Below are 55,414 nucleotides of genomic sequence, written 5' to 3'. Positions count from 1 at the left end.
GGTGTGGCAGCCCGCACAGTCGCCGGCCTCGACCAGCGTCCTGCCGTAGGCGATCAGCTCGGGCGACGGCTCGGCCGCGACGGCTGCGCTCGCAACCGCACTGCACAAGACCAGGCCAGCGAGAATCCTCCGCATCATCGACCCTTCTTGCTGCGACTCATCAGCCCGTTCGCATCATATGGCGTCATGTCATTTCGCGGCGCCGGGCTATGGTGACACAAATTGAAAATCGCCAATGCCTTTCCGGCCACGAAATTGCGTTTTTTTCCCGCCGCTGCGGAAGCTCCAGATTTGTGATGCGCCGCGTTAAATATCCGACATAGAGTGGCGCTGATGGTCGGCGCGCCCTAGCTAAAAACAACGGGGAGGCAACGGCTTAAGCGGACGTAACGCGACAAAGACCTGAACAGGGCGGCAAAGAGGACGACATGGGCATCAACCAGGGTCCGATCAGTCTCGATCAAAAATACACCCAGGACACCGGCCATATTTTCACGACGGGCATCCAGGCGCTGGTCCGCCTGCCCATGGCCCAGATTCGCCGCGACCGCGCTGCGGGGCTGAACACCGCGGGCTTCATCTCCGGCTATCGCGGCTCGCCGCTCGGCGGTTACGACCAGCAGCTCTTTGCCGCACGCAAGCACCTCGAGCAGTACAACATCAAATTCCAGCCCGGCGTGAACGAGGACCTGGCGGCGACCGCCGTCTGGGGCTCCCAGCAGCTCAACCTCTCGCCCGGCGCCAAATATGACGGCGTGGTCGGCATCTGGTACGGCAAGGGCCCCGGCGTCGATCGCTGCGGCGACGTGTTCCGCCATGGCAATGCGGCCGGCTCCGCCAAGAACGGCGGCGTGCTGTGCCTCGCCGGTGACGACCACGGCGCCAAATCCTCCACCGTTCCGCATCAGTCCGACCACGCCTTCATCTCGGCGCTGATGCCGTATCTCTATCCCTCGAGCATCCACGAGATGATCGAGATGGGCCTGCTCGGCATCGCGATGTCGCGCTATTCAGGCTGCTGGGTCGGCATGAAGGTGATCACGGAGACGGTGGAGACCACCGCCGAGATCGACCTCACCGACGAGATGAAGCCCTTCATCATTCCCCCGGATTTCGAGCTGCCGCCCGGCGGCCTCAATCTGCGCTGGCCCGACGATCGTTTCGAACAGGACCGGCGCCTGCAGGACTATAAGGGCTTTGCCGCGATCGCGTTCGCGCGCGCCAACAGGGTCAACCGCGTCACCTTGGATTCGCCGAACGCCCGTTTCGGCATCATGGCCTCAGGCAAGAGCTACGAGGACGTGCGGCAGGCCCTGCGCGAGCTCGGCATCACCGAGGAGGTCGCCGCCAAGATCGGTCTCCGTCTCTACAAGATCGGCATGCCCTGGCCGCTGGAGCCGGAAGGCGTGCGCCAGTTCGCCGTCGGACTCGAGGAGATCTTCATCGTCGAGGAACGGCGCGAGATCGTCGAGAACCAGGTCAAGCAGGAGCTGTTCAACTGGCGCGACGACGTCCGTCCGCGCATCGTCGGCAAGATGGACGAGCATGACAAGCGCTTCCTGACGTTCTCTGCCGAGCTCAGCGTCGCCTCGCTCGCGACCTCGCTGACCGAGCGACTTCTTAGGCTTAATCTCAACCCCGAGATCGCGGAAATGCTCCGCGCCAAGGCCGACTGGTTCAACGGCCGCCAGGCGACCCAGATGGTGCCCACCGCGCCCGTGTCCCGAACTCCCTACTTCTGTTCCGGCTGTCCCCACAACACATCGACGAAGGTCCCCGAGGGCAGCCGCGCGCTCGCCGGCATCGGCTGCCACTTCATGGCGCTGTGGATGGACCGCTCGACCGAGACCTTTACCCATATGGGCGGCGAGGGCGTGCCGTGGGTCGGCATCGCGCCCTTCACCAACGAGAACCACATTTTCGCGAACCTCGGCGACGGCACCTACTTCCACTCGGGCAGTCTCGCCATCCGCCAGTCGATCGCCTCCAAGGCCAACATCACCTACAAGATCCTCTACAACGACGCGGTCGCGATGACCGGCGGCCAGCGCCATGACGGCGATCTCTCGCCGCAGAAGATCATGGCCCAGCTTCACGCCGAGGGTATCAGCGAGATCTATCTCGTCTCGGAAAACCCGGACGCCTATCCGGCCGATACCATCGCGCCGGGCGTGAAGAAATACCATCGCGACGAGCTTCAGAACGTCATGAAGATGTGCCGGGAGTACAAGGGCACCTCCGCGATCGTCTTCGTGCAGACCTGTGCGGCCGAGAAGCGCCGCCGCCGCAAGCGCGGCCTGATGGAGGATCCGGCGCGCCGCGTCATGATCAACCCGGCCGTTTGCGAAGGTTGCGGCGACTGCTCGGTGCAGTCGAACTGCATCTCGGTCGAGCCGCTGGAGACCGAGTTCGGTCGCAAGCGCGCCATCAACCAGTCCGCCTGCAACAAGGATTATTCCTGCCTCAAGGGCTTCTGCCCGTCCTTCGTCACCATCGACGGCGGTGCGCCGCGCCACCGCGCGCCGGCAGAGCTCAGCGAGATTGGCGAGCTGCCGGAGCCAGCCTCGCGCCCGACGCTCGATAAGCCCTATAATATCGCGGTCGGCGGGGTCGGCGGCACCGGCGTGCTCACGATCGGCGCGCTGCTCGGCATGGCCGCCCACATCGAGGGCAAGGCCTCGATGATCCTCGACATGTCGGGCCTCGCGCAGAAGGGCGGCGCGGTGCTGAGCCACGTCCGCCTGTCGGATCATCCGGCCGAGGTGACCTGCTCGCGCATCGTCACCGGCACCGCCGACGTCGTGCTCGCCGCCGACGAGGTGGTCGCGGTCGCCAAGGACACGATCTCGCTTTGCGATACCAGCCGCACCCGCGGCATCATCAACAGCCACGTCATTCCGACCGCGGATTTCGTCCTCAACCGCGACTTCAACTTCCAGACCCGCAAGCTGACGGGACTGTTGGAGACGGCGCTGCACAAGGACTCCGTCTTCTTCGACTTCACCAAGCCGGCCGAGCAACTGCTGGGCGACTCCATCGCCACCAACATGATGATGATGGGTTACGCCTATCAGAAGGGCCGGTTGCCGCTGTCCGCGGACTCGATCGAGCAGGCGATCGAGGTCAACGGCGTCTCGATCAAGATGAACAAGGAAGCCTTCCGCCTCGGCCGCCTCGCGGTGGCAGACCCTGCGCGCCTGGCCGAGATGCTGAAGGGAACCGACGAGGTCGCCGCGCCGAAGACGTTGGACGCCATGACGCTCGACGAAGTCATCGAGCACCGCGCCAAGCATCTCACTGCTTACCAGAACGGCCGCCTGGCCAAGCGTTACCGCAAGCTGGTCGACCGGGTGCGCGACGCCGCCGTGAAGGGGGCCTATGGCGATGCGCTGCCGCGCGCGGTCGCGATCAATTATGCCAAGCTGCTGGCTTACAAGGACGAGTACGAGGTCGCGCGGCTCTTCACCGACGGCGCCTTCGCGCAGCAGCTCCGCGATCAGTTCGAGGGCGACTTCAAGTTCAGCTTCAACCTGGCGCCGCCGATCCTCAGCCGCGGCGTCGATGCGCTGGGCCGTCCGAAGAAGCGCGCCTTCGGCCCGTGGATGCTGAAGGTGTTCGGAGTGCTGGCCAAGCTCAAATTCCTCCGCGGCACCCCGCTCGATATCTTCGGCCGCAGCGCCGACCGCAAGCTCGAGCGCGATTTGATCGTCGGCTACGAGAAGGACGTCGCCACCGTGCTCGGCCTGTTGTCGCCGGTCACGATCGACACCGCGGTGGAGCTCCTGTCGCTGCCCGATCGCATCCGCGGCTACGGCCCGGTGAAGGAGAAGGCCGTCGCAGACGCCAAGGCCCGCTACGCCCAGCTCGCCGCCGATTTGGCGAGCCCGCCGCCCGCGCCAAGGCAGATCGCGGCGGAGTAGGGTGGTCCCGTGGGGGGCAAAGGCGCTACGCGCCGTGCCCACCGTCTCGCCGAAATTGTGCCGAAGACGCGGGCACACTTCCGCCTTCGCTCTTCGAGCTACGGGACAAGTCGCTTTGCCCACCTCGCGATTTCCCGTTTGAAATCAACCACCGTTCTACTGTGCATGGGGTTGTTTTCAGCAAAAAGAGCTTCTTCCGATAAATAGAAAATCGCTTGTGCCGTCGGGCAAAACACCTTTAGGGTTTTGGCCGTCGTGGAGCGGTGTCAGTGCATCCTTCGAGGCTCCCCGGCGCGCGATGCCTTGCATCGCGTCAGTCGCGCCTCGGGATGACGGATTGAGTAAGCACTTGCGCCAACCCGCTACGCTCTCGCCCGACGGAATATTTCCGCGCTTGCCAACCGGGCCACTGCGGTTCAGAAAAAAGAGCCAAGAAGAAACGCGAGCGGAGACCTCAGTTTTGACCATCAAGGGCAAAGCCTACATTGCCGGGATCTACGAACACCCGACCCGGCATGCGCCGGACAAATCCACCGCCCAGCTTCATGCCGAGGTCGCCAAGGGCGCGATCGAGGATGCCGGCATCAGCAAGGATGATGTCGACGGCTATTTCTGTGCGGGCGATGCGCCCGGCGGCGCCTGGCCGATGGTCGATTATCTCGGGCTGAACACCAAGAAGCTCCGTCACGTCGATTCCACCGAGACCGGTGGCTGTTCCTACATCATCCATCTCGGTCACGCCGCTGAAGCGATTGCGGCGGGCAAGTGCTCGATCGCGCTGATTACGCTTGCCGGCAAGCCGCGCACCGGCGTGATGCCGCCGCGCGCGGCGGGTGCGGAAGCCGATTTCGAATCCGCTTACGGTGCGACCACCCACAACGCCTATGGCATGTGTGCCATGCGCCATATGCACGACTATGGCACCACGAGCGAGCAACTCGCCTGGATCAAGGTCGCGGCCTCGCATCATGCGCAATACAATCCGCATGCGATGCTCAAGGACGTCGTTACCGTCGAGGACGTCCTGAACTCGCCGATGATCTCCGATCCCTTGCATCGCATGGATTGCTGCGTCGTCTCCGATGGTGGTGGCGCGCTGATTGTGACGACGCCCGAGATCGCGAAGAGCCTGAAGAAGCCGCTGGTCAAGCTGATCGGTCACGGCGAGGCGATGAAGGGGCCGCGCGGCGGCAAGGATCTCGATCTCACTTACTCGGCCGGAATCTGGTCCGGGCCGCGTGCGTTCGAGGAAGCCGGCATCACGCCGAAGGACATCAAATACGCCTCGATCTATGACAGCTTCACCATCACGGTGCTGATGCAGCTCGAGGACCTCGGCTTCTGCAAGAAGGGCGAGGGCGGCAAGTTCGTCGCCGACGGCAATCTGATCTCGGGCGTCGGCAAGCTGCCGTTCAACACGGATGGCGGCGGCCTGTGCAGCAACCATCCCGTCAACCGCGGCGGTATGACCAAGATCATCGAGGCCGTGAGGCAGCTGCGCGGCGAGGCGCATCCGAAGGTGCAGGTCAGGAATTGCGATCTTGCCATCGCCCACGGCACCGGCGGCCTTTTGGGTGTTCGCCACGCCGCCTCGACGGCCATTCTGGAGCGCGTGTGATGGTAGATGCAAAGAAATATCCAGCCCCGGTGACCAATCCGGAGACCGCTGCGTTCTGGGACGCGGCCAAGCAGGGCAAGTTCATGATCAAGCGCTGCACCGCCTGCGGTGAGGCGCATTACTTCCCGCGCTCGATCTGCCCGTTCTGCTATTCCGACAAGACGGTGTGGGAAGAAGCCTCGGGCGAAGGCACGATCTATACCTATAGCCTGATGCGGAAGTCGCCGACCGGCCCCTACGCGATCGGCTACGTCACGCTGAAGGAGGGCCCGTCGGTGCAGACCAACTTCGTCGACTGCGATCTCGACAAGCTGAAGATCGGCCAGAAGGTCAAGGTGGTGTTCAAGCCGACCGATGGTGCGCCGCTGCCGTTCTTTACGCCGGCCTGAGGTTCTTCCCTTCTCCCCCCCGTGGGTGAAGGTAGCGCGAAGCGCCGGATGAGGGGTATCGCTCGGCAGAGAGAGTGTTCAACGCGGGAGCAACCCCTCACCCAAACGGGTGTGTGGCCGGCACCTCGTAGCCCTCACCCACAAGGGGAGAGGGCGCATCAATGAGCGCCGGTGAAATTCCGGGGAGGAAACCAGAAAGATGTCCGCCAGATACGAAGAACTCAAAGGCCTGAAAAACATCGGCCAGAAATATTCCTACAGCGATCGTGAAGTCATGCTCTACGCCTACGGCATCGGTCTCGGCGCCGATCCCATGGACGAGAACGAGCTCGCCTTCGTCAACGAGGGCACGTTCACACCGCGGCCGCTGAAGGTGGTGCCGACCTTTGCGTCCGTTGCGGCATGGGGCTCTGGCCCCGGCGAGATGAACCTCAATCGCGTCATGGTGGTCGACGGCGAGCGCGACATCACCTTTCACCAGCCGCTGCCGGTCGCCGCCAACATCACCGCCGACTCCACAGTTGTCGAGGTCTACGACAAGGGCAAGGACAAGGGCGTCGTCATCAGCCATCAGACCGTGCTGAAGAACGAGAAGGGCGAGAAGCTCGCAACGCTGGTTGCCTCGCGCTTTGCCCGCGGCGACGGCGGCTTTGGCGGTCCGAACCTGACCCAGCCCGATCCGCACAAGATCCCGACGCGTAGCCCCGACAAGACCATCGACATCGTCACGCGCCCCGACCAGGCGCTGGTCTATCGCCTCTGCGGCGATCGCAACCCGCTGCACTCCGATCCGGAGTTTGCCAAGAAGGCCGGCTTCCCGCGTCCGATCCTGCACGGCATGTGCACCTACGGCATCACCTGCCGTGGCGTGTTGCAGACCTTTGCTGATTACGACGCTTCCGCCTTCCGCCAGCACGTCGCGCGGTTCTCTTCGCCGGTCTATCCCGGCGAGACCGTCACCATGGACCTCTGGAAGGACGGCAATACGATCTCGTTCGAAGCCAAGGTGAAGTCGCGTGGCGTCACCGTGATCAAGAACGGCAAGACGGTGCTGGGTTAGGCCCTTCCGTCATTCCGGGGCGCGCGAAGCGCGAACCCGGAATCTCGCGCTACAACCTCTGGATTCCGGGTTCAGCGCTGTGGGCTGCCCCGGAATGACAAATACAAACAGGGAGAAGCCACCATGGGACTACTCGATGGCAAGGTTGCGCTGATCACCGGTGCGGGCGGGGGGCTTGGTGAGGCCTATGCAAAGCTGTTCGCGCGGGAAGGGGCCTCGGTTGTCGTCAACGATCTCGGCGGCCCCCGTGACGGCTCCGGCGCCGACAAATCGATGGCGCAACTCGTGGTGGACGCGATCAAGGCCGAGGGCGGCCAGGCGGTCGCCAACGGCGCCGACATCTCCACCATGGAAGGCGGCCAGTCGGTGTTCGACGACGCCATCAAGCATTTCGGCCGCGCCGACATCCTCGTCAACAATGCCGGCATTTTGCGCGACCAGACCTTTCACAAAGCCAGCGAGTCCGACTGGGACAAGGTGATCAAGGTCCATTTGAAGGGCACCTTTTGTTGCACCATGCCGGTGTTTCGCTGGATGCGGGAAAACGGCGGTGGCGTCATCGTCAACACGTCCTCGACCTCCGGCCTGATCGGCAATTTCGGCCAGACCAATTACGGCGCGGCCAAGGGCGGCATCTGGGGCCTGTCCAACGTGCTGGCCATCGAGGGCCGGAAATACAACATCCGGATCTGGACGCTGGCGCCGGGCGCGCTGACCCGCATGACCGCAGACCTGCCCCGCTATAAGGAGAACCCAGGTGCGGCTCTGGGACCGGACGGCATCGCGCCGGCCGTGCTATACATGGTCAGCGATTTGTCGGGCGACCAGACCGGCAAGGTGCTGGGCGTGTCCGGGCCCCGCGGCGTGCGCGAAATGCGGATGATGGAAATGGAAGGCTGGAAACCGCCGCACTCGGGCTGGAAAGCCCAGGACATCGCAGAGCATGCCAAGGAGATCTTCTTCTCCGAGGAGCAGATCAAGATGGGCGCGCGAAGGTTTTAGGCCATGGTCGTTCCGGGGCACGCGAAGCGTGAACCCGGAACCTCGAGATTCCGGGTTCGGCTCTGCGAGCCGCCCCGGAATGACAAAAAGTGAGAGACAAGGACGACGATGAAACTCACCGCCGATGCCAAGGGCACTTTTGCAATCGCGCCGACGCCGTTCCACGACGACGGCCGCATCGACGAGCGCTCGATCGACCGCCTGACCGATTTCTACGAGGAGGTCGGTTGCGACGGCGTCACTGTGCTGGGCATCCTCGGTGAGGCGCCGAAGCTCGATGCCGCCGAGGCCGAGCAGGTGGCGGTGCGCTACGTCAAGCGCGCCAAGAAAATGCAGGTGATTGTCGGCGTCTCCGCACCGGGCTTTGCCACCATGCGTTCGCTGGCCAAGGCCTCGATGGACGCAGGCGCGGCCGGCGTGATGATTGCGCCGCCGCCCTCGCTTCGCACCGACGACCAGATCACCGGCTATTTCAAGCAGGCGGCCGAGGCCATCGGGCCCGATATTCCCTGGGTGCTGCAAGACTATCCGCTGACGCTCTCGGTGGTGTTCACGCCGGCCGTGATCCGCAAGATCGTCATGGACAATCCGAATTGCGTCATGCTCAAGCACGAGGATTGGCCGGGTCTGGAGAAGATCTCGACCCTGCGCGGTTTCCAGAAGGACGGCTCGCTTCGTCCGCTCTCGATCCTCTGCGGCAATGGCGGCACGTTCCTCGATTTCGAGATGGAGCGCGGCGCCGACGGCGCCATGACCGGTTACGCCTTCCCGGAGCTTCTGATCGACGTCGTGAACCTCTCCAAGGCCGGCAAGCGCGATGCGGCACATGACATCTTCGACGCGCATCTGCCTCTGATCCGCTACGAGCAGCAGCCCGGCGTCGGCCTGACCGTGCGCAAATACGTGCTCCAGAAGCGCGGCATCATCGCCTCCAGCGCCCAGCGCAAGCCCGGCGCGACGATGACGGCGACGGCGAAGGCCGAGGTCGATTATCTGCTGTCGCGCGTTGCCCGTTTCGACAAGCGCGCCAATCTCGGCGCGCAATCCAGCGCCGCGGGGTAGTTGAATGCCCGAGACATCAGCATCACGTCCCGCGTCGACGATCCTCCTGCTGCGCGACGGCGCGAAGGAGGTGGAGATCTTCATGATGGTTCGCCATCATCAGATCGAGTTCAACTCGGGCGCGCTGGTGTTTCCCGGCGGCAGCGTCGATGCCGGCGATCAGGAGATCGTCCAGCGGTCAGATCTGTATTCGGGTGGCGACGGGCTTAGCGAAGCAGACCGTGGTTTTCGCATCGCCGCGGTCCGCGAGACCTTTGAGGAGAGCGGTATTTTGCTGGCGCGCGCGAAGGACTCGGGCGCGCCGGTTGATGCGAAGCGAGCCGGCGAGATCGCAGATGCGCACCGTGTCGCGCTCAACGAGCACAAGATCAGCTTTCTGAGCATTTTGGCCGACAACGGCCTGCAACTCGCGCTCGACACGCTCGTGCCCTATGCGCACTGGATCACGCCGGAGGGCATGCCGAAGCGCTTCGACACCTGGTTTTTCCTCGCGGCGGCACCGCCCGATCAGCTCGGCGCGCATGATGGCCGCGAGTCGACCGACTCGATCTGGCTGTCGGCGCGCGAGGCGGTGGAGGGCGGCGAGAGCGGCCGCTTCAAGCTGCCGTTCCCGACCACCCGCAATCTGATCCGACTTGCCAAGCAGGGCAGCGTGAGCGCTGCGCTCGATCATGCCAAGGGCATGTCCATCGTCACGGTGATGCCTGTGATGACCAAGACCGAGAGCGGCCGTCAGCTCCGCATTCCCCGCGAGGCCGGCTATGACGGCGAGGTGTTCGAGGTCGGCGCGGTCGGCTAGCACACTTCGACATCAACCGAAGTATTTGTGACCACGCGCGCGTTAAGTTCCGTCCTGATAACGGGACGGAGCGCGCCATGGAGAACCGACAGGACACCAACATCGCCGTCGAGCTCGCGCTGCTGGTCGCGCTCGCGACGCTCTGGGGCGGCTCCTACACCTTCATCAAGCTCGGCGTCGCCACCATCCCGCCGGTCACGCTGATCGCCGCGCGCACGGCGATCGCGGGTGTCTTGCTCCTCATCATCATGTGGGCGCGGGGCGTCCGGATGCCGACCGATGCTGCAACATGGCGGCGCATTGCGTTCCAGGCCGTGCTCAACAGCGTCATCCCCTGGACCCTGATCGCCTGGGGCGAGCGCCATGTCGATGCGGCCCTTGCCACCATCCTCAACTCGGCCGGACCGATCTTCACCTTCCTGCTCACGGCGATGGTCACCCGCCACGAGGCGACGATGCCGCGAAAGTTGTTCGGCGTGGCCGCCGGCATGGCCGGCATCCTGCTGATCGTCGGTGTCGATGCCTTCCATGGCATCGGCAGCGGCATCATTGCGGAGGCCGCGATCGTCGCTGCCACCATCTGCTACGCCTGCGCCGCGATCTTCGGCCGGAGCTTCAAGGGCCTCGATCCCATGGCGCCTGCCGCGGGCTCGCTGCTGGCGGGCGCGGCCGTGCTGATCCCGGCCTCACTCGTGAGCGAGCAGCCCTGGACACTGTCGCCCTCGCTGAGCTCGGTCCTGGCGTTGCTTGCCCTCGCGACCTTTTCGACCGCGGCGGCGTTCGCGATCTATTTCCGCCTGATCCAGACCCTCGGTTCGGTCGGCACCACCGCCCAGGCCTATCTGCGCGTCCCGATCGGGGTCGCGATCAGCGTTGCCTTCCTTGGCGAGACCCTGAGCCAGACCGCCTGGGTTGGGCTCGCCTGCGTCGTCCTTGGCGTCGCCGCCATGACCATCCCGGCCCGGGGGCTGACTGTGGCTAAACCATCATGAAAAACAGCTCGTTCCGGCCGGCGGAGGCATGTTCCCCCGGAGGGGCGATACAGCGTATATTGGGCGGGAATGGAGTCCGGTTCCGCCCCAATGTCTGTCGAAACGCCGCCAAATCCGCCGCCGAAGCGATCATTTTCGCTGTCGATCGGCCAGATGACGTTCGGCAGCTTCATCCTGGTCCTGGCGGTCATCATCGTCACCTCGACCGCCAGCGTGATCGCCATCCGGCATATCGACGCCACCTTCGCCGAGCTTCAGCGGCTGCAAAGCGTCGGCGATCTCGCCGAAGATATCGACCGTCGCATGAACGACTTGCGGCTTGCCGCACGTGACTTCGTCACCGATCCTGGCGCGGGCATCCAATTCAAGCAGGTCGGCGAGGCCGCCTCGACACTGAGCGAGATTCTCAAGAAGACCCGCATCGAGCTCGCTCCCGAGCAACAGGACATGATCGATGGTGTGTCCGAGCGGCTGGCGACATACCGCAGCGGGTTGGAGCGGATCTCCACCCTGATCGACCGGCGCGCGCAATTGCTTGCCGGGCTGCCGCCGCTGCGCGACCAGTTCGATGCGGCGGTCTCCGAAGGCGGGGATCGTGAGCTTGCCGCCCGCCTGTCGGAAGCCCAGAGCCGGATCGCGCTCGGGCTGCTGGCGCGCAATCCATCCGCTGCCGAGCAGGCCGCGCAGAGCATGCGGACGATGGAGATCGCCGATAGCAGGTTGAAATCGGCCGTCAACAACTACGCCGATGCCATCATCGCGGTCGCCGTTCGAGAACGGCAGATTGCCGACATCGACCGCGAGGTGCTGGGAACCGAAGGCAGGCTGATCGGTCGCGTCACCGAATTGCTCCGTGACGTCAGCGACCGTCGCGGCCATGTGCTGTCGCGCGATTTCGCCCGGACGCTTGCGGAGGCGCGATGGCAGAGCATCGTGCTCGGCAGCATGGGTGTGTTGATCGGCATTCTCGCCGCCGGTTTCGTGGTGCGGCGGACGGTGCGTCCGCTGGCTCAGATCGCGCGCTCCATCCGCGCCCTTGCGGCGGGCGAGAAGAATACGTCGATCCCGTCGGCCGACCTCAACAATGAGATCGGCGACATCGCACGCGCCGCCGAGGTGTTTCGTCGCGCACTCGAGGAGGCCGACATGGCCCGCGAGGCGGCGGTGCGCGCGCTCACCGAGCAGCGGCTGGCGGAAGAAGGCTATCGCAAATTGTTCGAGGGCTCGGTCGACGGCATCTACGTGACGACGCCGGCCGGCGATCTCCTCAATGCCAATCCGGCGCTAGCGCGGATGATGGGCTATGATAGTCCGCAGCACCTGATCGACAGCATCAACGACATCGCCCACACAATTTATGTCGACCCCAAGGCGCGCGAGGAGTACCAGCGCCTGATGCACCGCGACGGCATGGTGCGCGAGTTCGAGTACCAGGTGCGCCAGCGCAGCGGCAACATCCTCTGGCTCTCCGACAGCGCAACCGGCGCGCGGGATGAGCAGGGCGCGATCGTCCGCTACGAGGGTACGCTGCGCGACATCACCGATCAGAAGCGTGCGGAAGACGCGATCGCCGAAGGCCGGCGTCTGCTCCAGCAGGTTATCGACACCGTGCCCGCTGTCATCAACGTCAAGAACCGCGACCTCCGTTACGTGCTGATGAACCGCTATATGGCCGGCATTTTCGGCATCGAACCCGGCGACGCGCTCGGCCGCACCACCGCGGATCTGATGTCGCGCTATGGCGCGGCGAAGACCGACGAGAACGACAAGCGCGTGCTGAGCTTGCGGAAAGGTCTCGGCTTCTACGAGGAGGAGTACAAGGACGCATCCGGCAACATGCGGCAATGGCTGGTCAACAAGTTGCCGCTGCTCGATGCCGAGGGCGAGATCGAACGGATCGTCACCGTGGCGCTCGACATTGGTGAGCGCAAGCGCGGCGAGCAGGAGATGCGGAAGGCCAAGGACGCGGCCGAAACCGCGCTGCGCAATCTACGCGAGACCCAGGCCTCGCTGATCGAGGCGGAGAAGCTCGCGGCCCTCGGACGCCTGGTCGCCGGCGTTGCGCACGAGGTCAACAATCCCGTCGGCATCAGCCTCACCGTCGCTTCCGCACTCGAGCGCAAGACGGCAATGTTCAGCGCCGACGTCGAACGCGGCGAACTCCGCCGTTCGACCCTCAACGACTACCTCAACACCAGCCGCGACGCATCCTCGCAGCTCGTCTCCAACCTCAATCGTGCGGCCGAGCTGATCCAGTCGTTCAAGCAGGTCGCGGCCGATCGCAATTATTCGGACCAGCGCAGCTTCGACCTCGCCGATCTCACCGAGCAGGTGGTGATGAGCCTCCGTCCGGGCCTGCGCAAGCAGAACCTGACGCTCAACGTCGAGTGCCAGCCCAACCTGACCATGAACAGCTATCCCGGCCCGTACGGCCAGGTGCTGACCAATCTGTTCCTGAATTCGGTGGCGCACGCCTTCCCGGACGGACGACCGGGGATCATCGACATCCGGGTGCGCGAGTCCGGCAAGGACAATGTCGAGATCATCGTCTCCGACAACGGCTGCGGCATGAGCCTCGACGTGCGCCGGCGCGCCTTCGATCCGTTCTTCACGACGCGGCGCGACCAGGGCGGTACCGGTCTCGGGCTGCACATCGTCTACAGCATCGTCACCAACCGGCTTGGTGGACGGCTCGACCTCGATTCCGAGCCGGGCGGCGGCACGCGCATCCAGATGATCCTGCCGCGCACCGCGCCGCTGGAGCAGGCCGCCGAATAGCTTTGTCTCTAGTCGGCCTCTGCGAGCTTGTGCAGGGTGGCGCCGAAAATCAGGCTCGCCTTGCCGACCAGCGCCGTGCCGGTCATTTCCGCGCGCGTGTCCGTGTAGGTACCGCTGACGCCGATCCCGACAGGGGCAGGGCCGCCGAACAGCGGATTGTCATCGCCACGCGGCGAGGTGTGCCGCTGCACCAGCACTTCGCCCTTGAAGGTGTGGTCGTCCTTCACCACGTAGCTGCCCGTGTAATAAAGGTAAGCATCGCCGCCAAGGATCTTGCCGTCGCGAAAAAGAATCACGCCGCTGCCCTTACCGACTCGACCATCGAGCAGGCTCACGTGAATCGAATAGAGGCCGTTCTTCATAACGTCCCGTCGGCCGGCCGCCATCGCCCAATGGCGTAACCGGTGAAGCTTTTATGCCAAAGCCCAACCCCTCGCGCAACGCGGCAGTTTTGCCGGCGGCGGTGTTCCGTGCCGGCACGAGAACCGTAGTCGTCCCGGCTTGTCTGTGACGCAGATATGACGGTCTCATCATGCAGCGAGGCCAGTCGTTGCGAATCAGAGTTGGCCCGCGAAATGCATAAACATCGTTGCACTGGCCGCGGGGTGCTGGAGCAAGACAAACGTGAGCAACTGGATCGATTCCGGCGGCGACAAGCCGCGTCTGTACAGTGCGCGTCCCACGATTTGCGAAACACAATGGCGGCGGATTGGCCGTCGCCCGCGGTGGCGAAGCGCGGCAAGCCTTGCTTGCGCGCTGACGCTGGTCGCGTTGGTCGCGCCCCTCGGGCACGCACGCGACCGCGGACAGTTCGTCAACACCAGCACGGAGCTGAAGGCCTGGTTTGACGGCTTGCGCAGCGGCAAGGGGCCATGCTGCTCCGACGCCGACGGTTCGGCGATCTCGGACTCCGATTGGGAGAGCAAGGACGGGCACTATCGTGTCCGCATCCCGCGCCTCGGCTACGTCATCGAAGGCAAGCAGCAGGAGCTTGTCTGGGTCGACGTGCCCGAGGAGGCCGTAATCTCGGAGCCTAATCGGATCGGACGTACCATGGTGTGGCCGATCTACGGCTATATGGGCGTCACCATCCGCTGCTTTATGCCCGGTAGCATGACCTAACGCGGCAGCAAGCTCGCTTGGCGCGATGGTCCGCGTCAGGTGTACTTCTTGTCGCGCTCGAGCAGCTCAATGGAAATGCCTTCGGGTCCGCGGATGAAGCAGATGCGAACGCCGGGCCGGATCGTGGTGGGCTCGCGCGTGAGCGTCACGCCTTTCGCCTTGATCTCGGCGGCGACTGCGTCGATGTCCTTCACCGTGAGCCCGAAATGGTCGAGGCCCTGATGCGGGTGCGGGGGCGGCGGGCTGACGGCGCTGTCGCCTTCCAGCGGCGCGATGAAGATCTTTGCGCCGCCGAGGTTGACGTCGATCCGCCCCGGTGCGTGCACGATCTCGCCACCGAGGATATCGCGCAGCCAAGCCGCGGTCGCTTCCGGATCGGGGCTGCGCAGATGGATATGATCCCACGTGACGGCGACTGGCATTTCGATTCCTCTCGATAGGGGCTTCGCGATGTTGCAACGCATGTTAGCGATCCCGAACGATGATCGCCACCGTGGCTCCTATCCGAGATTCGCGCGGTCGCGGGAACCTTAGTTCGTCTCACGGATTGAAGACGTAGGCGGGTAACGCACCCATGAGCGCAGGGTTTGGCCGGATCGGGCTGGGAAGCTTCGTCGCGAAGGGCGAGGAGCCGTCACGGTCCGACCCCGCTTCAAGCGTTTGGGCTAAGCGAGGCGTTTTGTCGCTGCTGGCCGGGATCGTCATTGGGGGGGCCGCCTGGCTTCTGATGCCGCCCTCCGAAGGCAATGTCGCGCAAACCGAGCCGGTGAAATTGGCGCTGGCAAGTGTCGATCCAGCTCCCCCGATGATTGCTTCGGATACCTCCGCTGCGGAGGTTGCGGGTCTCGACCGGATGAAGATCTCATCGCAGACTTGGCGCCGTGGCGGGCTCGGCTCGAAGGCGCTGGTGACCTTCACCGTGCGAAACGACAACGACTATGCCGTAAAGGATGTCGAGATCGTTTGCACTTTCACGCGACGCGATGGCGGCCATCTCACCGACCGTAGCCGCGTGCTGGCCGATACCGTCGGCATGAAGAGCCGCAAGACCTTTGCGCGCATCCCTGTCGGTTTCGTCAATGTGAATGCCGATCAGGCGAAATGTTCGCTGGTCACGGCGCGGCGCGTCTAAAGGGACGCGCATTCCGCTAGCGGAAAAGTTACCGTCCTTGCCCCTTGGTCAGAATCTTGGCGTTGCCATTTGAACCAAAGGCTGGGCGCAGGAACCAATTAGAGTATCGCCGGTTAAGGCGAAAAGCCCACGCGGGGATGCGGGGGGCGGAGCGCGGCCAATGCCCATCTTTCGGTACTTCATGTTCGTCGGTGGAGCTCTGCTCGCACTTTTATTTGCGGCCGATTTCGTTTGGCCGGTGTCGCCGGCTGCGCAGGTTGTTGCGAGTGCTGGCTACGACCAGCCGCTGATCCGGATTCGGTCCGACCGTCATCTGCCTGATCGTGTGGTGCTCGACACCAGCCAGCCGGCGATGGCCGCTCCGGCGGTGAAGACGGCAGCTGCCGCGGCGCCCCAGCCGCCGGTGCAGGCGGACGCGCTGGCCGAGATGGCGGCGAAGTCGCGGGTGCGCGAGACCTTTGCCCAGTTCACGCCGAAGGCCGATGCGGCCACGGCCAGGAAGGCTGATGCCAAGCCTCAGGCTCAGGCCCAGGTTGCGCAGGTCCAAGCGCCGCAGGTTCAAGCCTCGGCTCAGCCCAAGCGCAAGGTGGCTCGCGCCCATCCGGCGCCGCAGCGCGGCCAGCCGATGATGCTGGTGGCCCAGCAGCCGCATTTCGGCCTTTTCAACACAACTTGGTAACAGTACCTCTGTCTCCCTCGATTAGGGCGGAGAGGGCTTTTTATTGTCTGACCTCTCTGCTAATTCGAACCGATCCGAACGTCGTCGGAGTGCTGGCTTGCCAGCGAACCACCGCGGCGCTTCGGCTTGTGGCCCAATACCCGGGGTCAGGGCGCTCGTAGCTCAGCTGGATAGAGCATCGGATTTCGATTCCGAGGGTCGGGAGTTCGAATCTCTCCGAGCGCGCCATTTGCCAACTGTCCAGCCTTAAGCCGTGGGGCCGACATTGATGTGCCAGCGGAGGTGATCCGCAGTGCGTATCAGTTGGCGGAAAGACCGGTTTGCCGCGCCCGCGCCAGCGTGTCCGAAGGCGCCTCGTGGAAGGTCGCGCGGTAGGCAGCGGCAAATTCGCCGAGGTGATGAAAGCCCTGGGCGCGCGCGCACGTGGCGACTGAGGCGCCCCCACTCCTGAGGAGTTGCGTGCGGGTGGCCCACAGCCGCTTCAAGCGGATGTATTGATGCAGGCTCATGCCGCGCACCTTGCTCACCGCGCTGCTGAGTGTGCGGATCGAAACTCCGAATTCACCGGCAAGATCGGCGGTATAGATCGGAGTGGTCGGATAGGCCGTGACGTAATCGTCGATCTGCTGCACGAGCCGCGCGGATCGAGCGCCTGCGCTCGGCGCGCAGCGCTCTGACAACGGATCAATCTGAAACAGGTCGTCGAAGGCGAGCAGCAGGCCCTCCTGGAGGTGTGCCGCGACCTCCGTGGTCTCGAACATGTGCGGCTCGATCGAGGCGGTCCTGAGGATGTCTTGCACAAGCTGCCGCGCGTAGAGATGGGCGGCGGAATCCGCGATGCGAAGCCACAATGCGTCGGCGCGATCGAACCAGCCGCGATCCCTGAGTGTCGGCGAGAACAAGATCAGCGCATGATAATTGATCTGGGGCTCGACGAAATGACAATGGTGATTGCCGCGCATGGCGATGAAGAAGCGCGAGTCGATATCCATTCCGCTCGAACTGGCGCGCAGATCGTCGCTCATTGGCAGGATCACCATACCGCCCGGCGCGCGGTAGGTGGTCTCCAAGATGCGCGCAAACGACCTCGCGACGATGATCCGGCACGCCGGCAGGTTCACGATCGCTCGCGCCGCGGCGAAATTGGCGACGTCGAGGGGAATGCTGCGAGCGTCTTCCAGGGACTCAGCCGGTCGAAACGCGTCGACATCGGTAAACCGGGTCAGCTGGAGGGCGGAGGACGGGGCGAGAGCGTCGAAGAACATGCGTCTGCCGGATCTTGAAATGTGACAATAAAATGAACGTCGGTACGTGGCCATCAATGGCGAAACACGACGATTCAGTAAACCGGATTCCGGGCCGTAGTATTGCGGACATCATGCCACGACGGGTGTCGGATCAGTGCCAGCGTCAACGGTCCCGGCTCATCGGCTGGCCGGTGGTCAGATCAATGAAATGGAGCCTCGTACAGGCAGGGCAGGTGAAGGACTCAAAGCTCGATCCCTCGTGCCCCTGCCGCTTCTCAAGATGGGTCTGCACATTCATGCCCGTCTGCGGGCACCGGAAAACAATCAAATCGGCCATCGGCACAAAATGACGGCGCGACAAATTACATCTTTGATCTAGATCAGTTTTGGAACGGCGTCAGACCCGCGCCCGCAGCATCTCGCAAAAGCGAAGGGACCCCAAGGGGCCCCTCCAAATCTCACCAGCGGCGATAGCCGTAATAGCCATAGTAACGCGGGCGATAATAACGCGGGCCGTAGTAAGGCCGCGGCCCATAATATCCAGGTCCGTAGCCGTAATAGACGTTCGGCTGCCACCAGCAGCGTCCCCAGGCGTTGCAGACCGTACGGACCTGCTCGACGTTGGAGACCTGCGGCGTTGCAGGTGCCGGCGCAACGGGCATGGCCGACGCTGTCGACGATGCCGCGAGGGCACCGAACAGGGACGCGGCGACGAGGCCGATCTTAAGCTTCATGATGTCTTCCTCCGCTTGCGCAATACAGGATATCGAAGTTGTTCTGATCAAATTGTGGCAGAACCGAAATGTAATGCTGATGAATAAATCTTCAGCCAGACCGCCGTAGCCATGATCAAAGCATCGCCAAGCTATCCCAGGTTGGTGCTCATCGCCAAGGGCAGGGCGTTTGCCCACGATCCTTGATCCTGCGCAATTCGCAGGTCCGGCTTCCTCCCTAGTCTCGTCACGTGGACCGTCTTTCGAGGAATTCGAAGCGCAGTCGGACCGGCCGTGCGCGTCGGTTGGAAGCAAGGCGGCCAATTGTTTGGAGCAGTGCAATGAACAAGATGAGGATCGACAAGGGCGACTGGCTCGTCGTGTGCGACGGACGCAAGGCGCTCATCCTGGAAAATCTCGGCGATGAGATGTTTCCGAACCTTCATACCAGGGAGGTTCGCGAGCAGGCCAATCCCTCGACGGCCGCGCAAGGGACCGACGCGCCCGGTAGGCTGCATGCCGCTGTCGGCGGCGCCCGCAGCTCGGCGGAGCAGACCGACTGGCACGACGAGGCCGAACGCACCTTTCTGCGCAGTCTCGCCGAACGACTCGATACCGCGCTCAGCGCCGGGGAGACCTCGGCCCTGACCATGGTGGCCTCACCGCGTGCGCTGGGCATGATCCGTGGCGATTATACGGACGCCGTGCGCAGGGCGCTCAAAGGCGAGGTCGGCAAGGATCTCGTCAAGCTGCCGGTCTACGAGATCGAGAAGCAGGTGCTGCTGTCCGGGGCCGTCGGATAGGGCTCCCGTCGCGAGCGACGCCGCGGCGCCCCTCAGTAGCAGGGGTGCCGCCGGCGGTCCTGGCCGACATAAGCGGCTGCGCTCTGGTAGCAGTGGTTCGTGGACGGCCCATCGTAGAAGGCAAAGGTGCCGGGGGTGATACCCGGGCCGTAATTGTGCAGATAGCTGATCGGGTAGGGCAGCGGATGGGCGTAGTGGCGATGATACCGGTGATGCACCCGCGCCTCCGCGAGGCCAGGGGCTAGGATTGCGGCCGATAGGGCAGCAACCGCGGCTACAAGCGTCAACTTGCTCATCTCGATTCTCCGGAACCCGCGCAATTGGTCAGCCATCTATAGCCATTTCGGGCCGCCGGGGCACCCGTCGGAGGGGCGGAAATCGGGGCTGATCCCGCAGATTCCCGGGTGAGTGTGACAGAATTGCCGGAAGTGCGGTCGAAGCCTGCCCATTTTTGGCCTTTTCGGGATGCTTAACGAATTCCCCACACAAGTATGGCCAAAGAGAATCCGCTCAAAGATTCCTCCCGCCGGCTCCTTGGGGTTTTCATTGGGGACTCTTCGAGGCCGGTTCGTTCCTGCAAGGGTTTCACCGTCACGCTGCCATGCGCATCACGCTCCTCAGCCTGCTCTTGCTCTTCGCCGCCGCCGCGCCCGTGCGGGCCGAGCTGCACATCACCCGCGACCACGGCGGCTATGTCGAGGAGTACAAGGCCAAGTACAAGCGCGTTCGTGAGACGGGCGAGCGCGTGATCATCGACGGTATCTGCAACTCGGCCTGCACGCTGGTGCTCGGTATCGTGCCGATGAACAAGATCTGCGTGACACCGCGCGCGAGCCTCGGTTTTCACCAGGCATATTACGACAAGGCTTTTACCTTCGGCATCAAGGTCACGAGCGCGGAGGGGACGTCCGACCTGATGTCCTATTATCCCAATACGGTGAAGGACTGGATCCGCCGCAATGGCGGGCTCACCACCGACATGAAGAAAATCAAGAACGGGGTCGAGCTCTGGAAGATCATCGATCCCTGTCCGGAAGAATGGTGACCGGCTGATCCGAGCCGGCGTCTCCCTCGCAGCGCAGCATCCGAAATTCGCATTGCCGCACCGCGCCCGCTCGGGCAATGAGAGAGCGGCAATGAACCATAATCAAGATCAGTTGGCCGCGCGGGCGGCACCGGTGCTGTTCGTGCTGCTCTGGAGCACCGGCTTTATTGGCACCAAATACGTCATCAACAACGCCGATCCCTTGACCTATCTCGCCATCCGAATGGCGGTGGTGGTCGGCTTGATGGCGATCATTGCCGGCATTGTCCGTCCGAAATGGCCCGATCGCATTGGCATTGCGCATAGCGCAGTCGCCGGCATTCTCGTTCACGGCTTCTATCTCGGCGGCACCGCGATCGCGATCGCGCATTCGATTCCGGCGGGACTCTCCGCACTCATTCCGGGCCTGCAGCCGATCCTCACCTCGACCATCGCCAATCGCTGGCTTGGCGAGAAGGTGACGCCGGTGCAGTGGGGCGGCCTGCTGCTCGGGCTTGGTGGCGTGGCGCTGATCCTGCACAATCGCCCCATGACGGGTGAGGCCGGGCTCGGCTGGCTCGCCTCGGTGGTCTCGCTGATTAGCATCACGCTCGGCACGCTTTATCAGCGCCGCTACTGCAACCACATCGACTGGCGCGCGGGGAATCTCGTGCAATATGTGGCGGTCACGATTTTCTTCGCGATCGGCGCCTTCCTGTTCGAGGACCGTGTCGTGCATTGGACGCGGGAGTTCGTGCTCGCGCTGACCTGGCTTGCGGTCGCGCTCTCGATCGGATCGATCAGTCTGTTGTACTGGCTGATCCGCCACGCGGCGGCGACGTCGGTTGCGAGCCTGTTCTATCTGGTGCCTGCGGTGACTGCGCTGATGGCCTATCTGCTGTTCGGGGAAAAGCTGGACGCGGTGGCGATCGCCGGCATGGCGATGTGCGCCGCCGCGGTGTTCGTGGTCAACCGGCGCTTCGGCTCGTAGGGCCGGGCCGCCGGAATACATCCCTGACGTGCAGAAGCGGTCGTGTTAGGCTGACCTCTTTTCAGCGGCCCTTTCACACGGTGATTTCCATGAAGAAGGCGAGACGCTCACTGCTCGGCAGGACCATGAAGCCGGTTCGGATTGCCTGCATCAACTACGCCAGGGAGACGATCGACGATCGCGCGATGAGCCGGCTCACCGCGGCGCTCCAGAAGTGTTACGACAAGCATTTCCTGCCGGTATGGGGCTATCCGGTTGACCTCTATGTCACGCGCAAGCCGAAGGCCGCCGATTGGCAACTGGTCTATTTTGACGATGCCCTGCACAAGAACATGCTTGGGCGCCACGAGCTGACCCATCGCGGCCAGCCGATCTCGAAAATCTTCGTCAAGGCGCTGGGGCAGGAGCCGATCAGCGTGGCGGCTTCGCATGAGCTGTTTGAGATGGTGCTCGACCCCATGGCCAATCTCTGGGCCGACAAGAATCCGAACACCCAATATGCCTATGAGGTCTGCGATGCGGTGGAGGAGGACTCTTTCGATGTCGACGGACTACCGATGTCGAATTTCGTCTATCCGTCCTGGTTCGAGCCCTTCAAGCATCCCGGCGGCACCAAGTTCGACCACAAGGGAACGTTGAAAGCGCCGTTCTCGATGACCGAGGGGGGCTACGTCATCAAGAAGGTCAATGGCAGGAAGGTGATCAAGGCGTTCGGCTCGCCTGCGAAGCGGCGGCGCTTCAACGCCGAAGACCGGCGTGGCCATCGCAGCGAGTTTCGCGATCCGAAGGGCGTTCACCACCCGGGTCGGCGCGCGTCGAAGCGGAGAGGGTAGGAAGTCTCCGGGCACGCCCGCCCCCGGAGACCGGTTCTCGAGCCGCGATCAGCGCTTGGCCTTCTTCTTCTTGGCAGCCTTTTTCGCGGTCTTCTTGGCGGCCTTCTTCACGGATTTCTTGGCTGCTTTCTTCGACGACTTCTTGGCAGCCTTCTTGGCAGCCCTCTTGGCCTTCTTCTTGGAAGCCTTCTTTGCCTTCTTCGGCGCTACCTTCTTTGCGACTTTCTTGGCGGCCTTCTTCACCTTCTTCACGGCGGTGACTGCGGCGTCCTTGGTCGCTTCCACGGCGGTGGTGATCGTCTCCATCGCCTGCTCGGTCATCGGCTTATCGTCGTCCATATCGTGTCCCCCACGGTTTTGCATGGAGCGACGACGATAGCGAGTTTCATAATTGTGTCAAAGCAACGCTCAACCTTTGCGGATCTTTGCGTAAGCGGCGAGCGCGCGCTCGCGTCCCTTGGCGTGATCGACGATCGGTTGCGGATAAGTCTTGCCCAATGTGATGCCGGCACTGGCCAACTCGATCGGCGTCGCCTGCCATGGCTGGTGGATCAGCTTCGCGGGCATGTCTTTCAGTTCCGGCACCCAGCGCCGAACATAGGTTCCATCAGGATCGAACTTCTCGCCCTGCAGCACGGGATTGAAGACGCGGAAGTAAGGTGCCGCGTCGGCGCCGCAGCCGGCGACCCATTGCCAGTTGGCCGGATTGCTGCCGGCATCCGCATCGACCAGCGTGTCCCAGAACCAGGCCTCGCCGTCGCGCCAGTCGATCAGGAGGTGCTTGACCAGAAACGAGGCGACAACCATCCGCACCCGGTTGTGCATCACGCCGGTGTGCCAGAGCTCGCGCAGGCCGGCATCGACGATCGGATAGCCGGTGCGACCGCGCTGCCAGGCGGTAAGCGCTTTCTTGTCGCTCTTCCAGGGGAAATCGTCGAAGCTGGTTTGCAGGTTTTCGGTGGCAAGGTTCGGGTGGTCGTGGAGCAGATGGCGGCAGAACTCGCGCCAACCGAGCTCGCTGAGGAATTTTTCAATACCGGATCCGATCGCTGGATTCTCGGCGGCTGCGAAGCGCGCGGCGTGCCAGACTTGGCGCGGACTGAGCTCGCCGAACCGCAGATGCGGCGAGAGACCTGATGTTCCTTTGTGGTCTGGGCGGTCGCGGTCGCGGACATAGCCGCGCGCGGCGTGCTTGAGGAAGTCGCGCAGGCGCGCGCGGGCGGAGGTCTCGCCCGGCGTCCAGGTGTCGCGCAGGCCGCCGGCCCAGTCGGGCGTGGTTGGTTCGAGCTTCCAGCTCTCAAGCGTGTCGCCGGTCACCTTCGATGCGGGGCGCAGCTCCTTCGGTGCGGGCAGCGGCTTGGGCGGCTCGCCGAGCGACAGCACCCGCCGCCAGAACGGCGTGAACACGCGCATGCCGCGGCCTTCCTTGTTGCGGATCGCCGCGGGCGGGACGAGCAAGTCGCCGGGAAAACTTTGCGAATCCACGCCAAGCTTTGCAAGCGCGGCTTCGAGCTGTTTCTCGATGGCTCGATGCGGGGCCTGAGCGACCGCGTTCCAGTAGACCCCGCCGGCACCGCTCTCGCGTGCCAAGTCAGCGATTACCCGGGCCGCCGGCCCCTTGCGCAGGACGAATGACCCTCCGCGCGCGGCGACGTCGGCGCCGAGCGCCCGCAGCGATTGCGCTAGCCACCAGCGCGCCGCGCCGCCGGGGGCCCGGCCGGCGGCGTCGTCGAGCACGTAGAGGCAGATCACCGGCGCGCCGGATTTGGTGGCGGCATGGAGGGCGGGGTGATCGGACAGGCGGAGGTCGTCGCGAAACCAGACGATGACAGGCGGGGGGCTTGGCGGGGTCAGGGAGTGTCCTCGTTCACGATTTGGAAAACATGCGACGTTCGGCGCTGTGAACGACCGTTAATGGGGTCGTAAGCCGATTGCATGAATATGCAGGAGTTCCGGGGGTGGTTCCATTCATGTCCAAATCATTAACGGCGAACTTTCTGCCGCACTTCAAGCTCGGCACCAAATCCGTCCTGTGTGCGGTGCTGCTGATTGCCATGAATACGGCGCTCGTGGTCGGCGCCGGCTATTGGTCGCTCACCTCTGCTTTCAATGATCGCGCATTGCGCGACATCGAAGTCAATCTGCGCACGCTGGCGCTGGCCTTCGCCGAGATCGTTCCCGATGCCAAGATTACCATGCGGGATGGCACGGTGGCGCGCGCCGAGATCGCCAAGATGCCAGACTTCAAGGATCACGCCATCGTCGATCGCGTGGTGTCCTATGTCGGCGGCAGCGCGACCCTGTTCGTGTTCGACGATGCGAGCGGCCAGTTCGTCCGCCGCTCGACCAACCTGAAGAAAGAGAATGGCGACCGCGCCGTCGGTACCCAGCTCGCCGCTGACCATCCGGCGCAGACCGTGTTGCGCCGTGGCGAGGCCTATAAGGGCCCGGCGACGCTGTTCGGCAAATCCTTCATGACCGCTTATTTTCCGGTGCAGGATGGCGCGGGGAAGGTTATCGGCATTCTCTATGTCGGCATCCCGATGGCGCAGTTCGAAGCCATGCTGAACCAGGCGATTTCGAGCATGGCAGCCGCCGCCGGCGTTGCAGCGCTGCTGGTCCTGGTGCTCACCATGCTGGTCGTTCGCCGCGTCACCCGGCCGCTGACCTCGGTCACACACTCGCTGACGGCGCTCGCCAACGGCGAGAGCGACGTCGCGATCGAATGCGAGGACCGCGCCGACGAGATCGGCGAGATCGCCCGTACGGTGGCGGTTTTCAAGAGCAATTCAGTGGAGCGGGCGCGGCTGCGCAGCGAGCAGGCGGAAGCTGCTTCTGCGGCGGCCGAGCAGCGCAAAGCCGATCTGCGCAATTTCGTGCACGAGTTCCGCGGCGGCGTCGGCGGCATCCTCGACAAGGTGCTGCATTCGTCCGGCGAGTTCGAACGGGTGGCACGGCAATTGACCGACGCTGCGCGCTCCACCGCCGACCTGTCGGCGAAATCGGCCGGTGCGTCCGAGGAGGCCTCCGACCACGTCCGTTCGGCGGCGTCGGCGTCTGACGAACTGTCGCAGTCGATCTCCGAGATCACCCGCCGCGTGCAGGAATCCAACGCGATCTCCGCCGAGGCGGTGCAGCAGGCCGAGGCCACCGACCAGCGCATCGCGCAGCTGTCGGAAGCCGGCGCGCGCATCGGCGACGTCGTCAAGCTGATCACCTCGATCGCCGAGCAGACCAATCTGCTGGCGCTGAACGCCACCATCGAGGCTGCGCGCGCGGGCGATGCGGGGCGCGGCTTCGCGGTGGTGGCCCAGGAGGTCAAGACGCTGGCCGGCCAAACGGCGAAAGCGACCGACGAGATTTCGACCCAGATCGCGAGCATGCAGCTTGCGACCGAAGAGTCGGTGACCGCCATCAAGGCGATCACCAAGACGATCGAGCGCATTAGCGGCATCGCCGGCTCGATCTCGGCTGCGGTCGAGCAGCAGCGGACCGCCACCCACAACATCGCGGCCAGCGTTCGCGCGGCGGCCTCGGGCACGGCCAACGTCGCCGTCAACGTGCGTCAAGCGGCCGAAGGCGCGAGCGAGACGGGTGAGACCTCGAGCCGGATGTTTGCCTCCGCCCAGGCGCTGTCAGGCGAGAGCCTGAATCTGAAGACCGAGGTCGACGGCTTCCTCGATCGCGTGCAGGCGGCTTGATCCCCGGCTTGGCTGGCTGAAACCATCGGCCCGTCGTGACGTAACTGACGGCATGGTGTGACCGCCCGCGCGTCGCGGGCAGGGAGGCCGCCCGTGAACCGCATCGCCGTTCTCTATGCCGCGACCCTGATCGTCCTGACCGGACTGGACTTCCTGTTCCTCGGCCTGATCGCCAAGGGCTTCTTCACCGCGGAAGTCGGCGACATGCTGGGCGAGCTGAAGCCTCTGCCGGCGATCATATTTTATCTGCTCTATGTCGCCGGTGTCCTGATCTTCGTCAGTGGTGCAGCTGGCGCGACATGGCCGTCGACGCTGCTCTATGGCGCGCTGTTCGGGCTGTTCTGTTATGCCACGTTCGATCTCACCGCGCTGGCGCTGCTCAAGCATTGGAGCTGGCCGGTCGCGTTTCTCGACATCGGCTGGGGCGCGGTGGTGACCGCGGTCTCGTCGACCGCGGGTCTTTTGGTAGCGGATCGTGTGACCTAACACCGTCATTCCGGGGCGGTCCGTTGGACGAAACCGGAATCTCGAGATCCCGGGTCTGGTCGTCGGACCATCCCGGGATGACGATCAGCGGTTGCGGGTGCAACCGCAGCCCGTCACTTCGGCTGCGGCACGATCCGGATGTAGGGCTTCGGTTCTTTCCAGCCCTGCGGGTAAATCGTCTTGGCCTCGTCGTTGGAAACCGAGCCCGCAATAATCACGTCCTCGCCCTGCTGCCAGTCGGCCGGGGTTGCGACGCGATGCTTGGCGGTGAGCTGGAGCGAGTCGATGACGCGCAGGATTTCGTGGAAGTTCCGGCCCGTGGTCATCGGATAGACCAGCACCAGCTTGATCTTCTTGTCCGGCCCGATGATGAAGACGTTGCGGACGGTCTGGTTGTCGGCGGCAGTACGGGTGAGTGGATCGCCCGAGATCGCCGCCGGCAGCATGCCGTACAGCTTCGAGACGTTGTAGTCGGTGTCGCCGATCATCGGATAGTTCGGGGCCGCGCCTTGCGTCTCCTTGATGTCCTCGGACCACTTCGAGTGGCGGTCGACCGGATCGACTGAGAGGCCCATCAGCTTGACGCCGCGCTTGTCGAATTCCGGCTTCAACTTGGCGAGAGCGCCGAGCTCGGTCGTACAAACCGGCGTGAAGTCTTTCGGGTGCGAAAACAGGAGTGCCCAGCTATTGCCGATCCAGTCGTGGAACTTGATCTTCCCTTCGGTGGTCTCGGCTTCGAAGTCGGGGGCGGTGGTACCGATCGGAAGTGTCATGGTTTGACCTCATCGCATTGAATTTACTTGGGAATTGCCGTCTGCCGTCCAGCTCAGTATAGGATCTTGCCGACCTCAAGTGAACCGCTTGAAGTAAAATGTGAATTCCTTCTCTGAAAGGCCGAATTCCTAGCACCTTTCTGTTACCGGGACACGCCTGCGGCGAAACATCTCCACCGGGGCTTCACGGTCTCCGTTGCCCCGATAAAGCCTTTTATGACCCGCATCACGCCCGCCCGACGCTCTCCGGAACCGAAACGGTCCTCGCAGCGACTAATCGGCAACCATTGAGAAAAGTCGCGATCCCCATATCGAATCGTTAACCACCCCTTTACGCCCGCATGAAAATGCTGGTCGATCAGAAGAAATCTGGAAGTGAACTATGTCTGCCGCACTGCCCAAGTCCGCTGAAAAGTCCGTTGAGCCGTCGTCCCTCGAACCGTCTTGCCGCGATACCGCGGCCCATGCGCTCTCCATCGTGCGCGACGGCGTGATCACGGGCGAAGGCCCGACCACCAAGGGCCGGGTGCACTTTTCCCGTTCCATCGATGCCGATGACGCCGCCTGGTGCGCTCGCATCCTGACCGCCACGGCGGTCAACGACCAGCCGGTGAGCCGCGCCGAAGCCGAGGTGCTGTTCGAGATCAATGAAGCCGCGACCGAGCGCGCCGACGACGGCCGGTTCGACGATTTGCTGGCCAAGGCCGTCGCCCATTACGCGGCGAGCGCCTCGGGCCTGAAGGTGCCGCCGCGCAGCATCGCGCTGGCGCAGGACTCCGACATCGAGAGCTGGGCGCCGTCCTATGCCTCGAAGGTCAAGAGCGAGATGCTTGAATGGATCGCCGGCCAGATGCGCGGCAAGCGCCAGAACAACCGTCGCCTGATGGCGATGGTGGCGACCTTCCTGGGCGCCACCGCGCTGCCTCTGGCGGGCCAATTGCCGAACGTGTTCGACATCGGCATGTGATTGATCGCGCTTCTTTGAAGACGCGACGGAGCGGCGGGGTTATTTCCCCGCCGTTTTTTGTTTGCCGGCATCCGGCTCCAGGCCCAGCGTGCGGCCGGGGAAGCCAGCGGCGTCGAAATAGCGCTGGCTGCCGACCCGCTGGACGTTGAGCACGGTCTCGAGCCCGTTTTCGGACTTCTTCTTCGACTTCTCCATGGCCTTGTACGCCTTCGGCACGATGCCGTTGGGCAGGGCCTCCGACATCACCCGGCCGACCAGGCCACCATTCTGTGAGCCGCGCAGGCCAAGAAGCCGGGCCGCGGTCATGCCGACGTCGGCATTGCTGACCGGCAACTCGTCGACGAAGCCGGCTTTGAAGTCCGGACCGATCGCGGCCATGAAATTGTAGGTGTCGCCGCGGCTGAAGCTGCCGTGCATGCCCTGGCCCTGGCGCAGCACAGTGTCGGCCACCTGCACCGAACAATTGGTCGGCGCCTCGCCGCACTCGCTGGCATAGGAGCGGAAGTTGACGACGATCGCCGGGGTCGGTGTCGCCGCCTTGCCGCGCAGATTGATGCTCGACAGCGGCAGCGTGCCGGGGAAGCGGCCGAGGGAGTCGTCCACGAACAGGCCGGAGACGTAGTCCTGCTCCAGCAGCGCCTTGACGGTCTTGGCCGCCAGCTTCTTGTCCTTGTTCGGCAGGTAGATCAGGTCCGAGCCGCCATTGGTGGCGACGACGAGCTCGGGCTTGGTCGGATCCTTGCCGAGCACGCCGTTGCCGGCCTTCGGATGGGCGTTGCCGGTGACGACCGCGTTCTTGTCGTTGGGGTCGAACAGCGGCAGGTCGAGCGCCTTTGCCAGATCGAGGGCGACGAAGCCCATCGGCAAGAAGTCCTTCGGCGTGTCGTCATAACTGACCTTGGCCGAGGGACTGGTCTTGCTCTCCTTGGAGATGGTGGAGAAGCCGTGGTCGGCCTGGATCATGATGTTGGTGTTCGCGGCGAGGCCCAGCTCGTCCAGCGCCTTGCGGATCTGGGCGAGATTGTTGTCGACGTTCTTGATGCTCGCCATCGTGCTCGGGCCGTTGATGCCCGGCAGGATCTGGTTGAGGCTGTCGCCCTGGTTGTGCTGGGTGCCATCAGGGTCGCGCGACCAGAACACCAGCACGAACGGCTTGTTGCGCGCCTTGAACATCGGCAGCACCACCTTGGTGGCGACGTCGGCGAAATAAGCCTGCTGCGCGACGTTGGCAACGGTGGTGCCGGGCGTCTTGGCGTCGCCCGCCTTGGCGTTGTCGCCGCGGCTCGGGGTGACGAGGGGGAGGCCGGCCTTGGTCAGGGCTTCCTTCATCTCGTCCGACAATGCCACGCCGGCCTTGCCACCGGTGGAGTCGTCGATGACGATCGAATGCTTGCCTGGCTTTTCCGGATGATCTGTGTGGTCCCATTGATAGGTCGGTCCGACCTTGCCGATGGCGGCCGTGCTCAGGCCCTTGTCGCGCGCCATCTTCAAAACGGTGTCTTCGTTGAGATAGTCGCCCTTGAAATGCTCGTCGATGTCGCCGAGCACGGCGTCGTTTTCGATGAAGGGGACCACGGTGTTGCCGGCGGGACTTGAGGTGTAGTTGGTCCAGATCGTGTTGGAGAACACGCCGGTGTCGCCGAGGTAGTGACCGGTCGACATCGCCGAGCCGTTGGCCATGGTGAAGGTCGGGAACAGCGAATGCGAGTTCTTGAAGTTGACGCCTTTGTCGCGGACCTCGGCCATCGCAGGCGCGGTTTCAGGAGTGATCTTCAGCGCGCGCAGCCCGTCGGGAATGAACAGGATCAGGTTGCGGGGCGTGTTGTTTTCGGCGGAGGCAAATCCGGTGGACAACACTGTCAGCCCGGCTGACAGCAACACCAGTGAACGGCGCATCAAAATCTCCTAGCGGTGAGGCGGCTTGGCCGCCGAACCGCGGCCCCCGGCAATCGTTTAGTTTTGCTGCATGACGGTTTTGTTACAAGGGCGAATGGGCATGCAGAAGTGAGGGGGAGGCGGCCAGGCCTCCACAGATTCGGCATTGCGGGGTCCGAAAGGGGCAGGAGAGCGTGGTGTTGAGCACAGCTGCGTCAACCGTCATTGCAATGACGGAGCAAGGTGCAGGCCTCACTTCTCCAGCTTGCGATCTCCATCGCAGACACGCCCTCGTATCCGCCCGGCGCATTTCGCCCGAGCCTTCTGACCGCGCTATTTCCGAACTTCGATAAGGTGGAATTTTGGTTGCGCCGATTGACGGGCAGTTTGCCTGTTTTGTCCAACGAGGCTGGGCAAGGTGTTGTCGTCCACCTGCCTGAACCAGCCGAAAATGCCGGGCGTTCTGCCGCACCTGGTTCCCCGTTAATCCCGCGCCTTAACCAATAATTAATTATACATTTGCGGGTGGGCGACAGCCCGGCCTAGCGTGGGGGTGGGGAGCGAGTTCGCGAAGCCAAACGAGTGTGGTGCGTATCATGATGTCCAGATCATATGGGGCGTTGCTCGCCTCGCTCGGCGTAGCCGCGCTGCTCCTCGGTTCCAGCGACAGTTTTGCGCGAGCGGGCGGTGTCGCGCCGCATGGCATGGTGACCGCGGCCACCCCGCCGGCCGCAACCCATCCGCCGATGGCGCCGGGCGCACGATTCCGCGGCCGCACCACGCCCTGGGTCTATTGGCCGGGCGGCGGCGGGTTTTTCTACGACAATGCAGGCTCCAACCAGGCTTTCGTCGATCCTGGGCAGCCGGTCTCCACCGACGTGCGCTACACGTACACCTATGACATTCCCTGGGACTGGTCGCATCGCTTCCCGCCGAACGTCGTTCCGTCAGACCGGCCCTATGTGCCGAGTTGTCCGACCGAGCAGGTGACCGTGCCCGGGCGCGGTGGCGGCGAGCACACCGTCAACGTCATGCGTTGCTATTGAGCGGCGCATCGCATTATCGATTGCTTTAGAGAATTCCTGCCGCGGCAGCCTGGTCGCGCTCGGACTGTTTCCGCCTGACGCTCGCGAGCTCGCGGCTGCAGGCCGCAAAAGAGGTCGTTCCCGAGCGCAGCCCGAACTGGCCGCAGACATCCCGATCCTCATCCGCAATGACGCGCGCGAGCTCCGTCTCGGCGGCCTCGCGTAGCGCTGGCGCCGAGACGACAGTGTGCAGTCCCAAGGCCGTCACGACGGCAAGCAGCAGCGCAGCCGCGATCCCGGGGCGCTGCAGGTCGTCGGCCGTATGTTGCGAAGGGCGAGCCTTGCCTCTGGCCTCGGTCATGAAAATCCTCCCGCATGAAATTTCGATTGTGAGAAAAATGCTGATCGAGCCGGCCGGCAAAATCGGCGGATGCGATACGACTACACGCTAAGTCGCCGCGGCGACGTGAAGCAGATTACAATTTTCAAGCCGGAAGGGGGCTATATCAAAAGTGGTACTAGCCTAGCTCAAAACTGGATACGCCGAACACGCGGTCGAGCGGCAGCGATGGGACTGCACAAGTGTACATTCGCGCCGTTTCGAACGTCGGCTTCAGGCCAAGGGATTCCGCAAGTACGATAGCTTCGCGATTCACCGCGGGGATGTCGAGCATAATCTCGTTGCTTCCGGGGCTGGCCAGCAAAGCCTGCACGATGGTGTCGGCGGCGGCGCGGTGATCGGCTACCAGTGGGCCGATCTTGCGGCCTGTCCGACAGGGGCGGATCACCCCCCACGCGGAAAGCTTGCCGTCGCGCATCAACGCGCGTCCGGCGTGTCCAGGCGTGTTGATCCAGGCGCGCAGAAAAGCGCTGCGCTGCGCCGGGAAGACTGTTGCGTCGTCGGCGTCCACAAGCGCGAATGGGATCGTGTCGAGCGCAACGACATCAGCGGGCGAGCGAGATGGAACGGCGACAGTCCCGCTGTAACGGATGTTGGCGTAAGCGAGCTGGAAGCCGGACTTCCTGTAGTTGTCCTGCTGCGCGACGACGCCGTCGAGCCCGATCACGCGCGCGCCCGCATGCGCGATCGCGGCGTTCCAGATGCGCAGGCCGTAACCTCTGCCGCGAAAGCCTGTGCGCACGATATAAAAGCCGAGGAAGGCGAAGCGATCGTCGTAATTGACGCAGGAGACGGTGGCGACGGGCTCGCCGTCGATCTCGCCGACGAAGAAACCGTCCGCGTCCGGGATCGCGAAGCAGGCGGCATCGGCAAGGCCGGGATTCCACCCTTCCGCTGCGGCCCAGTCGATCGCGATGGAGATCTCATCGGGGCGCAAATTGCGGATCTGCAAATCGCTCATGTCGTGGTGCCTCGTGGCGATGGGGCTCGTTGGCAAGTCTGGCTTGCGGACAAGTCTGGCTGTAGAAGGCCTGATGACAGGCTGGGCCTTCGGTTCGCCTCAACGCTATCACAGGGATGATCGATCATGGCAGCAGAGAAGGTCGCGCTCGTTACCGCAGGTGGCAGCGGCATGGGAGCAGGGGCCGCGCGCCGGCTTGCAGCCGACGGCTTTCGCGTGGGAATCCTGTCGTCCTCCGGCAAGGGCGAGGCGCTCGCGGTCGAGCTCGGTGGGCTCGGTGTGACCGGCTCGAACAAGTCCAATGACGATCTGAAGCGCTTCGTCGACGGGGCGCTGGCGAAGTGGGGACGCATCGACGTGCTCGTCAACAGCGCCGGCCACGGCCCGCGCGCGGCGATCACCGAGATTACCGACGAGCAATGGCATCTTGGCCTCGACACGTATCTCCTCAACGTGATTCGTCCGACCCGGCTGGTGACGCCGGTGATGCAGGCGCAGAAGGGCGGCGCCATCATCAACATCTCGACCGCCTGGGCGTTCGAACCCAGTTCCATGTTTCCGACCTCGGCCGTGTTCCGTGCGGGCCTTGCCGCCTTCACCAAGATTTTCACCGACACCCATGCGGCCGACAATATCCGTATGAACAACGTGCTGCCCGGCTGGATCGACAGCCTGCCGCAGACTGATGCACGCCGCGACAGCGTGCCGCTGAAGCGCTACGGCAAGGTCGAGGAGATCGCCGCAACGATCTCCTTCCTCGCGTCCGATGGCGCCGCCTACATCACCGGCCAGAACATCCGCGTTGATGGCGGGCTGACCCGCTCGGTCTGAGGACCGCGGGCCTCGCTTGAGCCGTTAGCCGACTTGTGCGAGCCTGTAAGCAGGGTCCGGAAAGGCGTGAAGCGGTTTTCCGAAAAGACCATGCTCAAACAAGCTGGGCAAGCGTTGTTGGATGTCCTCGCGAGGGTCGCATGGCCGATTGGGGATCCGGATACATCGTCGACACGGCCTATGTGCACGATTTCTGCCGCGTGCAGGTCCCGGCCATGCTCAGTTTCGCCGCGCTCGCCAAGGGCGTGGCGGCGCCCGGCGGACGCGGCGAGGCGCTGTCCTATTGCGATCTCGGCTGCGGGCAGGGGCTGACCGCCACCATCGTCGCAGCCGCAAATCCCAACACGAAGGTGTTCGCCGCCGATTTCAACCCGACCCATATCGCGGGTGCACGGTCGCTTGCCGATGCCGCCGGGCTCGATAACATCGTCTTTCGCGAGGCCGATTTCGCCGAACTCGCCGATGACGCGTCGGTGCCGGAGTTCGACATCATCGCGCTACATGGCGTCTATAGCTGGATCGGTGCAGATCATCGCAGGGCGATCGTCGCGCTGATCCGGCGGCGGCTGAAGCCCGGCGGCCTCGTCTACGTCTCTTACGACGCGATGCCCGGCTGGGCGGGGATGGCACCCCTGCGGCGGCTGATGGTGCAATTGCAGGGCGCTCAGCCGCAGGTCTCGTCGAAGCGCGCGCTGGACCAGGCGCTCGCGCTCGCCGACCGGCTGAAGGAGGCCGGCGCGCACTTCTACCGGATGTATCCGCAGGCGGCCGTGCAGCTCGAGCGGTTGCGCAAGCTTCCGGCGTCCTATCTCGCACACGAGCTTCTGACGCGGGATTGGCAGGCGTTCACCTTTGCCGATCTCGCCCAGGAACTCGCTGCGGCAAAGCTCACTTATCTCGGCTCGGCCCATCTCACCGATCATGTCGATCGCGTCAATTTCACGGACGCGCAGCAGGCATTGCTGGCCGACCTCGCCGATCCCCTGATCAACGAGACCACGCGCGACATGATCATCGGCCGTCAGTTTCGTCGTGACATCTTTGCCAAGGGTTTTGCGCCGATGACGCCGATGGCTGCGCGGGACCGTTGGCTGGCATCGCGCTTCGTGCTGACGAGCCCGCGCGACGATATCGAGCTGGCCTTCGATGCGCCGCTTGGCCGCTTTCAACTGCGCAGCGAACTGTACCAGCCCGTGATCGATGCTTTTGCCGCCGCTCCGCTCACCTTGCGCGAGGTGGTGGAGCGCCTGCCGGAGACGACGCTGGGCTGGGCCTCGCTCACCGACGCGATCAAAGTACTGGTCGGGCAGGGGCACCTCGCCCCAGCGCTGCCGCTTGAGGACGAGGCGGTGCGGCAAAGGTCGACGCAGGCGTTCAACGCGGCGGTGACGGCGCGTGCCAAGGAGACGACAGAGCTGCGTTATCTGGCTTCGCCCGTTACCGGCGGCGGGATCAGGGTGGATCCGCTCACGCAGCTTTATATGCAGGCCAGGCGCAAAGGCATCGCCGATCCGGCCGCGCTGCTCGCGAGCCTCGCCGCTCTCGGTGGCGGGAGTTTTGAGAAGGACGGCCGAAAGCTCTCAGCGGACGAGGTCCGCGCGCAGATCGCCACCAAAATCGCCGCGATCGACGACAGCGTCGTGCCGCTGCTGGGGCGGCTCGGGATCGTCTAAGGCAGTTGCGCGCGGGTTCCCGGATCAGGCATCGCTATAACAGCGAAAAATCATGGGCGTGCTGCAGAAGCTGGTGCAGCCCATCGCTGTCGACTGAGGTCGTCGTACCGCCGCCCGGCCCATGGCCGGTCAGCGCGCCGGCAAGCTTGATGTAGTCGTCGCCGAGGGCGCCGACGTCGATGTTGAGCTTGTGCAAATCCGCATCGAGCTTGTGAAAATCGTCGCCGAACTTCAGGGCAATCTGGTCGATCTTGAGCGTGCCGAAATTGTCTCCGGATCTGGTGATGTCGGTGACGATCTTGAGGAAGTCGTCGCTGACCTTGTGCAGGTCGTCGCTGACCTTCAGCGCGCCTCCGCCGAGCTTGATGAAGGCCTGATCGATCGTCTCGGAATTCGACAGAGTGCCGAGCTTGAGGAAATCCTCGCCCACCTTCAGGAAGTCGTCGCCCACCTTGTGCAGACCGGTGCTGAAATCGGAGAGATCGCCGGCCCATTTGATGAAGGATTCATTGGCGCCTTCGCCTGATAGATGCAGCTTGAGCGTATCGATTCCGAGCTTGATCGCCTCAAAACTCGCGGCCTGAAAATCCGTGTCGAGCTTGATAAAGTCGTCGGACAGCTTGAGCGAGCTGCCGTCGCCGCCGGTCTCGGCGAACGCGGTGACGGTCGGCGTCTGGTCGGCATATTTGAGGATGACGTCGTCGAATTTATGCAGGACATCGTCGAGCTTCAGCGTGTCGAAACCGAGCTTGATGAAGTCGAAGCCGACGTGCTCGACGTCGTACTTGAAGTCGACCGCGACCTTGTGATCGTCGAACTTCAGGGCGTCGGAGAAAACATCGGTGAGTGCATCGCCGACGCGATCGAAATCATGTCCGAATTTGAGAAAGTCGTGATCGAGCTTGTGCGCGAGAAATCCGTCGAAGCTGTCGAACTTGAGGAAAAAATCGGAGGCCATGGCCGTAGCTCCATGTCTCAACAATTCGTAGTAGTAATCTGGGGAGTGTAGGCGGCCGTGATTGCGAGTCAACGGCAACGCTCACACGCAATAGGCAAGCGCCGCTGCCCCATCTGAATGGGACGACAACGGGCATCTCATGCCGCGCCGGCAGGAGCCGATTCGAGTTTCGCGTTTGCCTGCTTGTCGCAGCGCGACACAAGGCTGCCCTGCGCGTCACCGCGCCGTGGCATTTGAGTCACACTCGTCATCGTTCGGGCGTGGCGGCCCGCGCACTACGTCACAGTCCCTGCAAACTTCGTTGCAGCCCAAGACGATGGGCGATGGACCGCCTATGCCTAGCCCGTGCCGGAAGCACCCGGCCGGTGCATTCGGAAAGCGCGCGTTTCGAGCGCGTGGGGCAAGGAGACTGGAATGAGAAAGTTTTTGCTGGCGGCGGCAATGGCTGTGTTGGGCAGTGCGTCCGTTCAGGCCGCCGATCTCGCGGCGCATTACACCAAGGCGCCGATGATGGCGGCTACCTATAATTGGACCGGCTTTTACGTCGGCGGCAACGTCGGCGGGCAATGGGGCAGTGCGGACCCGACGACATCGACCGTGTTTAGTCCAACCGGCTACTTCGCAGCCAGCAGCGTTCCCGCCATCGCTGCGGTCGGCGCCCAGAACGTCAACGGCTCCAGCGTGACTGGAGGCTTCACCGCCGGCTACAATTGGCAGGTTGACCGCGCCGTCTTCGGTCTCGAGGGCGACATCAACTATTTCGGCTTCAAGGGCAGTGCGACGGGCTCCGCGCTCTATCCCTGCTGCGCGCCAACCGGCTTCACCGTATCATCGCAGGTCTCGGCTGACTGGCTCGCGACGATCCGCGGTCGCATTGGCCTCCTCGCTACGCCAAGCTGGCTGCTCTACGCTACGGGCGGTGCGGCGATCGCAGAGGTGAAGGGCAATTTCAACTTCACCGATACGTTCGCGGCCGCGACTGAGTCGGGCACGATCCGCGACACCCGCGTCGGTTGGACTGCTGGTGCCGGTACCGAATATGCCTTCGGCGGTGGCTGGTCGCTCAAGGCTGAATACCTCTACGTCGATCTCGGCCGCGCCAGCGCGACCAGCAACAATTTGGCAGCCTTTGTGCCGGCCATATCCTTCCCGAGCAACGTGTACACCCACTCCGTCGACATCAAGTCGAACATCGTGCGCGTCGGCGTGAATTACAAGTTTGGCGGACCTGTCGTCGCCAGGTACTGAGCATTCTGATCCGGCTCTCGCGCGGAAAGCCCCGGTTTGACCGGGGCTTTCTGTTTTGAAGCTCAGCTGTGCGCCACTAGCCTCGCCAGCGCTGGCAGGATCTTGTAGCGGGCGATCTCGTGCGGATACTCGCCGCGGTTGGCGAGCAGCGCGATGCCGATCCGCCGTGCCGGCACCAAACCGATATAGCCGGATGCGTTGTTGAGGCCGCCCGGCTTGTCGACGATGGTGACGTCGGGCAGGTGCACGGTCTCCCAGGCCATCGCTTGCCCGAACGTGGCCTGGCCGAACCTTTGGTCGACGTGGAAAGTTTCGCGCTGTGTCATCCGCAGCGCCTCACGCAAGCGCGGGTCGATCGCGCGGCCGTCGACGCAAGCCGCGACGAATGTCGAAAGATCCCGTGCCGAGGAGAACATCTGGCCGGTGCCGGGGAAGTCGAAATAGCTCTGCTGGTCGCCGACCGGACCGATCGCGGTCCCCTGGTCGGAATAGCCCTGCACGGCGCGCCGTAGCGTGGCTTCGTCCGTGATCGCACGATTATCCGATCCGCGTTCGGGAATGGACGTTGCGTGCATGCCGAGCGGCGTGAGGATGCGGCTCTCTGCCAGCTTTGCGATCGGCGTGCGGTAGCAGCGCTCGAGCACGAGCTGAAGCAGGACGTAAGCCGCATGGCTGTAGATGCGCTGCTTGCCGGGCGCGACGCCCGGGGGCGGCGTCCAGGCGTTCAGCATCGCGATGAACTGCGCCAGCGAGTAGGAGTCGTTCGGCCAGGGCGGGTGATCGGTCGGCAGCAACAAGCCGGAGGTGTGCGTGGCGAGCTCGCCGACGGTGACCTTGCGAACATAATCGCCGTTCAGCTCCGGCAGAAATTTCGGCAGGGGATCGTCGAACCGCAGCTCGCCGCGGAGCATGCCGAGCGCCACCAGCGTTGCCTCGAACGGTTTTCTCAAAGAGGCGAGGTTGAACAGCGTGTCCGGTGTAACCGGTCGTTTGGTGGCGTCGTCGGCAAAGCCGTAGCTGAAGAATTCGACATGGCGGCCGGCATAGAGCGCGGCGGCGAGACCGCCCGGATGCTCCGGCGTCGTGGTCGGCGCGAGCTCGGCGGCGACGATGTCGCGCATCTGCGCGATCATGTCCGAATCCGCCGCGGCTTGGCGAGGCCCGGTGAGCACGGCCACAATGGGAACGAGCGCGGCGCGGGCGAGAGTTCGCCTTGTGATTTGTGGGGAGATGACAACAGGCGGCACGTGCTCTGACTGATGATGCGAAGCGCCCCCGGTGACCATCTTAGCGAGGTGGGGGCAGCGTCCAATTCACGATTGCGCGTTGTCGGTTCCATATCCGCGGTCGTGGAAAAAGACTTAGCTTATGAGCTAACAATTATTGACGCCGGATCGCGGCGCGCCTATAGTTAGCTTAATGGCTAACCAATTGTCCCAGCTCGACCAGGTTTTTGCGGCGCTTGCCGATCCCACGCGGCGGGCGATCGTGATGCGGCTGTGTGCCGGCGAGGCCTCGGTCGGCGAGCTCGCCGAGCCCTTCGAGATGGCGTTGCCGAGCTTCATGAAGCACATCCACGTGCTGGAGCTGAGCGGGCTCGTGCGGTCGGAGAAGTCCGGCCGCGTGCGCACCTGCCGCCTCAGCCCCGAGGCGCTCGTCGGTGCGGAAGACTGGTTCCAGCATCAGCGCGCGATCTGGGAGGCGCGTCTCGACCGGTTCGAAGCCTATGTGATGAAGCTCAAGAAGGAGAGGGCGGTCGCCAGGCGGCCGTCGAAGACGACAGACAAGACAACCAACAAGACAAGCAAACGGAAAGGTGCTGAGTGATGACGAGTTCTGCCAATGCTGCCCTGTCGCAATGGTCGATCGACCGCGAGATCGTGATGTCGCGCGTGATCGACGCGCCGCGCGATCTGGTGTTCGAGGCGTGGTCCGATCCGAAGCACCTGCCGCAATGGTTCGGGCCGAAGGGATTCAAGATCGAGACATTCGAGATCGATGTGCGCGTCGGCGGCGTCTGGCGCTTCAACATGATCGGCCCCGACGGCACCGTCTATCCGAACCGCATGCGCTTTCGCCGCATCGAGCGGCCGTCATTCATGCAAATGGACCATGGCGTCGATCAGGACGATGATCCCGGCATGTTCCGCTTAACCATCACCTTTGCCGAGCAAAGCAACGGCAAGACCGTCCTGATGATGCGGCAGCTGGCAGCGAGCACCGAGCAGCGCGACGGCATGATCGGCTTCGGCGCCGTCGAGTATGGCTACCAGACGCTGGATAAGCTCGCGGCCTATGTCGGCGGAATGAAGAGATAGAACGCCTACGTTGTTCCGGGGGCCTTCGAAAAAGCGCCCCCCGGACGACGTTCGGAAGCGTCGTCGTCGCCTTAGCAATTGTGACAGTGCGCAGGCGAATTATGACAGTGCCGTCACGCAGATTTTTGTCGCGCCGTGCTGCAGATTTATGACAGAATTGCTACCGTTGGATGTCAAGACGACTACGGCGGAGCGTTTCATGTTGCAGTGGCGGGCGCGGTCAAATCCCCTCGCGTGGTGGTGGGGGTCCCTGACGTTGGTCAGCGCTGCCAACATTCTCGTCTGGTTCATGCTGTACCGTGAATTCTATCCGACCGTGGCCGGCAGCGTCGGCGGCGGTTCGGATATTGGCCTGATGTTTCTGCTGTGCGCGGGCTATGTGTTCGGCTGCGCCTTCCGCTCAGTGCTGCCGCGCGCCGATGTACAGCGCATCTGCCTGTTCGACACCTGGCTCTCGAGCGTGTTCGTCGGCCGCACGGTCGCGACCGTCGCCGAGCTCTGCTTCGTCGCGCAATGGGCAATCATCCTGCATCAGCTCGGCCGGATGACGGGCGCGGAGACCGCGGTGAACATCGCGCTCGTGATCGTGCCGATCATTGTCATTGCGGAGTGCTTCTCCTGGTACGCCGTGGTGACCACCAACTTCCTCTTCAACGCGATCGAGAACTCGCTGTGGGCGGTGACGTTCTTCCTCGCCGGCATCGCGCTGTGCCGCCTGATGCCGGAATTCCAGGGCCCGGTGCGCTGGGCGCTGATGTCAGGCATCATCGGTATCGCCTGCTTCCTCGCCTTCCTCGTCACCGTCGATGTGCCGATGTATCTCAGCCGCTGGCGGGCAGGGCACGCCGAAGGCGGCAGGTTCCTCGGTTTCATCGAGGGCCTGCATGACGTTGCGACGCGCTGGGTGGTGACCCACGACATCGCGCATTGGAAGGGCGAGCTGACCTGGATGTTCCTGTATTTCAGTGCGGCCGTCTGGTCGAGCCTCGCGCTGTGTGCGCTCTATGCCATGGAAGGCTATCTCACCCGCTATCTGGCCTGAGGGTCAGGCGTCGCCGAGATCGGGCTGCGTCAAGATTCCCTGCCGCAGCGCCAGCCGGACCAGCTCGATGTCGGAGCCGACGCCGAGCTTGTCCTTGATCAGCGAGTGCAAATTCGCCACCGTCTTCGGGCTGACGTGCAGCGTCTCGGCGATCTCGTCCGTCGTGTTCTCGGCGAGGAGCAGCCGCAGCACCTCGAATTCGCGCGGGGTGAGGACGTCGGCGGCCGAGCTCTCGCCGCTGATCCGGCTCAGCGCCAGTTCGTGGTCGATGTCGGGGCTGATCGCGATCTTGCCGGCGAGCACATCCATCACCGCGCGCACCAGCGTCTCCGGCGGGCTGGTCTTGGTGACGTAACCTCTCGCGCCGGCGCGGATCGCCTGCACGGCGAAACCGGCATTCTCATGCATGGTGAAGACGAGGATCTTTGCCGCCTTGTCCCATTGCCTGATGCGCCTGACGGCCTCGACGCCGCCGATGCCGGGCATGCTGAGATCCATGATGACGAGGTCGGGCGCCTCGGATTTGAACAGGCGATAGGCCTCGGCGCCGTCGCCGGCCTCTGCGATGACGCGCAGGCCCGGCTGCTTCTGGAGCACGGAGCGATAGCCTTCGCGGACGACGGAATGGTCGTCGACCAGCAGGATCGTCGCGGTCATGCCGCGTGCTCCAGCGCCCGCGGATTTGTGGCCGCGAGCGGAATGACCACGCGCAGCGAAGAGCCGCCGTTGGGGCCGGCCTCAAAGCTGAGCTGGCCGCGCAGCGCCGCAACCCGCTCGCGCATCCCGAGCAGGCCCATTCCGGATTTCGTGGCGGGCTCGGTAGAGCGTCCATCGTCGTTGATCGCGAGCGCGATCTCGTCGGCGTGCATGGCCAATTCCATGCTCACCTTGGTGGCGCCGGCATGCTTGGCAGCGTTGGTGAGCGCCTCCTGCACGATGCGGTAAAGGTTGGCGCTGGTCGTGGCCGGCAGGGTCTCGAAGGTGCCATCGAAGCGGATCGAGAAGCGGGTCTCGCCGCGGCTGCGGCCATTCCAGCCGGCGACGAGCCCTTCGAGACTGGCGACGAGGCCAAGCTCCTCGACATCCGGCGGGCGCAGCCGGAACAGCGCGCCGCGCAGCGTCTCCATCATGCCGGTCGCGGTCCGCGCGATGCCGTCGCATTCGCCGAGCAGGGAAGGGCAGTCCTGCGCGGCGGTCTGGCGGGCGGAGGAGGCGAGCGCGCGGATCGCAGCCAGTGACTGGCCAAATTCATCGTGCAGCTCGCGCGCGAGATGGCGGCGCTCCTCATCCTGGAGCGCGATCAGTTTCCGCGTCAGCTCGGCGCGTTCGGCGAGCGCCGTATCAAGGCTTTCGGCGAGATGGTTGAAGACGTCGCGAACCGCGGAGAGCTCGGCGAGGTCGAACGGCGGCAACCGGGCGGTGAGGTCATTGGCGGCGATCCGCTCGAGACCGGTGCGGATCATGCGGGTCGGGCGCAGCGCGCGGGCCAGCGCGGCGTAGACCAGGACGCACAGCAGCGGCAGCGCGATCGCAAGCGCCAGCATCAGACGGCCGGCCTCGTGCCAAGCTTCCGCCGTCTGCACGGCCGGATCAACCGAGACCACCGCGTCGCCGAGCTTCGTTCCGCGCAGGATCACGGGCCGCGCCGCTTCGCGGCCGGGGTCGAACAGGCTGTGATAAAACGCCGCGAAAGCCTGCGGTGGCGGGTCCGCCGGTATGGGCGCGCCGCTACAGAAGCGCTGGAGGATGTCACCGCCGACGCCGCGGAAGGCGAGGCACAGGCCCGGGGTCATCACATAGGCCGAAACAGGGTCGAGGTTGGGAAAGTCCGAGCGCGGGCTCGCCGCCCACAGGACCTTGCCCTGCTGCAGCTCCAGCGTCTTCGCCACGATGGCGGCAATGCTGTCAATCCGTGCATGTGCTGCGCGGTCGGCGGTGATGAGGAAATAGGCTGATATCGCGGCGAAGCAGGCGGCCGATATGGCGGCCACGCGCAAGGTCAGGCGGACCTTGAGATCGAATCTCGGGCGGTTCCACATCGGCGGGCACCTGGTACGAACGGAATTGTCGCCCCCGCATTAAAGGGCAGAACGCTCGCCGCGCAAAGCGGCACGCTTACCGCAGTGCAACGTCGTGAAATTTTCCCGGCGCTGATCGGGATGGCAACGGCTGTGGTGTGCGAAACGTTCGCCTAGCTTGCGGTCTTTCCGCCATGCGAGGCCCGCGATGCGCCGTATCCTGTCGTTCCTCTCCCTCCTCGCTCTCATGGGGGCCGGGTTGGGTGGCCAGGCCGCAGCCACTGATGCCACCGCCATCGCTCTCGATGATTTCAGCTATACCGATACCTCGGCCGAGCCGACCGATCAGGGCGCCGTCCATGAGCGGCGCCTCCAGACGTTTATGGTCGCGCTCCGGCGGAATATCTCCGCCGACCCGCGCTACCGGCTTGCGTCGTCGGTGCAGGACGGCGCGGCCTTCAAGGTTATCGGCGGTATCCAGAAGACGAGCACGCTGGTGCAATGGGCCAAGGTCGCCGTGATCGACGTCGGCGCCAGGAAGCTCGTGATGGACAAGCTCTACACCTTCCGCGGCGACAATGACGAATCGTGGGAGCGCGCCGAGATATTTGTGTCCCGCGAGATCATGGCAGCGCTTGGCGCACCCGCGCCGGTTGCGCTTGCCGTGTTCAATTTCGAGCTGGAGGACGCGACCGCAGCTTCGGCGGGCGCCTCGGCCATGTCGGATGCGTCTTACCTCGCCGAAGTGACTGGCAGCGTGCGCGAGGCCCTGGGCCAATCCGGCCGCTATCGCATCGTCGATGTCGACAGCGCGAGCAGCGAGGCAAGGGGGCGCGCTCTGCGCGACTGCGATGGGTGCGAGGCCGCGATCGCGCAAAAGCTCGGCGCGGACCAGTCTCTGATCGGCGTGGTGCGGCGGGTCAGCCGCACCGAGTACACGCTCGGTTTCCAGGTCCGCGACGCCAGAACCGGCGCCGTCGTGTCACGCGGCGACAGCGGCTTGCGCCTGGGCGCGGATTATTCCTGGAAGCGCGGTGCCGTCCGCCTGGTCAGCGAACGGCTGATCGAGAACCAATAGCTCTGATGACATCCTAGAACGTCAGCTGCACCTTCATCGACTGCGAGCGGTCGGTGGCAAGCTCGAAGGCGGCAACCGCGTTCTCGAACGGCATGGTCGCCGTGATCAGCGGCTTCACGTCGATCAGGCCTTCGCCCATCAACCGCACCGCCAGCTCGAATTCGGGATCGAAGCGGAAGGTGCCGCGGAGCTGCAATTCCTTGGCGACGATGGAATTGATCGGCAATGTCATTTCGCCGCCGAGGCCGAGCTGCACCAGCGTCGCGCCGGGGCGCAGAACGTCGAGTGCAGTGCGGAGCGCGGCCTGGTTGCCCGAGGCTTCGAACAGCGTATCGAACACGCCCTTGCCGGCGCGCCAGGGATCGAGCGCGGGGGCATTGGTCGCGACGTTGATCGCGTGCGTCGCGCCGAGCTTCTTGGCGACCGCGAGCGGAGCGTCGGCCACGTCGGTCACGACGATCTCGGATGCGCCGCCAAAGCGCGAGACCAGAATCATCAGGGCGCCGATCGGGCCGCAGCCGGTGATCAGCACGCGCTTGCCGAGCAGGGGGCCGGCCTGCTTGCCGGCATGCAGGCACACAGCGAGCGGCTCGGCGACCGCGGCCTCCGCCAGCGAGAGCTTGTCGGCGATCGGCACGGCCTGCGTGGCGTCGACGGTGATGAACTCGCGAAATCCGCCCTGCACATGGGGAAAGCGCATCGCGCTACCGAGGAAGCGCATGTCGAGGCACTGGTTGCGCATGCCTTCCTGGCAATGCAGGCACTGGCCGCACGGCTTGCTCGGATTGACCGCGACGCGGGTACCTGTCTTCACGTTGGTGACGCCGTCACCGACTGCAGCGACGACGCCGGCGATCTCGTGCCCCAGCGCCATAGGCTGCTGGATGCGGACGACGCCGAAGCCGCCGTGGTGATAGTAGTGCAGGTCGGAGCCACAGATGCCGCCATTGGCGATCTTGACGCGGACCTCGCCCGGGCCGGGCGCCGGATCAGGATAATTGTCGATCCGCAGATCTTTCGGGGCATGAATGACGACAGCGCGCATGGGCTTGCTCCTCGGTGTTCGCGATTACATCGCGGCGGTCATACCGCCGTCGACATAGATGATTTGGCCATTGACGTAGGTTGAGGCGTCCGACGCGAGGAAGATTGCCGCGCCCACCAGCTCGTCCGGCTTGCCCCAGCGCTTGGAGGGGATGCGGCCCATCAGCCAGTTGTTGAAGTCGGGGTTGTTGACCAGCGCCTCGTTCATATCGGTCAGCATGTAGCCGGGGCCGATCGCGTTGGCCTGGATGCCGTGCTGGGCCCATTCCACCGCCATCGAGCGGGTCAAATTCTTGATGCCGCCCTTCGCTGCAGTGTAGGGCGCAATGGTCGGGCGCGCCAGCTCGCTGGCGAGCGAGCCGATGTTGACGATCTTGCCGTGCTTGCGCGGGATCATACGCTTGGCTGCCTCGCGGCCGATCACGAAAGCACTGGTGAGATTGGTCTCGATCACCTTGCGCCATTCGTCGGTGGTGAACTCGACCAGCGGCTTGCGATGCTGGATGCCGGCATTGTTGACGACGATGTCGATCGCAATGCCCTTTTTGTCGAAATCATTGAACGCAGCGACGATCGCGGGCTCGTCGGTGACGTTGAACGCAGCGCCTTCGGCCTGATGCCCAGCAGCGCGAAACTCGGCGACCGCTTGCTCGACGCGTTTGGCGTCGACGCCGTTGACGATGATCTTGGCGCCGGCCTTGGCCATGCCCTCGGCAATGGCGCGGCCGAGGCCCCGGGAGGAGCCGGTCACCAGCGCCGTGCGGCCGGAAAGGTCGAAGAGGGCAGTGCTCATCTTGAGAAGTCCTTAAGAGTTGGACCGGCGCACGATCAGATCGGAGCGATCGAATACGGCGGGCAGAAGGTCGACGCCGAGGCCGGGACCCTCCATCGGGAAGACATAGCCGTCCTTGATGGTTGGCATCGTCGTGACGAGCTCATTGTACCAGCCCTTGTAGAAGGCGCGCACTGATTCCTGGATCAGCGTGTTGGGCTGGCTGAACGACATGTGGATAGCGGCGATGAAGCCGATCGGCCCAATGCAGTCATGCGGGGCGAAGGGCCGATGATAGGTCTCGGCCATCGCTGCGATCTTGCGGCCTTCGGTGAGGCCGCCGGTCCAGCACAAATCGGCCATCACCACGTGCATGGCGTCGCGGTCGAGCATGTCCTTGTAGGGGAAGCGCGAGCCCAGCGTCTCGCTGGCGCAAACCCAGACGTCGGTCGAGCGCGCATATTCGGCCAGCGCCTGCGGGGAGTTCATGCGGATCGGGTCTTCGTACCAGGTCGGCTTGTAGGGCTCGAGCGCGCGCGCGATCTGTTTTGCGGTCGGGAGATTCCACAAGGAGTGGAATTCCACCATGATCTCCATCTTGTCACCGACAGCCTTGCGGATCTTCTCGAACGGCTCGATCGCCTGCTTCATCTGTGCAGCCGTAATGTAGAGCCCCTTGTTCTCCTGTGCCGCTGGATCGAACGGCCAGATCTTCATCGCTGAGATGCCGCTCTCCAGCAGGCTTTCGGCGAGCGCATCGGCACGGTTCATGAAGCCGTCGAGGTCTTCGTAAGGTCCCTTGGAGGCACCGAGATTCCAGTTCGAAACCGGGCTGATATTGGTGGAGCGGACATATTGGGTGCCGGCGCAAGTGTTGTAGATGCGTTGCTTGTCGCGGCACAGGCCGCCCAACATCTGGTGCACCGGCTGATTGCAGACCTTGCCGAACAGGTCCCACAGCGCGATGTCGATGGCTGATGCCGCGCGATATTCGACGCCGGTGGAGGACTGCGCCATCGGCAGGTTCAGCATGTCGCGATGGATGGCTTCGATGTGCAGCGGATTGCGGCCGAGCAGGCGGCCGGCAAAAGTGTCGTGGATCTGCGCTTCGATCGCGCCCGCGCCATAGAACGTTTCGCCGAGACCGATCACGCCCGCATCGGTGTGAACGCGCACCCAGATGACGTTTGAGAATTCCTCCGTGCGCAGCGTCTCGATCGACGTGATCTTCATGGCCATTTCCTCCCATGACAGGCTCTCGGCCTGCTTGTCTTCATTTCGCGCCGCAGCATGCCGCGGGCCATGGAGAAGTCTTACGCCCGCTTGTAATATATCACAACATGTTTTAAGGATATCACAAATACGGCGCCGCTCTGCAACGACAGCGTGGCCCAAGGGAGGCATGCATGGCACGGCGTAAGCGCACGCTCGAGGTTGTGAGGAACGAGGACGGCGGCGAGGGCAGGCCCTCGCGGCGCAACCGTCTCAATTTCTTCGAGCTGGCCTATCAGAAGATCGAGGAGCTCCTGGTTCATTGCGAGCTCAAGCCCGGCCAGTTCATGACCATGCTGGAATTGCAGCAGATCACCGGCTTCGGCCGTACGCCGGTGCATCACGCCGTCAATCGTCTCTCCGCCGACACGCTCATCATCATCCGGCCCCGCCATGGGCTGCACATCGCGCCGATCGATCTTGCGCGCGAGCGCATGCTGCTGGGCTTGCGGCGCGACATGGAGCGTTTCGTGATCCGCCTCGCGGCCGATCGCGCCAGCCTCTCGCATCGCAATCAGGCGCTCCATATCGAACGTGTGCTGCGCGAGCGCCGCGCCACCCTGACCCTCGACGAGTTCAACAGCATCGACCGCCGCATCGATGTGCTGGTGCTGGAGGCGGCGGGTGAACCGTTCCTGGTGCATACGCTGCGGCCGCTGCACACGCTGTATCGCCGCATCGGCTACATTCATCACCGCTTCATGCCGGGACAGACGGATCTGTCAGGTACGATCGATCATCATCTCGCCATCCTGGCCGCAGTTGCCGGTCGTCGCGTCGAGGACGCGGTGAAGGCGAGCGATGCCCTCATCGATTTCATGGATTCGATCTTCGTCGGCATGGAGGCGGGGATCGATCCGCGCCTGCTCGATTGCAGCATCGAGCCGCTGCTTGGCACGTAAAAAATTCTGAAGGGAGGACAAAATATATGTCAACGATGGCTGTGCCACAACCGACGGCGAGCGAAGCTGCGGTCCGCTACCTCATCACGAACTACAGTCCCAAGGGCAACAAGGTCGGCTGGCTGATGATGGCCTCGATCCTGGTCGAGGCCTGGGATCTCTATTCGATCGCTTTCGTGCTGATCTTCATCAAGGAACAATACAATCCCGATCCGCTGATGCTGGGCCTCGCCGCAGCAGGGACGCAAGGCGGCGCCCTGATCGGCGCGCTGCTCGGCGGCTGGCTGTCGGACAAGATCGGCCGCCGCGTCATGTTCCTGGTGACGATGGTGATGTTCATCATTCTGGCGCTGGCGCAGGCCTTCGTGCCCAACGTCACATGGCTCGTCGTGATCCGCTTCCTGCTCGGCATCCCGCTCGGCTCGGATATTTCGACCGGCTACACCTACATCATGGAATCCATGGCCAAGGGTGAGCGCGAGGTCATGGGCAACCGCTGGCAGTTCATGTTCGCCGTCGGCGAGGTGCTGACCATCGGCGTCATCGTGATCTTCCTGCTGCTCGACATCCATCACGAGACGCTGTGGCGCGTGACGCTCGGCCTCGGTGCCCTGCCGGCGCTGATCATCCTGATCATGCGTCACGATGTGCCGGAGACGGCCGTGTGGTTGGTTCAGAAGGGGCGCTATCGCGAAGCCAAGCAGGTCGCGCGCGAGATGTTCAACGACGATCTCGCCATGCTGCCCGACCAGGATGTCGTGATGCCGAAGGTATCGACTCGCGCCTTCCTCGCCGACCTCAAGCAGGACCCGATCCGTTGGCGCGCGACGGTCTACGGCTGGATTGCCTGTTTCATGCAAGCGAGCGAGTTCTCGACCTTCGCGTTCTACCTGCCGGTGCTGTTCGCCATGGTTGGCGTGTCGTCCATTCTCGGCAACAATCTGGTGACGATGGCGCTGTTTGCCTTCGCCGGACTGTCGGGCTGGGTCGGACCCTTGTTGACACCGAAGATCGGCCATCGCGGCATCTCGATCGCGGGCTTCTCGATTGTGCTGGTCTCACTGCTCGTCGCGGCCTTTGCGCTCTACACCGACAACAAGATCCTGCTGCCGTTCGCCGCCGCCGCCATGTTGTGGGGGCATTACTGGGACGCTTCCAACTGCATGACGATCCCGACCATGGTCGCCAAGCCCAAGTATCGCGGCACCGCCAGCGGCTTCGCCTACATGTTCGTGAAGCTGCCGTCGTTCCTGGCGATCTTCCTGTTCCCGTCGCTGTTCGCCGCGATTGGTCAGGCCAACGCCACGCTCTTTGTCGCGATTTTCCCGCTGATCGGATTGCTCGCCGCAATCTTCATCCTGCCGGAAGTCTACGGCTACGAGAACGACTGAGCGGACAACGCTCAATAACAAACTGGAGGGGAGACATCATGACCAAGTTTTCGCGCCGCGTGATTTTGGCGGGGATCGCAGGAGGACTCGCAGCTCCAACCCTGATCGGGCGGGCTGCGGCCGCCACGGCGCTTAAGGTTTCGACGTCATTTCCAAATGATCCGAAATTTTCGGCGGCGCGGATCTGGTATGATCTCTTCCTGTCGCGGCTGAAGGAGACGACCGACGGCCAGCTTGCGACGCAGTTCTTCCCTGACAATCAGCTTGGTCAGGAGGCTGATGTCGTCAACCAGGTGAAATCCGGCGTGGTCGACATGATGCTCGTCGGCACGCCGATCTGGACCAACGTCGTGCCCGAGATCGGCGCGTTCGATCTCGGCTATATCTTCCAGGACTATGACCATGTGCGGAGAGTAGCAGCGTCACCCGCGGGCGATGCCGTGCGACAGCTCCTGGTGAAGAAGGCCGGTGTGCATTTCCCCGCCTGGGGACGGAATCTCGGGGCGCGAAACTTCATGACGAAGTTCGCGTTCAAGGATCCTGCGGAACTCGCTGGCAAGAAGATACGATGCCTTCCGAACCCTGTCGTGACGGAGACCGTCAAACTCATGGGGGCTGCTGCAACGCCGATGGCATTCGGCGAGATCTACACCGGCCTCCAGGCCGGAGTGATCGATGGGCTGGAGCACGACGCTCCGACAATCATCTCCGCGAAGTTCTATGAAACCGCCAAGAACTTCACGCTGACCAGGCACATCCACACGCCTTTCGGCGCTTTCATCAGCGACCGCACCATGACCAAACTACCGGCGGCGCAGCGTGATGGGCTGGTCAAGGCCGTCCAGCAGGCCACGGATGAACACTTCGCCAGGGCCGGTCAGATTGAGGCCGACGCCATGGCGGAGTTGAAAAAGCTCGGCGTGACCATTGCGGAGTGTGATCGTAACGCGTTCCGGGACCACGTTCGACCGATGTGGGATCGCTTCGCCGACCGGACGCCCGCCGCGAAGCCGTTGCTGGATGCGATCCGTCAAACCGAAAACGGGTGATGGATGACAACGCCTGTCACGGTGGAGCGAGCCGGGGGGCTCGCAGTCGGAGGCGTCTGGCCGGCCTTCATGAAGGGCCTGCTGCTCGCTCTTGAATGGACCGCAACGGCTCTGCTCGCAGCCGATCTTCTTGTCGTTGTCGGTTCGGTCCTGGCCCGCCACTTGTTCGACACGCCAGTCGAGTGGAGCGACGACGTTGCGCGGGCGCTGCTCCTCGCCGTGACCTTTCTCGGCGCAGCCGCGGCTTTGGCGCGCGGCGACAATGCCGGCGTGACTTTCTTTGTCGATCGGCTCAGGCCCCGCCGACGTGAGCAGGTCGATGCCGCGGTGGCTGCGCTTGTTGTGCTCATCGCGGCTGCGTCGTTCTGCTACGCAACTCAACTGCTGATTGAAACGGCAGGCCAGACGGTCGGGGCTGGGCTTCCGCAGGAAGTCTTCTTCGCTCCGCTATGCGTTGCGACGGCGGCCATGACGCTCTTCGCGATCGATACCTGCCTGCGCTTCCGCCGGCGGGATACGGTCGCGGCACTTATCGGCTACGCAATCCTGGCCGCCATCTGGACGGCGTGGCTGTCGCTCGCACCCGACACCACGCCCGGGTTGCCATGGATCATGGGGCTGGTCTTCGTTGCATCGCTGATGGCCAACGTCGCCATCGCTTTCGTCCTGGCACTTTCCGCGCTCGTTTTTGTCTGGTGCGGCGACATGTTGCCCGGCCAATTTCTTGCCCAGCAGATGGCGCGCGGCATCGACAATTTTGTGTTGCTTGCTGTCCCGTTCTTCATCCTGGTCGGCTATTTGATGGAGGCGAACGGCATGTCCGTTCGCTTGATCTCGCTTCTGCAGAGAGGCGCTGGCCGAATCCGTGGCGGTCTCGACGTCGTGATGGTTCTCGCGATGGTCATCTTTTCCGGCATCTCCGGCTCGAAGATGGCTGACATCGCGGCCGTCGGTTCTGTCTTGGTGCCGGCTGCGCGCAAATCCGGGCAGAAGCCCGGCGATGCGGTCGCTCTGCTCGCGGCCTCGGCGGTGATGGCCGAGACCATTCCTCCGTGTGTGAATCTCATCATTCTTGGTTTCGTCGCGAATTTGTCGATCGGCGGACTGTTCATGGCCGGCCTGCTGCCCTCGGCGTTGATGGCGCTGGCGCTCATTCTCGTTTCTATTGTCGCGGGGCGTCGCACGACCCAGGCGGCGATCGTCGGGGCAGGGGGCGAGTCGATGGCCAGCATGGCGACCAGCGGCTTTGCGGCATTCGGTCTGATCGTGCTGATTTTCGGCGGCTACCGATCGGGGTTTGCGACCGCGACGGAGATTTCTGCCTTTGCGGTCGTCTATGCACTCGCGGTGGGGTGGGTCTTGTTCCGGGAGATGACCTGGACGGCAGTCGGCTCGGTGATGCGGCACGCCGCCGTGCGCTCGGGGATGGTTCTGTTCATCGTGGCGGCTGCTCAGAGCCTCGCTTATGTGCTGACCCTTCAGCAGATCCCGCATGCGATTGCGGATCTCCTGGTTGCCTTGACCGCCCAGCACGGACGATGGGTTTTTCTCCTTCTGTCCATTCTGATCTTGATCGTGATGGGATCTGTTCTGGAGGGAGCCGCCGCGCTGATCATCTTCGCGCCGCTGCTGATGCCCGTTGCTCGGCAACTCGGCATCGATTCCCTCCACTACGGCGTCATCCTTGTCGTCGGCATGGGAATCGGACTATTCGCGCCACCGCTCGGTCTCGGCCTTTACGGTGCGTGCCTCATCGGCGGTGTGCGGCTCGAAGACACCATCGTGCCGATATTGAAATATCTCGGAATACTCTTCCTCTGCCTGCTCCTGATCGCTTTTGTCCCGGAGATCAGCACGGCGCTACCGAGGGCGCTGGGGTACTAAGGCGCCGCTCGGCGAACCGTCGTGCCCTATGGGCTCATGAACACGGGATCAATCCCGGTCGCCGCCTGGCCGAGCAGGCCGATGGCCTGAAGCTGGGCGCTGTGCAGGTCGATCTGCACGATGGCGAACAGGGCCAACAGCACCACGGCCGTAAAGACGAGCATCGGATGGGATGATTCGCCCGGCTCGCTGAAGCCGAGCAACGCGCGACGCAGGGAAAAACTCTGCGGCAATGCCTTTGACTGGATCTGCACGATAGACCTCCTTGCCGCGCCCTATGAGGCTGCGCGACGGAAAGGAGTATAGGTTAGGCTTTGCCGGCCACATTGATGCGCCGCAAATTGCGCGCGATTACCGGATGGCGGCCGCCAGCGCGGCTATCAAGGCAGGCGGCGTGACCAGCAGGCCGAGCTTGAGAAATGGCCAGGCGCCGACCTCGATCTTCTCCCGCCGCAGCGCGACCAGCCAGAGAATGGTGGCGAGCGAGCCTGTTACCGACAGATTAGGCCCGAGATCGACGCCGATCAGGATGGCGCTGACGACGGAGGCGGGCAGATGATCGCTGGCGGCAACCGAGCCCGCGACGAGACCGACGGGCAGGTTGTTGGCGATGTTGTCGGCAATCGCGGTGGCGATGCCGACGCTCCAGGCGGCTTTCGAGACGGATTGCTCAACGGCCTGGTGCAAGAGCGCGCTGAGCTGACCGATCACGCCGGTCTTCACCAGCGCCTCCACCATTACGAAGAGACCGCCGACCAGCGGCAGCACGCTCCAGGAGACACCGCGCAGCACGGGAAATGGCGATTGGCGGTTGATCAGCAGCACGATGGCGGCCGTGACCACGCCGCAGATGAAGGTCGGCAGGCCCAACTGCTTATCGAGTGCCGAGGCCGTGACCAGCACGATGCCGATGGCGATGATGCCGACCGCCGTCAGCTTGCCGCCGCGGCCAAGCTTTGGATGCGGCACCCTGCGCGCGATGGTCTCCTCCTTCAGAGCGCGATGCTGGGTCAGGCGCAGCACGATGTAGGTGAGCAGGATCGCGGCCGCCGAGGGTAGGGCGAACAGGCGCAGCCACTCTGTCAGCTGCGGCATGTGCGCGCCGAACACGACGAGATTGGCGGGGTTGGAGATCGGCAGCACGAAGCTCGCGGCGTTGGCGATGAAGGCGCACACGAAGAGATAGGGCAACGGCTTGGCGCCGGCGGCGCGCGTTGCGGCATAGACGGCGGGCGTCAGCACGATCGCGGTGGCATCGTTGGAGAGTAGCACGGTGACGACCGTGCCGACGATATAGATCAGCAGGAACAGCCGCTGCGGCGAGCCTGCGGCATATTCCACCGCAAGCGCTGCGAGATAGTCGAACAGCCCTTCAAGCCGCGCCAGCTCGGCGATCAGCATCATGCCGATCAGGAAGAGATAGACGTCGATGCCTTTCTCGATTCCGGTGACCGCATCCTCCCATGGCAGGAAGCCGAGCAAGACCAGCGCAGCGGCGCCGAGCACGGCCCAGATCGCCTCGGGCAGGCGAAAAGGGCGGATGATGACGCCGGCGGTCGCGGCGACGATGATGCTCCAGGCCCAGATGGCGTCAGACGGCACGTTCAATCCTATGCTGAAATGGGGTTATTCGGCAGCGATAGCGGAAGCCGACGCCGCTGTCTTCCCCTGTGGGCGCAAACCTTCATCTGCGACTTGCCGCGTCTCGGGCAAAGCGAGGAGGCAGACCAGGGCGCCGATCGCCGCGATCGTGCCGAGGATGATAAAAGCCGCGCCATAGCCCGCGCCGACCACGACGAAGCCGGCGAGCGTCGTCGACAGCGCGGCGCCGATGCTCTGGGCGGTGATCACAGCGCCTTGCGCGACGTTGAAGCGGCCGGTGTTGCGCATGAGGTCGGCGACGATGACGGGGAAGATCGCGCCAAAAATGCCGGCGCCGACGCCGTCGAGCAACTGCACGCCGACCAGCCAGAACGGATTATCCGAGAGCGTGTAAAGCGCGCCCCGGATCGGCAAGATCAGGAGCGCGGCGAGAAAGAAGCGCTTGTGGCCCCAGCGGTCGGCTCTCGCGCCGACCAGCATCGCGAACGGCACCATGACCAGTTGCGCCGCGACGATGCAGGCCGACATCAGGCTGGTACCCATGTTCTTGTCCTGCAGCGCCAGCTTCTGCCCAACCAGCGGCAGCATCGCCGCGTTGGCGAGATGGAACAACAGAACGCAGATCGCAAAGACGAGCAGAGGCCGGCAGGTCAGGAGAACATCGAGACCGGATGGCTGCTCGCGTTCGCTGTCGGTTTCCGCGCCGTGCAGCCCGCGGGCGAGATCGTGATCGATTGCGCGGGCGGGGATTGCCAGGATGCTGACGAGGCTCGCGATTGCCATGGCGCCAAGCAGATAGAACACGACAGTCGGGCCGAACCAGAGGAGAACACGCCCGCGAGTCCCGCCGCGACCGCGTTGCCGGCGTGATTAAAGGTCTCGTTGCGGCCGATCCGGCGGGTGAAAGCGGCGTGGCCGAAGATGCCGAGCGAGACGGCGGCGATTGCGGGAGGAAAGACCACGGCGGCAGCCTGCGCGATGCCTTGCGAGATCGCAACCGCCAGGAAAGTTGGAAACAAGGGCAGCGACAGTGAGGCGAACGTCACCATGATGGCCGCCACGGCCATCACCAGCCGCTTTGCGCGGGTCGCATCGACCAGTGCGCCTGCCGGTGTCTGGGCCACGATGCCGGCGATGATCGCGATCGACATCACGAGGCCGATACGTGCCTCGTCCCAATGCTGCTCGGTGAGGAGATAGACGGCGAGATAGGGGCCGAGCCCGTCGCGGACGTCGGCGAGAAAGAAGTTGGCCGCATCCAGCGCGCGGCCGGCTTGCCTTGCCTGATCGGGGTTCTCGCGCGACATCGGTCTCTCGATCGAGGCTCCAAATAGCCCGGCAGCAACCTTCATGATGTCGGCTTGGTTCCCCTGATCACGCCGGGCTCGTCAAAACTTGATCGCCAGCAGCACTGCGCCGGCGCCGATCATGGTGATCCCGATCCAGCCCTGCGCGGTCGGCCGCTCGCCGAGAAAGGCGAAGGCAAACAGCGCCACCAGCACGACGCTGAGCTTGTCGATCGGCGCCACCAGCGTGGCAGGTCCGAGCTTCAGCGCGCGAAAATAGCACAGCCACGACGCGCCGGTCGCGAGGCCCGACAGCACCAGGAACAGCCAGGTCCTCGACGAGACCGCCGAGGGTACGGCGAATTGCCCGGTGAAGAGCAGCAGCACCGAGAAGGCGAGCAGCACCACGATGGTGCGGATGAAGGTCGCGAGGTCCGGATTGATGTTCTCGACGCCGACCTTGGCGAAGATCGCGGTCAATGCGGCGAAGCAGGCGGAGAGGAGCGCCCAGGCCTGCCAGGCGGAGAGGAGGGCGGGTTTCATGGGGGCAGGTATCGCTTCGTTCGTCCTTATTTAGGCAGGTATATCCTAACACTCCGCCGTCGTCCCGGCGAAGGCCCTAGGGCATGCACACATCTTTCTTGGCAGGAAGTTGCCTTGGGGGATTCCCGAATCGGCACTTTGTGTGATTCCT

The 55,414-nt window shown here is 63.8% G+C and carries 53 protein-coding genes, 1 tRNA gene and 1 pseudogene (1 of these 55 cut by a window edge); 32 read left to right on the top strand and 23 right to left on the bottom strand.

Annotated elements, in window-relative coordinates; all coding sequences use genetic code 11:
• Positions 1-135: the beginning of a c-type cytochrome gene (locus JQ587_RS34750; RefSeq protein ID WP_212428362.1), read on the bottom strand. 1,077 nt of this gene lie to the left of the window's left edge; only the first 135 of its 1,212 coding nucleotides appear in the window; its start codon is at positions 133-135; the stop codon falls past the left edge of the window.
• 293 nt (positions 136-428) lie between these two features.
• Here JQ587_RS34750 and JQ587_RS34745 point away from each other — a divergent pair, with 293 nt between their 5' ends.
• The 9 genes from JQ587_RS34745 to JQ587_RS34705 all read left to right on the top strand — a co-directional run bounded on the left by JQ587_RS34745 (position 429) and on the right by JQ587_RS34705 (position 13,620).
• Positions 429-3,920 carry an indolepyruvate ferredoxin oxidoreductase family protein gene (locus JQ587_RS34745; RefSeq protein ID WP_212428350.1) on the top strand — a complete coding sequence of 1,164 codons (3,492 nt, stop codon included), beginning with the start codon at positions 429-431 and terminating at the stop codon, positions 3,918-3,920.
• Positions 3,921-4,380: 460 nt separating this feature from the next.
• Complete coding sequence (locus tag JQ587_RS34740) at positions 4,381-5,538, top strand: thiolase family protein (RefSeq protein WP_212428349.1); 1,158 nt, start codon at positions 4,381-4,383, stop codon at positions 5,536-5,538.
• A complete protein-coding gene (locus JQ587_RS34735) occupies positions 5,538-5,927 on the top strand; it encodes a Zn-ribbon domain-containing OB-fold protein (protein WP_212428348.1) in 390 nt (129 codons plus the stop codon). The genes JQ587_RS34740 and JQ587_RS34735 overlap by 1 nt, the downstream gene beginning before the upstream one ends.
• Positions 5,928-6,126: 199 nt before the next feature.
• Positions 6,127-6,987 carry a MaoC family dehydratase gene (locus JQ587_RS34730; RefSeq protein WP_212428347.1) on the top strand — a complete coding sequence of 287 codons (861 nt, stop codon included), beginning with the start codon at positions 6,127-6,129 and terminating at the stop codon, positions 6,985-6,987.
• Positions 6,988-7,110: 123 nt separating this feature from the next.
• The gene (locus JQ587_RS34725) at positions 7,111-7,989 is read left to right on the top strand and encodes an SDR family oxidoreductase (protein ID WP_212428346.1); all 879 of its coding nucleotides are present in this window, start codon (positions 7,111-7,113) and stop codon (positions 7,987-7,989) included.
• Positions 7,990-8,097: 108 nt separating this feature from the next.
• Positions 8,098-9,051, top strand: coding sequence for a dihydrodipicolinate synthase family protein (locus JQ587_RS34720; protein ID WP_212428345.1), 954 nt, complete (start codon positions 8,098-8,100; stop codon positions 9,049-9,051).
• A 4-nt stretch (positions 9,052-9,055) separates the two neighbouring features.
• Positions 9,056-9,850, top strand: a complete 795-nt coding sequence (locus tag JQ587_RS34715) for an NUDIX hydrolase (protein ID WP_212301559.1) — start codon at positions 9,056-9,058, stop codon at positions 9,848-9,850.
• Positions 9,851-9,927: 77 nt separating this feature from the next.
• Positions 9,928-10,842, top strand: a complete 915-nt coding sequence (locus JQ587_RS34710; protein WP_212428344.1) for a DMT family transporter — start codon at positions 9,928-9,930, stop codon at positions 10,840-10,842.
• Between the two features lie 90 nt (positions 10,843-10,932).
• A complete protein-coding gene (locus JQ587_RS34705; RefSeq protein WP_212301557.1) occupies positions 10,933-13,620 on the top strand; it encodes a PAS domain S-box protein in 2,688 nt (895 codons plus the stop codon).
• A gap of 8 nt (positions 13,621-13,628) precedes the next feature.
• Here JQ587_RS34705 and JQ587_RS34700 read toward each other — a convergent pair whose 3' ends face one another.
• Positions 13,629-13,982 carry a GrlR family regulatory protein gene (locus JQ587_RS34700; protein WP_200473625.1) on the bottom strand — a complete coding sequence of 118 codons (354 nt, stop codon included), beginning with the start codon at positions 13,980-13,982 and terminating at the stop codon, positions 13,629-13,631.
• A 262-nt stretch (positions 13,983-14,244) separates the two neighbouring features.
• Here JQ587_RS34700 and JQ587_RS34695 point away from each other — a divergent pair, with 262 nt between their 5' ends.
• The gene (locus JQ587_RS34695; protein ID WP_212428343.1) at positions 14,245-14,742 is read left to right on the top strand and encodes a hypothetical protein; all 498 of its coding nucleotides are present in this window, start codon (positions 14,245-14,247) and stop codon (positions 14,740-14,742) included.
• A gap of 35 nt (positions 14,743-14,777) precedes the next feature.
• On the opposite strand, the gene JQ587_RS34690 is transcribed toward JQ587_RS34695, so the two are convergent.
• Positions 14,778-15,164: a VOC family protein gene (locus JQ587_RS34690; RefSeq protein ID WP_212428342.1), complete on the bottom strand. Its 387-nt coding sequence runs from the start codon at positions 15,162-15,164 to the stop codon at positions 14,778-14,780.
• A 152-nt stretch (positions 15,165-15,316) separates the two neighbouring features.
• Here JQ587_RS34690 and JQ587_RS34685 point away from each other — a divergent pair, with 152 nt between their 5' ends.
• From JQ587_RS34685 to JQ587_RS34675, 3 genes are all read left to right on the top strand, one after another.
• Entirely contained in the window at positions 15,317-15,874 is a 558-nt protein-coding gene (locus JQ587_RS34685; protein WP_212428341.1) for a hypothetical protein, read from the top strand.
• Between the two features lie 160 nt (positions 15,875-16,034).
• Entirely contained in the window at positions 16,035-16,553 is a 519-nt protein-coding gene (locus JQ587_RS34680) for a hypothetical protein (RefSeq protein WP_212428340.1), read from the top strand.
• Positions 16,554-16,704: 151 nt separating this feature from the next.
• Positions 16,705-16,781: transfer RNA gene (locus JQ587_RS34675), tRNA-Arg, on the top strand.
• A gap of 71 nt (positions 16,782-16,852) precedes the next feature.
• Here JQ587_RS34675 and JQ587_RS34670 read toward each other — a convergent pair.
• Together JQ587_RS34670 and JQ587_RS34665 are read right to left on the bottom strand one after the other, a co-directional pair.
• Entirely contained in the window at positions 16,853-17,818 is a 966-nt protein-coding gene (locus tag JQ587_RS34670) for an AraC family transcriptional regulator (protein WP_212301552.1), read from the bottom strand.
• A 440-nt stretch (positions 17,819-18,258) separates the two neighbouring features.
• On the bottom strand, positions 18,259-18,534 hold the full coding sequence (locus tag JQ587_RS34665; RefSeq protein ID WP_212301551.1) for a hypothetical protein: 276 nt from the start codon (positions 18,532-18,534) through the stop codon (positions 18,259-18,261).
• Between the two features lie 320 nt (positions 18,535-18,854).
• Between JQ587_RS34665 and JQ587_RS34660 the strand changes: the two genes are divergently transcribed.
• Positions 18,855-19,316, top strand: a complete 462-nt coding sequence (locus JQ587_RS34660) for a baeRF12 domain-containing protein (RefSeq protein WP_212301550.1) — start codon at positions 18,855-18,857, stop codon at positions 19,314-19,316.
• A gap of 32 nt (positions 19,317-19,348) precedes the next feature.
• Here JQ587_RS34660 and JQ587_RS34655 read toward each other — a convergent pair whose 3' ends face one another.
• Entirely contained in the window at positions 19,349-19,612 is a 264-nt protein-coding gene (locus tag JQ587_RS34655) for a hypothetical protein (protein ID WP_212301549.1), read from the bottom strand.
• A 305-nt stretch (positions 19,613-19,917) separates the two neighbouring features.
• On the opposite strand from JQ587_RS34655, the gene JQ587_RS34650 reads away from it, so the two are divergent.
• From JQ587_RS34650 to JQ587_RS34640, 3 genes are all read left to right on the top strand, one after another.
• Positions 19,918-20,361 carry a hypothetical protein gene (locus JQ587_RS34650; RefSeq protein ID WP_212301548.1) on the top strand — a complete coding sequence of 148 codons (444 nt, stop codon included), beginning with the start codon at positions 19,918-19,920 and terminating at the stop codon, positions 20,359-20,361.
• 91 nt (positions 20,362-20,452) lie between these two features.
• Positions 20,453-21,331: a DMT family transporter gene (locus JQ587_RS34645; protein WP_212428339.1), complete on the top strand. Its 879-nt coding sequence runs from the start codon at positions 20,453-20,455 to the stop codon at positions 21,329-21,331.
• 89 nt (positions 21,332-21,420) lie between these two features.
• Complete coding sequence (locus JQ587_RS34640; RefSeq protein WP_212428338.1) at positions 21,421-22,164, top strand: hypothetical protein; 744 nt, start codon at positions 21,421-21,423, stop codon at positions 22,162-22,164.
• A gap of 48 nt (positions 22,165-22,212) precedes the next feature.
• Here JQ587_RS34640 and JQ587_RS34635 read toward each other — a convergent pair whose 3' ends face one another.
• A complete protein-coding gene (locus JQ587_RS34635; RefSeq protein WP_212428337.1) occupies positions 22,213-22,503 on the bottom strand; it encodes a histone in 291 nt (96 codons plus the stop codon).
• A gap of 69 nt (positions 22,504-22,572) precedes the next feature.
• Positions 22,573-23,964, bottom strand: coding sequence for a cryptochrome/photolyase family protein (locus JQ587_RS34630; RefSeq protein ID WP_249154673.1), 1,392 nt, complete (start codon positions 23,962-23,964; stop codon positions 22,573-22,575).
• A 170-nt stretch (positions 23,965-24,134) separates the two neighbouring features.
• On the opposite strand from JQ587_RS34630, the gene JQ587_RS34625 reads away from it, so the two are divergent.
• Both JQ587_RS34625 and JQ587_RS34620 read left to right on the top strand, forming a co-directional pair.
• The gene (locus tag JQ587_RS34625; protein WP_212428336.1) at positions 24,135-25,865 is read left to right on the top strand and encodes a methyl-accepting chemotaxis protein; all 1,731 of its coding nucleotides are present in this window, start codon (positions 24,135-24,137) and stop codon (positions 25,863-25,865) included.
• Between the two features lie 93 nt (positions 25,866-25,958).
• Positions 25,959-26,351: a DUF2177 family protein gene (locus tag JQ587_RS34620; protein WP_212428335.1), complete on the top strand. Its 393-nt coding sequence runs from the start codon at positions 25,959-25,961 to the stop codon at positions 26,349-26,351.
• A gap of 113 nt (positions 26,352-26,464) precedes the next feature.
• Here the strand turns inward: JQ587_RS34620 and JQ587_RS34615 are convergent, their stop codons facing one another.
• Positions 26,465-27,124, bottom strand: coding sequence for a peroxiredoxin (locus JQ587_RS34615; protein WP_212301542.1), 660 nt, complete (start codon positions 27,122-27,124; stop codon positions 26,465-26,467).
• 382 nt (positions 27,125-27,506) lie between these two features.
• On the opposite strand from JQ587_RS34615, the gene JQ587_RS34610 reads away from it, so the two are divergent.
• A complete protein-coding gene (locus JQ587_RS34610) occupies positions 27,507-28,091 on the top strand; it encodes a hypothetical protein (RefSeq protein ID WP_212428334.1) in 585 nt (194 codons plus the stop codon).
• Between the two features lie 39 nt (positions 28,092-28,130).
• Here the strand turns inward: JQ587_RS34610 and JQ587_RS34605 are convergent, their stop codons facing one another.
• On the bottom strand, positions 28,131-29,987 hold the full coding sequence (locus tag JQ587_RS34605; protein ID WP_212428333.1) for an alkaline phosphatase family protein: 1,857 nt from the start codon (positions 29,985-29,987) through the stop codon (positions 28,131-28,133).
• A 575-nt stretch (positions 29,988-30,562) separates the two neighbouring features.
• On the opposite strand from JQ587_RS34605, the gene JQ587_RS34600 reads away from it, so the two are divergent.
• The gene (locus JQ587_RS34600) at positions 30,563-31,012 is read left to right on the top strand and encodes a hypothetical protein (protein WP_212428332.1); all 450 of its coding nucleotides are present in this window, start codon (positions 30,563-30,565) and stop codon (positions 31,010-31,012) included.
• A gap of 25 nt (positions 31,013-31,037) precedes the next feature.
• Here the strand turns inward: JQ587_RS34600 and JQ587_RS34595 are convergent, their stop codons facing one another.
• Both JQ587_RS34595 and JQ587_RS34590 read right to left on the bottom strand, forming a co-directional pair.
• Positions 31,038-31,352 (bottom strand): hypothetical protein, encoded by a 315-nt coding sequence (locus JQ587_RS34595; protein ID WP_212428331.1) that lies wholly within the window; start codon positions 31,350-31,352, stop codon positions 31,038-31,040.
• A 157-nt stretch (positions 31,353-31,509) separates the two neighbouring features.
• Positions 31,510-32,352 carry a GNAT family N-acetyltransferase gene (locus JQ587_RS34590; protein ID WP_212428330.1) on the bottom strand — a complete coding sequence of 281 codons (843 nt, stop codon included), beginning with the start codon at positions 32,350-32,352 and terminating at the stop codon, positions 31,510-31,512.
• A gap of 126 nt (positions 32,353-32,478) precedes the next feature.
• On the opposite strand from JQ587_RS34590, the gene JQ587_RS34585 reads away from it, so the two are divergent.
• A complete protein-coding gene (locus JQ587_RS34585) occupies positions 32,479-33,183 on the top strand; it encodes an SDR family oxidoreductase (RefSeq protein ID WP_212428329.1) in 705 nt (234 codons plus the stop codon).
• Between the two features lie 140 nt (positions 33,184-33,323).
• Positions 33,324-34,856: a methyltransferase regulatory domain-containing protein gene (locus JQ587_RS34580; protein ID WP_212428328.1), complete on the top strand. Its 1,533-nt coding sequence runs from the start codon at positions 33,324-33,326 to the stop codon at positions 34,854-34,856.
• A 34-nt stretch (positions 34,857-34,890) separates the two neighbouring features.
• On the opposite strand, the gene JQ587_RS34575 is transcribed toward JQ587_RS34580, so the two are convergent.
• Positions 34,891-35,814, bottom strand: a complete 924-nt coding sequence (locus JQ587_RS34575; RefSeq protein ID WP_212428327.1) for a hypothetical protein — start codon at positions 35,812-35,814, stop codon at positions 34,891-34,893.
• Between the two features lie 414 nt (positions 35,815-36,228).
• Here JQ587_RS34575 and JQ587_RS34570 point away from each other — a divergent pair, with 414 nt between their 5' ends.
• Positions 36,229-37,062 carry an outer membrane protein gene (locus JQ587_RS34570; RefSeq protein WP_212301533.1) on the top strand — a complete coding sequence of 278 codons (834 nt, stop codon included), beginning with the start codon at positions 36,229-36,231 and terminating at the stop codon, positions 37,060-37,062.
• A 62-nt stretch (positions 37,063-37,124) separates the two neighbouring features.
• Here the strand turns inward: JQ587_RS34570 and JQ587_RS34565 are convergent, their stop codons facing one another.
• Positions 37,125-38,195 (bottom strand): serine hydrolase, encoded by a 1,071-nt coding sequence (locus JQ587_RS34565; protein WP_212428326.1) that lies wholly within the window; start codon positions 38,193-38,195, stop codon positions 37,125-37,127.
• A 286-nt stretch (positions 38,196-38,481) separates the two neighbouring features.
• On the opposite strand from JQ587_RS34565, the gene JQ587_RS34560 reads away from it, so the two are divergent.
• The 3 genes from JQ587_RS34560 (at position 38,482) to JQ587_RS34550 (ending at position 40,422) form a co-directional block, all read left to right on the top strand.
• A complete protein-coding gene (locus tag JQ587_RS34560) occupies positions 38,482-38,889 on the top strand; it encodes an ArsR/SmtB family transcription factor (protein WP_212428325.1) in 408 nt (135 codons plus the stop codon).
• A complete protein-coding gene (locus JQ587_RS34555; RefSeq protein ID WP_212428324.1) occupies positions 38,889-39,380 on the top strand; it encodes an SRPBCC family protein in 492 nt (163 codons plus the stop codon). The genes JQ587_RS34560 and JQ587_RS34555 overlap by 1 nt, the downstream gene beginning before the upstream one ends.
• A gap of 199 nt (positions 39,381-39,579) precedes the next feature.
• A complete protein-coding gene (locus JQ587_RS34550; RefSeq protein ID WP_212301529.1) occupies positions 39,580-40,422 on the top strand; it encodes a hypothetical protein in 843 nt (280 codons plus the stop codon).
• Between the two features lie 3 nt (positions 40,423-40,425).
• On the opposite strand, the gene JQ587_RS34545 is transcribed toward JQ587_RS34550, so the two are convergent.
• Both JQ587_RS34545 and JQ587_RS34540 read right to left on the bottom strand, forming a co-directional pair.
• Complete coding sequence (locus JQ587_RS34545) at positions 40,426-41,079, bottom strand: response regulator (RefSeq protein WP_212428323.1); 654 nt, start codon at positions 41,077-41,079, stop codon at positions 40,426-40,428.
• Complete coding sequence (locus tag JQ587_RS34540) at positions 41,076-42,461, bottom strand: sensor histidine kinase (protein WP_212428322.1); 1,386 nt, start codon at positions 42,459-42,461, stop codon at positions 41,076-41,078. Before JQ587_RS34540 ends, JQ587_RS34545 begins: the two co-directional genes overlap by 4 nt.
• A gap of 187 nt (positions 42,462-42,648) precedes the next feature.
• Here JQ587_RS34540 and JQ587_RS34535 point away from each other — a divergent pair, with 187 nt between their 5' ends.
• Positions 42,649-43,518 carry a DUF3280 domain-containing protein gene (locus tag JQ587_RS34535; RefSeq protein WP_212428321.1) on the top strand — a complete coding sequence of 290 codons (870 nt, stop codon included), beginning with the start codon at positions 42,649-42,651 and terminating at the stop codon, positions 43,516-43,518.
• Between the two features lie 13 nt (positions 43,519-43,531).
• Here the strand turns inward: JQ587_RS34535 and JQ587_RS34530 are convergent, their stop codons facing one another.
• The 3 genes from JQ587_RS34530 to JQ587_RS34520 are packed head-to-tail and all read right to left on the bottom strand — an operon-like array spanning position 43,532 to position 46,567.
• Positions 43,532-44,563 (bottom strand): L-idonate 5-dehydrogenase, encoded by a 1,032-nt coding sequence (locus JQ587_RS34530; RefSeq protein ID WP_212301525.1) that lies wholly within the window; start codon positions 44,561-44,563, stop codon positions 43,532-43,534.
• Positions 44,564-44,587: 24 nt separating this feature from the next.
• Positions 44,588-45,355, bottom strand: coding sequence for an SDR family oxidoreductase (locus JQ587_RS34525; RefSeq protein WP_212428320.1), 768 nt, complete (start codon positions 45,353-45,355; stop codon positions 44,588-44,590).
• Between the two features lie 12 nt (positions 45,356-45,367).
• Positions 45,368-46,567, bottom strand: coding sequence for a mandelate racemase/muconate lactonizing enzyme family protein (locus tag JQ587_RS34520; protein ID WP_212428319.1), 1,200 nt, complete (start codon positions 46,565-46,567; stop codon positions 45,368-45,370).
• A 173-nt stretch (positions 46,568-46,740) separates the two neighbouring features.
• On the opposite strand from JQ587_RS34520, the gene JQ587_RS34515 reads away from it, so the two are divergent.
• The 4 genes from JQ587_RS34515 to JQ587_RS34500 all read left to right on the top strand — a co-directional run bounded on the left by JQ587_RS34515 (position 46,741) and on the right by JQ587_RS34500 (position 51,832).
• A complete protein-coding gene (locus tag JQ587_RS34515) occupies positions 46,741-47,508 on the top strand; it encodes a GntR family transcriptional regulator (protein ID WP_212428318.1) in 768 nt (255 codons plus the stop codon).
• Between the two features lie 26 nt (positions 47,509-47,534).
• Complete coding sequence (locus JQ587_RS34510) at positions 47,535-48,899, top strand: MFS transporter (protein WP_212428317.1); 1,365 nt, start codon at positions 47,535-47,537, stop codon at positions 48,897-48,899.
• A 38-nt stretch (positions 48,900-48,937) separates the two neighbouring features.
• The gene (locus tag JQ587_RS34505) at positions 48,938-49,948 is read left to right on the top strand and encodes a TRAP transporter substrate-binding protein (RefSeq protein WP_212428316.1); all 1,011 of its coding nucleotides are present in this window, start codon (positions 48,938-48,940) and stop codon (positions 49,946-49,948) included.
• Between the two features lie 69 nt (positions 49,949-50,017).
• Positions 50,018-51,832, top strand: coding sequence for a TRAP transporter large permease (locus JQ587_RS34500; RefSeq protein ID WP_249154671.1), 1,815 nt, complete (start codon positions 50,018-50,020; stop codon positions 51,830-51,832).
• A 26-nt stretch (positions 51,833-51,858) separates the two neighbouring features.
• Here the strand turns inward: JQ587_RS34500 and JQ587_RS34495 are convergent, their stop codons facing one another.
• From JQ587_RS34495 to JQ587_RS34480, 4 genes and pseudogenes are all read right to left on the bottom strand, one after another.
• A complete protein-coding gene (locus tag JQ587_RS34495; protein WP_212428314.1) occupies positions 51,859-52,086 on the bottom strand; it encodes a hypothetical protein in 228 nt (75 codons plus the stop codon).
• A 97-nt stretch (positions 52,087-52,183) separates the two neighbouring features.
• Complete coding sequence (locus JQ587_RS34490; protein WP_212301518.1) at positions 52,184-53,434, bottom strand: arsenic transporter; 1,251 nt, start codon at positions 53,432-53,434, stop codon at positions 52,184-52,186.
• 24 nt (positions 53,435-53,458) lie between these two features.
• Positions 53,459-54,741 (bottom strand): annotated as a pseudogene (locus JQ587_RS34485) (MFS transporter).
• Positions 54,742-54,822: 81 nt separating this feature from the next.
• On the bottom strand, positions 54,823-55,263 hold the full coding sequence (locus JQ587_RS34480; RefSeq protein ID WP_212428313.1) for an EamA family transporter: 441 nt from the start codon (positions 55,261-55,263) through the stop codon (positions 54,823-54,825).
• Positions 55,264-55,414: the final 151 nt, after the last annotated feature.

This window comes from Bradyrhizobium manausense (assembly GCF_018130615.1).
Lineage (GTDB): Bacteria > Pseudomonadota > Alphaproteobacteria > Rhizobiales > Xanthobacteraceae > Bradyrhizobium > Bradyrhizobium manausense_A.
This window is presented reverse-complemented; position numbering and strand designations above follow the sequence as displayed.

Excerpts from the sequence above, each read along its gene's own strand:
- JQ587_RS34585 (WP_212428329.1), top strand. The coding sequence starts at position 32,479 with ATGGCAGCAGAGAAGGTCGCGCTCGTTACCGCAGGTGGCAGCGGCATG.
- JQ587_RS34645 (WP_212428339.1), top strand. The coding sequence starts at position 20,453 with ATGAACCATAATCAAGATCAGTTGGCCGCGCGGGCGGCACCGGTGCTG.
- JQ587_RS34730 (WP_212428347.1), top strand. The coding sequence starts at position 6,127 with ATGTCCGCCAGATACGAAGAACTCAAAGGCCTGAAAAACATCGGCCAG.
- JQ587_RS34550 (WP_212301529.1), top strand. The coding sequence starts at position 39,580 with ATGTTGCAGTGGCGGGCGCGGTCAAATCCCCTCGCGTGGTGGTGGGGG.
- JQ587_RS34690 (WP_212428342.1), bottom strand. The coding sequence starts at position 15,164 with ATGCCAGTCGCCGTCACGTGGGATCATATCCATCTGCGCAGCCCCGAT.
- JQ587_RS34670 (WP_212301552.1), bottom strand. The coding sequence starts at position 17,818 with ATGTTCTTCGACGCTCTCGCCCCGTCCTCCGCCCTCCAGCTGACCCGG.
- JQ587_RS34595 (WP_212428331.1), bottom strand. The coding sequence starts at position 31,352 with ATGACCGAGGCCAGAGGCAAGGCTCGCCCTTCGCAACATACGGCCGAC.
- JQ587_RS34625 (WP_212428336.1), top strand. The coding sequence starts at position 24,135 with ATGTCCAAATCATTAACGGCGAACTTTCTGCCGCACTTCAAGCTCGGC.
- JQ587_RS34700 (WP_200473625.1), bottom strand. The coding sequence starts at position 13,982 with ATGAAGAACGGCCTCTATTCGATTCACGTGAGCCTGCTCGATGGTCGA.
- JQ587_RS34655 (WP_212301549.1), bottom strand. The coding sequence starts at position 19,612 with ATGAGCAAGTTGACGCTTGTAGCCGCGGTTGCTGCCCTATCGGCCGCA.
- JQ587_RS34570 (WP_212301533.1), top strand. The coding sequence starts at position 36,229 with ATGAGAAAGTTTTTGCTGGCGGCGGCAATGGCTGTGTTGGGCAGTGCG.
- JQ587_RS34665 (WP_212301551.1), bottom strand. The coding sequence starts at position 18,534 with ATGAAGCTTAAGATCGGCCTCGTCGCCGCGTCCCTGTTCGGTGCCCTC.
- JQ587_RS34660 (WP_212301550.1), top strand. The coding sequence starts at position 18,855 with ATGAACAAGATGAGGATCGACAAGGGCGACTGGCTCGTCGTGTGCGAC.
- JQ587_RS34725 (WP_212428346.1), top strand. The coding sequence starts at position 7,111 with ATGGGACTACTCGATGGCAAGGTTGCGCTGATCACCGGTGCGGGCGGG.
- JQ587_RS34520 (WP_212428319.1), bottom strand. The coding sequence starts at position 46,567 with ATGAAGATCACGTCGATCGAGACGCTGCGCACGGAGGAATTCTCAAAC.
- JQ587_RS34715 (WP_212301559.1), top strand. The coding sequence starts at position 9,056 with ATGCCCGAGACATCAGCATCACGTCCCGCGTCGACGATCCTCCTGCTG.
- JQ587_RS34710 (WP_212428344.1), top strand. The coding sequence starts at position 9,928 with ATGGAGAACCGACAGGACACCAACATCGCCGTCGAGCTCGCGCTGCTG.
- JQ587_RS34635 (WP_212428337.1), bottom strand. The coding sequence starts at position 22,503 with ATGGACGACGATAAGCCGATGACCGAGCAGGCGATGGAGACGATCACC.
- JQ587_RS34705 (WP_212301557.1), top strand. The coding sequence starts at position 10,933 with ATGTCTGTCGAAACGCCGCCAAATCCGCCGCCGAAGCGATCATTTTCG.
- JQ587_RS34610 (WP_212428334.1), top strand. The coding sequence starts at position 27,507 with ATGTCTGCCGCACTGCCCAAGTCCGCTGAAAAGTCCGTTGAGCCGTCG.
- JQ587_RS34525 (WP_212428320.1), bottom strand. The coding sequence starts at position 45,355 with ATGAGCACTGCCCTCTTCGACCTTTCCGGCCGCACGGCGCTGGTGACC.
- JQ587_RS34540 (WP_212428322.1), bottom strand. The coding sequence starts at position 42,461 with ATGTGGAACCGCCCGAGATTCGATCTCAAGGTCCGCCTGACCTTGCGC.
- JQ587_RS34530 (WP_212301525.1), bottom strand. The coding sequence starts at position 44,563 with ATGCGCGCTGTCGTCATTCATGCCCCGAAAGATCTGCGGATCGACAAT.
- JQ587_RS34745 (WP_212428350.1), top strand. The coding sequence starts at position 429 with ATGGGCATCAACCAGGGTCCGATCAGTCTCGATCAAAAATACACCCAG.
- JQ587_RS34580 (WP_212428328.1), top strand. The coding sequence starts at position 33,324 with ATGGCCGATTGGGGATCCGGATACATCGTCGACACGGCCTATGTGCAC.
- JQ587_RS34650 (WP_212301548.1), top strand. The coding sequence starts at position 19,918 with ATGCGCATCACGCTCCTCAGCCTGCTCTTGCTCTTCGCCGCCGCCGCG.
- JQ587_RS34735 (WP_212428348.1), top strand. The coding sequence starts at position 5,538 with ATGGTAGATGCAAAGAAATATCCAGCCCCGGTGACCAATCCGGAGACC.
- JQ587_RS34505 (WP_212428316.1), top strand. The coding sequence starts at position 48,938 with ATGACCAAGTTTTCGCGCCGCGTGATTTTGGCGGGGATCGCAGGAGGA.
- JQ587_RS34615 (WP_212301542.1), bottom strand. The coding sequence starts at position 27,124 with ATGACACTTCCGATCGGTACCACCGCCCCCGACTTCGAAGCCGAGACC.
- JQ587_RS34565 (WP_212428326.1), bottom strand. The coding sequence starts at position 38,195 with ATGATCGCGCAGATGCGCGACATCGTCGCCGCCGAGCTCGCGCCGACC.
- JQ587_RS34555 (WP_212428324.1), top strand. The coding sequence starts at position 38,889 with ATGACGAGTTCTGCCAATGCTGCCCTGTCGCAATGGTCGATCGACCGC.
- JQ587_RS34515 (WP_212428318.1), top strand. The coding sequence starts at position 46,741 with ATGGCACGGCGTAAGCGCACGCTCGAGGTTGTGAGGAACGAGGACGGC.
- JQ587_RS34600 (WP_212428332.1), top strand. The coding sequence starts at position 30,563 with ATGATGTCCAGATCATATGGGGCGTTGCTCGCCTCGCTCGGCGTAGCC.
- JQ587_RS34590 (WP_212428330.1), bottom strand. The coding sequence starts at position 32,352 with ATGAGCGATTTGCAGATCCGCAATTTGCGCCCCGATGAGATCTCCATC.
- JQ587_RS34535 (WP_212428321.1), top strand. The coding sequence starts at position 42,649 with ATGCGCCGTATCCTGTCGTTCCTCTCCCTCCTCGCTCTCATGGGGGCC.
- JQ587_RS34480 (WP_212428313.1), bottom strand. The coding sequence starts at position 55,263 with ATGAAACCCGCCCTCCTCTCCGCCTGGCAGGCCTGGGCGCTCCTCTCC.
- JQ587_RS34605 (WP_212428333.1), bottom strand. The coding sequence starts at position 29,987 with ATGCGCCGTTCACTGGTGTTGCTGTCAGCCGGGCTGACAGTGTTGTCC.
- JQ587_RS34500 (WP_249154671.1), top strand. The coding sequence starts at position 50,018 with ATGAAGGGCCTGCTGCTCGCTCTTGAATGGACCGCAACGGCTCTGCTC.
- JQ587_RS34575 (WP_212428327.1), bottom strand. The coding sequence starts at position 35,814 with ATGGCCTCCGATTTTTTCCTCAAGTTCGACAGCTTCGACGGATTTCTC.
- JQ587_RS34510 (WP_212428317.1), top strand. The coding sequence starts at position 47,535 with ATGTCAACGATGGCTGTGCCACAACCGACGGCGAGCGAAGCTGCGGTC.
- JQ587_RS34720 (WP_212428345.1), top strand. The coding sequence starts at position 8,098 with ATGAAACTCACCGCCGATGCCAAGGGCACTTTTGCAATCGCGCCGACG.
- JQ587_RS34545 (WP_212428323.1), bottom strand. The coding sequence starts at position 41,079 with ATGACCGCGACGATCCTGCTGGTCGACGACCATTCCGTCGTCCGCGAA.
- JQ587_RS34685 (WP_212428341.1), top strand. The coding sequence starts at position 15,317 with ATGAGCGCAGGGTTTGGCCGGATCGGGCTGGGAAGCTTCGTCGCGAAG.
- JQ587_RS34680 (WP_212428340.1), top strand. The coding sequence starts at position 16,035 with ATGCCCATCTTTCGGTACTTCATGTTCGTCGGTGGAGCTCTGCTCGCA.
- JQ587_RS34560 (WP_212428325.1), top strand. The coding sequence starts at position 38,482 with ATGGCTAACCAATTGTCCCAGCTCGACCAGGTTTTTGCGGCGCTTGCC.
- JQ587_RS34640 (WP_212428338.1), top strand. The coding sequence starts at position 21,421 with ATGAAGAAGGCGAGACGCTCACTGCTCGGCAGGACCATGAAGCCGGTT.